The following is a 57,671-nucleotide window of genomic DNA, read 5'->3' as shown; positions in this document are numbered from 1 at the left end:
GAACATTGAGCAGGCGATCGAGCGTGCCGGTACCAAAGCGGGCAACAAAGGCTGGGATTCCGCCAATGCGGCGATTGAAATGGCGAATTTGTCCAAACAGCTCAAATAATTACTGAATAGTAGCGATTTTTGCGAAAAGAGGCTATCCTGAAAAGGATTAGGCCTCTTTTTTGCTGAATATGTATAGTCATAGCCATACATTAAGGATAAAATAAGGTTTGTATGTTAAGCTTGTCGATGCTGCTGTCTATGCCTTTTCATGAAGAAGGAATAGGCATATGGATAATAGCGTATCGAATGAATCCCATTAAAGGAGTGTGCCTGTGACTGTACTGTACAAACTGGAAACGTTTGAAGGGCCGCTCGATTTGCTGCTTCATCTAATTGACGAATCGGAAATTGACATCCAGAACATTCCGATCAGTGAAATCACGGAACAGTATCTGGAGTATCTTCATAGTATGAAGGAGCTTGAGCTTGAAGTAACGAGCGAATTTCTCGTGATGGCGGCGACGCTACTGTCGATCAAGAGCAAGCTGCTGCTGCCAAGGCCGCCGGTCATGGAGATGGATGATTTTGATTATTATGAGGAAGAAGATCTGGACCCGCGTGCAGAGCTGGTACGCAAGCTCGTCGAGTACCGCAAGTACAAGGGTATTGCCGGACACCTGCGCGAGCGCGAGGAAGAGCGGAGTCTTATTTTTACCAAGGAACCCGAAGACCTTAAGGCATTTACCGCCAAAGTCAATTACAATCCGGTAGAAGGACTGCATACAATGGACCTGGTGGAAGCATTCCGCAAGGCCTTGCGCAGAGCGAGCCGGAGAACACAGATTACCCGCATCCAGCGAGACGAGATTTCGGTCAAGGACCGGATTCGTCAGGTGGCGAGCCGCTTTTTGGCGCTGGAAAAAGGAGAGAACCTGTTATTCTCCAAACTGCTGGATCAGGAAATGTATCGCCATGAGATCGTTGTGACCTTTTTGGCTATACTGGAAATGATGAAAATGAAGCAGATTGCCTGTTATCAGAGCCAGCTCTTTGATGACATTGTGATGGAGTGGAGAGGAGAAATAAGCATTAATGAAGTCCCAGAAGTTGAAAGCAGTTATTGAAGGCATGCTGTTCCTCGCAGGTGAAGAGGGACTGAATGTCAAGCAGATCGCCGAAGTAACCGATCAGACGGTACAAACGGTACAGATCGCAATTGATGAGCTGCAGGCGGATCTCAAAAAAGCCCGTCGCGGTATTCAGATTATTCATATCGCTGGCAGCTATCAGCTGTCCACCCTGCCTGCTCATGCCTCTTATTATGAAAAGCTGGCGGAATCGCCCAATCGCTCTTCCTTGTCCCAGGCTGCGCTGGAGACGCTCTCGATTGTCGCATATCGCCAGCCGATTACCAGAGTGGAGATTGAAGAGATTCGCGGTGTCAAATCGGAGCGACCTATTTATACATTGGTCAACAAGGATCTGATTCAGGAAGTGGGTCGTGCAGAAGCGATTGGACGTCCGATCCTGTATGGAACGACCAAAGCCTTTTTGGATTATTTTGGTCTCAGCGGATTACGTGAGCTGCCGGATGCAGCTCTGTTCGAGGATGAGGGCGATCTGGAAGAGGAGACCCAGCTGCTGTTCAATCGCCTGGAAGAACAGACCTATAATGAAGATATTCCTGCCCTGGAAGAGTTGGGCGAGGAATTGATCGAGGCTGCTGAAGAGGCACTGGATCATGCAGAAGCTGCATTCCAGCAACCGGATACAGACGAGCCGGCTATCCATCCCCCTATGCAGGATGAGACCGACTCAACTGCTCAGTCTGCTGCTCCGGACAGCCAGTACAGCAGCAGCGAAGCAGACTCCCAGCACGATAATGATCACAAAAATACGTAACCGGACATCAAATCCATCACTGGAATTGCGGGAAAATAGTGACCCTTATCAATGAGAATAACATCAAAAAGCAGGTTAACCGCGCATACACCGGTTAACCTGCTTTTTTGTCCAGCTACCTGGGAATATTATTTTTTTAATAACAAATACAGAAAATACGGAGCCCCGATAAAAGCCACCACAATTCCAGCGGGCAAACCATCCGGATCAGCAAGATTGCGTCCAATCAGATCGGCCAATAGCAGCAGCCAGCCGCCAATCAGAATCGATACCGGCACAAACAGCTGGTGCCGCGGGCCAACAAGCGCTCTGGCAATATGAGGAGCCATTAATCCGATAAAAGCAATCCCTCCGGTGACCGATACTGCTGAAGCTGCCAGCGCTACGGCAGCGAGCATAAGCAGAATCCGGTCACGCTGAATAGGTACTCCTGCCCCTACAGCCGTCTCTTCATTAAGTGCCAGCAGATTGAGCGACCGGCATTTGTACAATACAAATGGAATCAATAGAATTAGCCATGGCAGCAGTGCCAGTACAAAAGGCCAATCTGTTCCCCAGACATTACCGGCCAGCCATCTGGAGATAAAGTCTACTTTTACCCGATCTACTGACGAGATCAATACAATCATCACGCCGGACAAGGCCAGCGAGAATCCGACGCCTGTAATAATCAGTTTAATCGGCTGCAGCCCTTCGGCACGGCTGTAGGAGAACCAGTAGATCAATACTGCAGTTAGTAGGGCGGCGGCAAAAGCAACAACAGGAAGCACATAGACAAAGCTGCCTACTTCCAGTGGAGCAAATAAAAAGAAGACGGTTACGCCCACACCGGCTCCGGCATTGATTCCGATAATACCTGGATCAGCCAGTTCATTGCGCGTAACCCCCTGCAGGACTGCACCTGCCAGGGCGAGTGCCATGCCGGCCAGCAGGGTAACTATCATGCGCGGCAAACGGATAGAAAAAATAACAAATTCATCTACAAATGAACCCTGACCGAGCAGTGTCGGAATAATTCGGCTGAATGAGACAGAAGAGCCGCCTATGCCGAGTGCAGCAATAATAGTCGCTAGCGTCAACAGAGTCAAAACGAGCAGAACCAGCTGCTGCTGACGACGGGATTGTATAGTCTTGATCATAGGGATCGTACTCCTTTACGTACGATCAGCAGGAAAAAGGGAAGACCAATGATCGCAATAATAGCAGCAATAGGCGTCTCGAATGGAGCATTGATCATTCGTGCCAGTGTATCCGCAAAAACCATAAAAGCTCCACCGAGTACAGCGGATAATGGCAGAATAGTCCGGTAATCGGTTCCGGAGAACATTCGTACAAAATGCGGAATCATCAGCCCGACAAAAGCCAGATTGCCGACCAGCGCTACTCCTGCACCTGCCAACAGGGTAATCAATACGAACATGATAATTTTGATCCGGCTTGTTTTCAGTCCGAGACCTATCGCTGTGCTTTCGCTAAGACTGAGAATTGTCAGTTGACGCGACAGAATCATGGCTATGATCAGACAAATTATGATAACAGGTGTGATCATCTGAATCTGCGCCCAGGTCGTACCAATTAATCCCCCAGATGTCCACATGGATACACTTTTCGAAATTTTGAATATCAGACTGATTCCTTCTGCTACTGCAGTCAATAACGCCGATACTGCCGCACCGGCAAGTACCATGCGCAGTGGCGACATATTACGCTTGCGCAGCGCCGCGATTCCAAAAACCAGCAGCACACCGACGGCCGCCCCGACAAAGCAGGCGACCATGGTGCCCATATAACCAATTCCCGGGAAAAAGGCAAACACAACCGCCAGTGCTGCACTCGCGCCTGCACTCAAGCCCAGCAGTCCCGGATCAGCCAGCGGATTACGGGTCAGCCCCTGCATAATTGCTCCGGCAACTGCCAGTGCTGCGCCAACCAGAATACCGGCCAATTCACGAGGCAGCCGCAATTCGCGAATAATGGAAATATCTCCACCAGAAACTTCCGGTCGGAAAATCGCATCACGTATATCCAGCAGGGAGATATTTTTGGCGCCAACCATAATCGCAGTCACAAATACAACAACAAGTACGATCAGGCTCAGAAGCAGCTGAACCGGAAAAGTACGTAGACCTGTTTTGGAATTTGAATGTTTCATAGCCCCATCATTTCCTTCATTTAATTTAGAAAAAAAGGAACGCCAGGCGCTCCTTTTTGGTGAATATTCTGAATGTAGGACTAGCCAAGCAGTGACTTGGTAATAAAGTCCAGCTGGTAATCCAGTGTTACAGCATCATTGAAATAAAATCCGCGTGCATCCGCTTCATATACATGCTTGTTTTTGACAGCCGGAATATTTTTGTAAGTGTCCGTATTCTGGAACGAAGCATCTACGCTTGGATCTTTACTGTAGATTACATAATCGCCCAGATAATCCGGCAGCACTTCCAGAGACAGATCATAATAACCATCTTTGGAAGTCATCGCTTTGACTTTCTCCGGCATTTTCAATCCCATTGCCTGGTAAATGATTTCGGTACCCCGTCCCCACGCATCTCCGAAAACATAGAGCTGCTTGGAGTCGCCTTCCATGACAGTTACAGAAGCATCATCACCGATTTTGGCTTTGATTTCGGAGCCTGCTTTGGCAGCACGTTTTTTAAAATCGGCTACCCATGCTGCACCTTCGTCTGCTTTATTGATCGCTTTGGCTACCTCTTCGACCTGGGTTAGGTAATCTACCTTGTTATAGGTATACGTAACGAGTGGAGCGATTTGTTTTAGCTTGTCCGCATTTTTCACCGTATTGCCGGCAATGATCAGATCGGGCTTGAGCTCGATAATCTTTTCCAGATTGTCTGCCGATACTTCGGTTACTCCATCCAGATAGGATTTGAAGTTGGGGCTGGCCATTGTCCAGGAATCGACGCCCACGAGTGGAACACCGAATTTCATTACATTACCGGCATAACCGTCCAGAGCGATAACACGCTGTGGATGGGCAGGAACTTCAATCGGACCGGTCTCGGATTGATATGTAATCGTTGTGGCATTGTCGCTTGAACTGCTGTTTTGTGAAGCCGCTGCACTATCTGCAGGTGCACTGCTTTGCTGATTGCCGCAGGCAGCCAGGATTAGAACGAATACCATTAATAATGGCAGTAACCATTTTTTCATACTGAAATTCCCCTTTTTAATAGAATGAAATTGATAATCATTATCATATAACAATAAAACTTTAAGGGGATAAAGTATATTTGTCAATATCCGTTTTGGCAAAATATTGTGCATGTCCTGAAATATAAGACTGGATAAGAGCAACGGTTTTTTATTTGTTTTTAGTGTCCAGGCTATAGAAAAACAGCTGCAAACAAAGGGTAAATTGATGGTTGTCTGTAAGACTTTGTTTACGCAATAAATATAGTCCTCTTTTATACACCAATATAGATTTGCTTCTTGCTATTAGTCGTAGTAAGGTGTAGGCATAACCCAATATCGAAAGGATGAATTGAACGATGAGCAATCTGCAAATCACGCCTTATCGCCTTACTCTGCAAGACTGGCAGTTCAAAGCAGCTGATGAGAATGAGTGGTTGTCTGCCGAGGTACCAGGGACGGTGCATACCGATCTGCTGGCACATAATAAAATTCCCGATCCATTCTATGGTACGAATGAAAAAGATGTACAGTGGATCGATAAAAAGGATTGGGAATACATAACAACTATTCAGGTGGATGAAGCGATTTTGCAGCATTCACATTTGGAGCTGGTGTTCCACGGTTTGGATACCTATGCGGATGTCTATATGAATGATCAACTGGTGTTGTCCGCAGATAATATGTTCCGTACCTGGAGAGCCGATGTCAAAGGCTATGCCAAAGCAGGCGAGAACACGATACGTATTTATTTCCGCTCCCCGATTAACGAAGATCTGCCAAAGCTGGAAGCGTTGGGCTATGCATTGCCGGCCAGCAATGACCAATCCGATGTAGGGGAACTGGGAGAGCAGCGTGTCAGTATTTTTGCCCGCAAAGCTCCGTATCATTATGGCTGGGACTGGGGTCCGCGCTTTGTAACAAGCGGTATCTGGCGTGAAGCCGAACTGGTCGCCTGGTCAGAAGTGCGAATCGAAGACGTGTATATTCGTCAAAATCATGTAACTGCCGAATCTGCCGAACTAACAGCCGTGATCCAGATCTATTCCGAGCAGAAACGCAAAGGCAATGTGCATATCCGGACTGAAGACCAGAATTGGGAGCAGCAGGTGACGCTGCAGGAAGGAACCGATACGATCGAGATTCCTTTGACATTGGAGAACCCCAAATTATGGTGGTCCAGAGGACTTGGTGAAGCACATTTGTATACGTTTACAATATCGGTGACAGAAGCGGTCGATCAGCAGAAAACGTTCGCAGAGCAGAGTGTGCGCACAGGTATTCGCTCTGTGCGTCTGGTTCGAGAAAAGCAGGGCGATTCTCCGGGAACGTCGTTCTACTTCGAGCTGAACGGTGTACCTGTATTTGCCAAGGGAGCCAATCATATTCCCAATGACAGCTTCCTGCCAAGAGTGACTTATGAGAGATATCGTCATGAGATCGTATCTGCTGCCGAAGCGAATATGAATATGCTGCGTGTGTGGGGTGGCGGTATTTACGAAAATAATGAGTTTTATGAGCTGTGTGACGAATACGGTATTATGGTCTGGCAGGACTTTATGTTCGCCTGCAGTATGTATCCGGGGGATGAAGAATTCCTCGACAGTGTACAGGCGGAAGCCGAAGAAAATGTACGTCGTCTGCGCAATCATCCGTCGGTCGTTCTCTGGTGCGGTAATAATGAAATGGATTCCGCATGGGCGCATTATATTGAAGACGGCGGCTGGGGCTGGAAAAAGAACTATACGGCAGAGCAGCGCGAGCAGATCTGGAATGACTACAAGGCTGTATTCCACGAGCTGCTGCCTGATGTAGTAGCCAGCGAATCACCTGGCATTGATTACTGGGCTTCTTCTCCAATGGTCGATATGACCGATACGGTGGAACAGCATACACAAGGACTGACCGACAGTGGAGATATTCACTATTGGGGCGTATGGCATGGCAGTGAGCCATTTGAGCGATATAACGAATATGTAGGGCGATTTATGAGTGAGTATGGATTCCAGTCTTTCCCGGAGTATCGTTCGGTGCGTACGTATGCTGAAGAAGCGGATATGGAGCTGGAATCCGAAGTCATGCTTCGTCACCAAAAGAATGGCTCGGGTAACCGACTGATCAAGGAATATATGGACAAATATTTGCCAGAGCCCAAAGACTTTCCATCCTTCCTGTATATGAGTCAGGTACTTCAGGCAGAAGCGATGCAGATGGCGATTGAAGCGCATCGTCGCAACAAGCCTTACTGCATGGGTACGTTGTACTGGCAGATGAATGACTGCTGGCCGGTAGCTTCCTGGGCAGGCATGGATTACTTTGGCCGCTGGAAAGCACTGCATTATTATGCCAAGCGCAGCTTCCGTGATATTGCGGTATCCGTAGACAGTTCGAATAAAGAGCAATTTGATATTTATGCAATTTCCGATGTGCTGGCACCGGCTGCCTTGACGATCCGTGTCAAAGTGCTGGGTACCGATGGCGGATTGTACAAAGAAATTCCGCAATCATTCAGTCTGGCAGGCAATGAGTGCCTGAAGCTGATGTCCCTGTCAAAAGATCATCTGCTGGATGGTGTAGATCCGCATCAGGCAGTGCTGCTGGTAGAGCTGGAGCATGATGGTGTCATCATCGATTCCCAGCTAAGCTACTTTGTATCCTACAAAGACATAGCGTTAAACCAGCCGAATATTACAGTGACACAAAAGGAAGAGAACGGTATCACCGTAATCGAGCTGACAACAGACGAGCTCGCTCGCCAGGTATGGCTGTCTGCTGATAATGCCGGAGAATTCAGCGATAACTTCTTCGATATGCTGCCGGGACAGACGTATCGTGTTCACTTCTGCCAGTTGAATGAAATAAAGGATGCGCATCTGTCACAGCCACAGTACGGTCTGTCTGCTGCAGCCATGATTCCATCCCGTGCCGAAGGATTACAGGTAACCTCGATGGCAGACTATATCAAATAAATAGAATATAAATTTGTATTTTCGCATCATAACGAGTAGAATTTTTTTGCAGTTTGCAGTTTGCAGTTTGCAGTTTGCAGTTTGCAGTTTGCACTAATTGGATATGCAACAGTTCTGAATAGCCATAGTAAAAATCCCCATTCTGCCAAAACAGCAGGTGGGGATTTTGGTTTTGCCGGTTGAAAATTTGTTGTCACCAATAAAATATATAAATTATGTAGGCTTTTTGTACGATCAGATCTCATCATAATATCTATACCGTTTCACTATGATTACAGCATATAATACCAGAAAATTGCCTTTTCGTGCGCAGTCGAGAATTTGGAATACAACATCGTATCGATACCGCCAATAACAAATCCTTTTCTGGCATAAAAACGGCAAGCGGACAGATTCACGTCCTGCGTTTCCAGTGCAAGACCGATCAGCTTATTTTGTCTGGCCCATTCTATAGCTTGGTCAAGCAGCAGACTGCCGATCCCTTTTTGTCGCCAGCTTTGACATATACCGAGGTCTTCTATAAAAGCATATCCGTTCCACGAGACTCTTAGCCGGATCTGTCCTACGCAATGATGATCACTATAATAGAAAAAAACCGCTTTGTGCGTATTGTTTATATAGCTATCATCAATATTCTCATCTTCGTATTCTTTTGGATAAGGTTTGTCGTACAATTCCTCTGTATAACTCCAGCAATCATTTTCATATTGTGGAATCAAACGTCCAATTACCGTAAATCCTTCATTGGATCGGTTATAGTCGTGTTTATTGGCATTATCCATTTGCTGAATCAATATAATTCCTCCAGTTTTGATAGTTTTCAGGCATAACCTATATTCTGTTTTGCCCGTGAGTATCTTCCTTTATTATACATAGAATGAAAATGCTTTCTGTGAAAAGTTGTTCCTGCTAAATCCTATTTGAAAAAACAGCCGTATAAATAGGATCAAGCATCAAAATACAGGCTGAAAACAGGCTAACTTTATGCTTTATCTTGTGATTTTGTTCGCATATGAGTATCATTAACATGAGGTGAAATGACTATTATGGAACGATTGCAGAAAATATTGGCTCAAGCAGGTATAGCTTCACGCCGTAAAAGTGAAGAACTGATTCTGGCGGGAAAAGTAACCGTCAATGGTGAGGTAGTCACTGAGTTGGGAACCAAAGCTGATCCGACTGTCGATGAAATCACAGTGAATGGACGATCCATCGCAGCTGAGAAAAAAGTATACTATATGTTTAATAAGCCAAAAGGAGTCATCACGAGTGTAACCGATCCGGAAGGACGGAAAACGGTGCAGGACTATCTCAAAGGCGTTAATGAGCGTGTATTCCCGGTTGGACGTCTGGATTATGACTCCGAAGGATTGCTGATACTGACCAACGATGGTGAACTGGCTAACAGATTGACCCATCCCAAGCATCATGTACCCAAAACCTATCTGGTTACGGTAGAAGGGGTGCCGCATGGTGATTCCCTGGAGAAATTCCGTCGTGGTATCCAATTGGAAGATGGTATGACCCAGCCTGCAGAGGCTGAATATTACGATATCGATACAGACAAAAAACAGGCGACGATTCGTGTCACGATCTACGAAGGCAAGAACCGCCAGATCCGTCGTATGTTTGATGCGCTCTCGCATAAAGTTATCCGTCTGAAACGGATCGCTTTTGGCGAACTGCTGATTGGCAATCTTAAACGAGGCCTGCACCGTCCGCTCAGCAAACAGGAGCTCGATGCCCTGCAAAAAGGCTCCAAATAAGTAGCACCACAATACTACAGAAATCGTTGATTTCGATATTCCGTCGCACAGCTGGGGGGCTTTAGAAAATGAGTGAACAATTGAACCGTATTCTCGTAGTGGATGACGAAGAACGTATTCGCCGTCTGCTGCGCATGTATCTGGAAAAAGAAGGTTATGAAATCGAAGAAGCCGAAGATGGAGAAACTGCGCTGCGGAAAGCTCTGGCGGATGACTACGGTCTGATTATGCTGGATCTGATGCTGCCGGGAATCGACGGAATAGAAGTCTGTAACCGTCTGCGTCAATCCAAGTCCACACCGGTGTTGATGCTGACAGCCAAAGGCGAAGAAGTGAACCGTGTACAGGGCTTTGAAGTAGGAGCAGATGATTATGTGGTCAAGCCGTTTAGTCCGCGTGAAGTTATCTACCGGGTCAAAGCGATCATGCGCCGTTCATCAGCGACAGCCTATCTTTCCCAGGAGAACAATTCAAGCAACAATATTGTTTTCCCGAACCTGATCATTGAGCATGATGCCCACCGGGTAACGGCCAGCGGTCATGAGATCAGCCTGACACCCAAAGAATACGAGCTGCTTCATTTCCTCGCCACGTCTCCGGACAAAGTATTTTCACGAGAAGAGCTGCTCAAGGATGTATGGAACTATGAGTTTTTCGGCGATCTGCGTACCGTCGATACCCATGTAAAGCGCTTGCGTGAAAAACTGAATAAGGTCTCTCCTGATTCTGCCGCGATGATCACGACGGTGTGGGGGGTAGGCTACAAGTTAGAGGTGCCTAAATAAGTGGACTTCTGGAGAACGCTTGTCGGTAAATTGTGGCTGACGATCAGCGGATTGGTAGCCTGTGTGCTACTGACGCTGGGGTTGTTTTTACTGCCTTATATTGATACCAACTTTACCAATTCAGACGCGATCAAAAGGCTGTTTACGTATGTATCCATTATCGGTTTTGCGCTGACTACGTTTTTTGCGCTGTTTTTGCTCACCAAAATTACACAGCCGATGCAGCAGCTGATCCAGGCGACAGATGGCATCCGTAAAGGAAAGTACAATACTCGCCTGGCACTGCGTACCGGTGACGAGATTGGTCAGCTGGCAAGCGCTTTTAACCATATGGCCGAAGAACTGGAAAAAAATATCCAGAATCTGCAGCTGGAAAAGGAACAGATGGCGAGCGTACTGCGAAGCATGGGTGATGGTGTGATTACCTTTGACAAGCAAGGCAATATGATCCTGCATAATCCGCTTGGCGAGATGATCATGGACAGCTGGCATAAAGCCGGCTGGGAAGGTCAGCAGGATGGCAGCGGCGCAGCAGCTTCCAAAGTGCCGGAGCCGCTGTATCCCATGTTTGAGCGTGTTATCCGCGAACGTCAGGATCAGAGCTCCAATATCCATGTCAAGCAGCAGGTATGGGCAGTGAATATGACGCCTCTTTATTCGGGCGAAGATGTTCGTGGTACCGTATCTGTGCTGCGCGATGTGACTGAAGAAGTCAAAGCAGAGAAAATGCGGCGCGATTTTGTCGCCAACGTCTCCCACGAGATTCGTACGCCGCTGCAAATGATTCAGGGTTACAGTGAAGCACTGCTGGATGGCATGGCATCCTCACCGGAAGAAAGCAATGAACTGGTGCAGGTTATCTATGATGAGTCGCTGCGCATGAGCAGGCTTGTACAGGACCTGCTTGATCTGTCACGGATGGAGGCAGGACATACGGACATGAATTTCGGCCAGATGAATCTGAATGAATTGATGGACCGGGTGTACCGCAAATTCTCTGTACGTGCCAAGGAGCGCGAGCTGGACCTCAAGTTTATCCGCAGCGAGGCACCATTGTTGCTGGAGGCGGATGCGGATCGACTGGAGCAGGTATTTACCAATCTGCTGGACAATGCGTTCCGTCATACACAGGCGGGAGGAACGATTACCGTCACCGCAGCGCTGGAAGGCAATCAGATCAAGGTGTCATTCCAGGATACGGGAGCAGGGATTCCACTGGAGGATCTGCCGTTTATTTTTGAACGCTTCTACAAAGCGGATAAGGCAAGAGTTCGGGGAGAATCAGGTGGTACCGGTCTCGGTCTCGCCATTGTACGCAATATTATAGAAGCTCATCAGGGTACGATTGCTGCGGACAGTCAGGTAGGTAAAGGTACAGTGTTCACCCTGACGCTGCCTGTACATCGTGAAGTTCGGGAGTAAATAACGTCTAACTGGGTATTATCTAAAATTCATCATGAAAAAGCTCCTGCCGATTATTCGGTGCAGGAGCTTTTTCGTATGTCTACATGTATTATATTTCGGGAAATAAATAATTTTGGAGTAATTGGTTAAGCCAGTACAACTTCCTGCGCTGTTTTCAGGTTGGGCAAATTCGTCAACTCGACCAGTACCTGCTTCGGCACATCTTTGTCTACAGTCAGAATCATGATCGCTTCGCCGCCTTCAATTTTCCGTCCAACCTGCATGGAGGCGATATTGACATCTTTTTGACCAAGCAGGGAGCCGACATTACCGATAATGCCTGGCTTATCGGTATGCGATACGAGAATCTGGTGACCGGCAGGCAGTACGTCTACCGAATAATCATTGATACGGACGATACGCTCGCCATAACCGCTCAGCAGGGTACCGGATATACGCTGCTCACTGCCATCCTGGCCTTTGAGGCTTACGGTGATAAGGTTGGTAAAGCCTTTGGTGGAAGGTGCGCTGGTGACGATCACATTCAGATCACGCACTTTGGCCAGGTGAAGCGAGTTGACGATATTCGCTTCCGAACCCAGATGACGCGACAGAATCCCTTTCAGAATATAACGGGTCAGCGGCTGGGTATCCACTTCGGACAGATCGCCTGCATAGTCGATACGGATTTCCTGGATCGCCTGTACAGAGATTTGAGCGGCAAAGCTGCCCAGCTTCTCGCCAAGTCCAAAGTACGGCTGCAGCTTGTTCATCACGCTTGCAGCAACAGGAGGCATGTTAACCGCATTTTTGAAAGGCTCATCCCGCAAAATATGCAGAACCTGCTCGGATACGTCGATCGCTACATTCTCCTGCGCTTCCACAGTGGATGCACCCAGGTGAGGCGTAACGATAATATTCGGATGATTCAGGAAAGGATGATCTGCTTGCGGCGGCTCGCTTTCGAATACGTCAAAAGCGGCTCCGGCTACAATACCTTCATCAATCGCTGCTACGAGTGCGAGTTCATCTACTACTCCACCGCGTGCACAGTTGACGATCCGCATGCCTTTTTTCATGATCTGGAATTGTGGAGTAGAGATCATATGCTTGGTTTCCGGTGTAAGCGGCGTATGCACTGTCATAAAGTCTGCGTTTTTGAGAATATCATCCACGCTGGCCAGCTTGACGCCCATTTTGTCGGCGCGCTCCTGAGTGAGGAACGGATCATAGCCGAGAATGTCCATACCGAAAGCTTTGGCACGCTTGGCGACTTCACTGCCGATCCGGCCCATACCGAGCACGCCGAGTGTTTTATTGCGCAGTTCGACCCCGAGGAAAGATTTGCGGTCCCAGGTACCGTTAATGGTTTTGGCATAGGCTTGTGGAATATGACGAGCCAGCGCCATCATCATGGCAAAAGTATGTTCGCAGGTTGTAATTGTATTTCCATCCGGCGCATTGATAACGATAATACCGCGCTGGGTAGCAGCTTCCAGATCAATATTGTCGACGCCGACGCCGGCACGTCCGACAACTTTTAGATTTGTTGCAGCTTCCATGATTTTGGCAGTTACCGTTGTCTGGCTGCGTACGAGCAGTGCATCGTATTCGCCGATAATAGCTGTCAATTCGTCTTCGCTGAGTCCTGTCTTTTTGTCTACCGTGATGTCTGAAGCATCCATCAGTTGTTGAATCCCCAGATCGCTAATTGGATCAGATACCAGTACCTTAAACATTATTTCTTTCCTCCTCCAAATTGGTCATTCTTTGTTTGTAGTCGTCCTTGTTGATGATGCAGTTTTTATTTATATGAACATCTGCTTCCGTCACTGATGCTGACAGACAGCTGCAAATGTTGATATCTACCACATTTAATTACCGGATAAACGCACTAACGCACAAAAGTAAAAATCATACAAAAAAAGCACTCATCCGCACACTACGATTGTAGTCAAGGGACGAGAGCTGTCGTGGTACCACCCTAATTCGCTGTTCTCTCACAAGAAGCAGCCTTATGGTCAAATCAATTGACCGGATTCATAACGGAATCACCCGACTGTACCTACTCCATTTTCAATACAGTGACTCAGGAACGCTCAAAATATACAATCGGTTTACCGGTTTGCACCAACCACCGGCTCTCTGAAAACCAGAGTGCAATTTTTTTCCTTCACAGACGCTGATGTAATTTAATTTTTTCATAATGTACCATGGGTTACATACCATGTCAATAACGTATTTTAGAATCAAACACGAATATTAGAGATGAAACGCCTTGGAATATACGTATTAATTGCTTTTACAGCTTTTGTATAATTGTTTGTGAGCCAGCAAGATTATTTAAGGTAAACAAGGGTATGCAGTCTTCAAAGTCGTCTCGCCTATGCATAAATAAACCTGAATCAGCATGGTCAGTGAACCGGGGAATAGATCAGGAAGAGCGAATTATTTGCTTTGCAGGATATCATGGTATAATGAATTTTATCAATTGAAAGCGGGCATTCGGCTCAATGCTTAACTAAGAGGATTGTGATTATGAAAAAAGGCAAGTTTCGATCATTCAAATTAAAACGTGTACAGCCCGAACAGTTGACCGACAAGCTACTGCTGGCCAATTTGTATTTAACCCAGGGACTCACATTGCTCGTCGGCATGATCTGGATCTGGCTGCAGGGACGTAACCCTTTTGCATTGCTGGAACTGCCAGACAGTATTCAGTTTGTATGGTGGGGACTGGGACTCGCCGGAGCGATGCTGCTTGCGGATCTGTTTATATCGAGAGTAGTGCCGGAGAATAGTATGGATGATGGCGGGATTAACGAAATGATTTTCAAAAATCGGCCGATCTGGCATATTGTTATTATTACGCTGATAGTAGGAATTTGCGAAGAAATATTGTTCCGTGGAGCGATTCAGCATGCTTTCGGACCTTATTGGACAAGCATTATTTTTGCGGCGATTCATTTTCGATATCTCCGTCACTGGATTCCTACTGGCTGGGTGTTTGTCAGTAGCTACGCTCTTGGGTATATTTATATTGAATCCGGTACATTATGGGCACCCATTTTATGTCATTTTATGATTGACCTGATATCCGGTCTGATTATTTCGTTGCGGAGGGAAAAATGAGCGAACGTCTAAGCAGGTTGGAACGCTATGGTAATACCAAGGATACAAGCAGAATAGAACGCTTTGGCAGTAACCGAGATGAAGGACTATTGATCGGCGGACGGATCAAGCTTCCTGGCGGCCGCAGCAAGCGTTCGTCGCGAACCGTACGGCAAGCCGCTTATCAGTCGGTAAGTCCGGCTCTGGCAGCAGATGGCCAGTTACAGGTAGAGGGCGAAGAAGAGGAAGAAGGCGAAAAGGAATACGCGCCTCGCAGCACGATCTATCCGGCACGCAAAATCCGGCTGGCCAAGTTCTTTTATGGCTATCTCATCTTCATGTTTGTTGTCTTGACCGGCATGCTGCTCTGGTGGGGCTTCAAGCTCTCGGGCTTTATGCTGAGCTGGGATAAATTCAAAAACCTGATGATGTAGTCAGTGCCAGCATGAGACAGTCATAGCCTGCTTATCCAACCTATACACAAATACAATAGCTGGCTGGCCTGAATATCAAAAGCAAAAAACGCAGATAGCGGATCATTCCGCTATCTGCGTTTTTATTTACTTTTTGCGATATTCTATGATCCAGAATTACTTGATCCTATTTTTGTATCAAACATTAACGCATTTCCGGTTCAATCGTATCCGGATCAACAAATGTATATCCTTTGGCTTCCAGCTTGGTCAGCAGCTGATCCAGTGCCTCAACGGTCCATGGCAATTCATGCATCAGGATTGTACTGCCGGAATGCAGCTGATCCATAACATTGGTAATGACTGCCTGAGGATCATTCTGATTCACCCAGTCCAGGGATCCTACCGACCAGTTCATGTACATCAGATTGTTTTTGGCAGCGACTTCATGTACGGCATCATTGCCTGCTCCATTTGGTGGGCGCAGGAAGCGCGGAGTCACATTGATCGTTTCCTTGATAATTTTCTGGGTGTCTTCAATTTGCTGTTTGACTTTGGCAGGCGATTCGTTTTTCAGAACGATATGATCGTAAGTGTGATTTCCGATTACGCCTCCGCGATCATGAATGAGCTTGAGCAGCTCAGGATGTCTTTTAACGCGGCTGCCGTTAACAAAGAAAATAGCACGCGCATTATGCTTATCGAGGGTATCGATCATGCTGTTGATCATTTTCGCTTCTTTTGGACCATCGTCAAAAGTCAGCAGAACGACCTTTTTCGGCGTTTTATCGGATTCCTTGTTCGGCACGATATCATAATTTTTGTTCATATGATAGGTATAGCTCACAGGTGCTTCGGCTTTGGAATCTTCGGCAGTGGTACTGCTGCTTTCCTGGGATTTGGCATCTGTTGAACCGGCAGTCGTACCTGCTGAAGCTGTAGCATCAGCATCTTTTCCGGTCGATGGCGTAGTAGTGGCTCCGGCATTCTGTTCGCTTGCAGCCGGTGTGGCAGGTGTTTGGTTGGCGCCCGAGTTGCCAGCGGTGCTCTGATTGCTGCATGCAGACAGGATCAGCACGGACAACAGCAGCCATCCCGCGGTTTTCTTGAACATTCATTTCACACTCTTTTCTGTCTGTAGTTTATGTAACCAGATCTCTGACAGCTTCAGACTAATTATTTTCCGGGCGGAATACATCAGTCTGAATCAACAATAGACCTATGTAAATTAAATCCCTAAAAAGCATAAAAAATCAACACTTGTATAAATATTCTATACTTTTTTGGGCATACAAATGCGTTATAACCCAAAAATCAGATGACTGAATCAAAAAGATCTGAATAAAACGCTTACAATCATAATTATATACAAAGCGTTTTATTACGTGCATTTAAGGATAATAAATGGTAACATAGACAATATAGTATTGCTATATTTATCACCATATGAATAGGGAATGGATGACACGCATTATGCCGTGATCACAACCTATGTTTTCAAGGGGGATCCTATCATGAAAATAGAAAGACTGAGCTCAGATAAAATACGGATTTTCCTTACTTTTGACGATCTCACTGAGCGCGGGATCCAAAAAGAAGATATGTGGCAGGAGATTCCAAAAGTCCATGACCTGTTCACCGAAATGATGGATCAGGCTTATACGGAGCTTGGGTTTGATGCTACCGGTCCTCTGGCGGTCGAAGTATTCGCGCTTCCTGCACAGGGTATGGTAGTGATAGTAACTCGCGGTAAATACGATCAGCATCTGGGAACCATGAACGAGGATGATCTGGCTGATGAGATATACGAGATGGAAGTTACGCTGGAAGAGACTGATTTTATCGCCTATTCCTTTAAGGACTTCGAGACATTGATCGAAGCGGCACACACTCTATCCCAGAACGTAACCGAAGCGGGAAGACTGTATCATTATAAAGATCAATGGGTGTTTACCCTTGATCCTGCTGAAGTGGACATGTCCAAGCATGCAGCCCTGATTGCTGTACTGGCTGAATTCGGAGATGCGACTTCAGTTACCGAAGCTATGCTGGAAGAGTACGGCAAAGTAGTTATGCCGGAAAATGCAGTTCAGGTAATTTGCGAGCATTTCAAACGCAATGACTGAATGAAACCAAGGCATCCAGGTATTTCCTTCACTTGTGAATAGTCCGAACCGGCCGGAAGGAGTTCCTAGCTCGTATGTTGCAATAACGGCACATCAACCGGTGGTCAGGCTATCAATCAATGAGGGGGAATCTGGGTGTCTTTATTTTCAATTCTGCTGGCTGCAATAGCTCCGGGTATTGCACTGCTCGTATATGTCTATCTCAAGGATAAATATGACACCGAGCCACTTCATCTGGTGATCAAATTTTTCCTGTTGGGAATAGCTATCGTATTTCCGATTATGATTATTCAGCGAGCCATGGTTCTTGGATTGGGAGAAAGTCCATACGTTTTTTCATTTCTGATATCTGCCGGTGTGGAAGAGGGAGCCAAATGGTTTATCATTTATCATATTTTGTATAACCATACGGAATTTGATGAACCCTATGATGGCATTGTCTATGCGGTAGCTCTTTCACTCGGATTTGCCACATTGGAGAATGTACTGTATGCACTCTACAATTCAATGCCGATCATGTCGCTGTTGGCACGTGGTTTGCTGCCGGTATCAGGACATGCATTGTTTGGCGTCATTATGGGATACTATGTAGGTAAAGCCAAATTTACTACAACTTCGCGCAAACGGCGCTGGTTTCTGGTATGTGCACTGGTATTGCCGTTGTTCTGGCATGGTGTATATGACTTTATTCTACAAACGGTTACCCAGAATTGGCTGTGGTATATTGTGCCTCTGATGCTGTTCCTCTGGTATGGCGGCATGATCAAGATTGCACGCGCCAATAATCGCTCGCCTTTCCGTTTTGTCAAAAGGGAAGAAGAGATGAACACATAATATTCAGACAGAATAACAAGCCTGCAACCGGACGATAAACCGGTGTGCAGGCTTTATTTTTGCAAATTAAAAATCGGGTTGGATAAGTTGCAATGGATTCTATGAAAATGGGATCGGTTTATAACATGCGATCTTTGCGTATTCCTTGTCTGTATATACCTCGTCAGAAAGAAATATCGGTGTGAGCCGGCACATGCTATAATTTCAATATTAAGAAGCTTAGAGAATAAGAATCAGATTGACCAAACGATATAAAAGGAGAATCATCTATGGAATGGAAGCAAGGTAGTACTTTGTATATTCAAATACATACAGCAGGGGAATCCAGAGATACTCCTGCCTATCCGTGTATGCTAAAAGCAGCCGACGATTCTTTTTTGTATGTGGATGTACTTCATGATCCGCAGACAGGCGAACAATATATGTTGCAGCCAGAAGAGCAACTGCAGGTGCTTTTTGACAGTGAGGATGGAACACGCTATCGTTTTGACAGTCGTTCTGCAGGCTACAATGAAATGCTTCGGCTAACTCCGATTGTAAAACCGATAGATCAGCAGATTGTTCAGACAGAAGCTTCGGAATATTTGCGTGTTCGCTCGGAGATCGAAGTAGCTATCCGAAAAGGAGAGCAGCGTTCTACAGTAATTACTACGTATATCAGCGCAGGTGGAATGACCGTTACCAACGTGCGGGATATCGAATTGACTATAGGCGATCAATTGGAATGCTGGCTGCTTATTCATATGAAAAACGGATCGATCGAGCATATTCCACTCGAAGCGGCACTGATTGGCGAGCAGTCTGGCGAAGGCGGCGAAAAGCAATACAGTATGCAATACAGCGAAATATCCGATTCGGATCGCCAGAAATTGATACGTTATTGCTTTGAACGCCAATTTGATTTTCGCAGTTTGTAGGTGACTGTGCGCTTTTGCATGTTCTAGGGGACTGTGTTATAATTTGCTTGACGCAGGCAATGCCTGCTTTTTTATTGAGTTGTAGTATAATGGTTGAGGGGGAGTTCCCGGTTGGAACGCCAAAAGTCAGAACATAACGGGAAAATCAACATTGCGATTGATGGACCTGCCGGCGCAGGGAAAAGTACAATTGCACGTATGGTCGCCAAGCGACTCGGCTATGTATATGTCGATTCGGGAGCAATGTACCGCGCCGTTACATGGCATATGCTTCAATTAAATATTGAACCTGAAAATGCCGAAAAAGTGCTTCAAGAAGCACAGAATCTGGTGATTGAATTAATACCTGATGAACAGGGACAGAAGGTACTGGCAAATGGAGAAGATGTGACTGCAGATATTCGTAGTCTGACCGTGAACCGGATTGTGTCACGATATGCGCAAATCGAGGGGCTGAGAGTAAAGCTAGCGTCTTTACAGCGGCAAATGGCTTTGCGTAAAGGCGTTGTGATGGATGGACGCGATATCGGTACTCATGTGCTTCCTGATGCAGAGTTGAAGATCTTTATGACTGCAACTGTGCAGGAGCGTGCCAGACGCAGATACGCAGAGATGGATGCTTCCGAGGGAATTACCCTGGAGCAGCTTGAACGCGAAATTGCCGAACGGGATCAGCTGGATGAACAGCGTGAATTCTCTCCGCTGGTATGTGCAGAGGATGCGCTGGTGCTCGATACAACGTCGATGTCTATCGAGCAGGTATCCGATCATATCCTGACGCTGGCTCATACTACACTGGCAGGGAGAGTCTGACTGATGTTCTATCGATTCATTCGCGCTCTTATACGCTTTTTTTACCGAATTCTGTTCCGTATCAAAGCGGAGGGATTGGAGCATATCCCGCAGCATGGCGGCGTACTGCTCTGTTCCAACCACATCAGTAATCTGGATCCTCCTATGGTAGGTATCCTGATTAAACGCCAGGTTCGTTTTATGGCCAAGGAAGAACTGTTCCACACTCCGGTACTGGGACCGATTATTGCAAGACTTGGTGCTTTTCCGGTCAAACGGGGCGGTATCAGCAAAGAATCGATCCGTACCGCGCTCACGATTTTACGTGAAGGCGGTATAATGGGGATTTTCCCTGAAGGTACACGTAATTCTCAGGCAGCAGTCGCCAAACGTGGCGCTGCAACTTTTGCATTACGGAGCGATGCGGCAGTGATTCCGGCTGCGATTATTGGAAATTACAAGCTTTTTCGTACAACCAAGGTTGTGTATGGTCCACCTGTTGATCTTTCTGCCTACAAAGGCAAGGATGCAATCGGTACGGCCGAGGAAGCGACGGAGAAAATTATGGAAGCTATCCATAAGATTATTCGTGAACATCAATAAATGTGTTTTGAACTCAGCTTTACATTGAGTTTAAATAAATGGGATTTGAATCGAGGAGGGTATTGACATGTCGGAAGAAAATAATAACCAAGAAACTACCGAAGTTACAAACCAGGAGGCGCTTGATCAAATGGTCTCCGTGAACAAAGGTGACACTGTCACTGGAACAATCGTCAAAATTGATGATAATCAAGCTTATGTAAGTATTGGATATAAATATGACGGTGTTATTCCAGTCCGTGAACTTTCTTCTGTGCACGTAGACAGCGCTTCTGAAGCTGTGGAAGTGGGACAGGAAGTGGAATGCAAAGTAGTAAGCATCAACGACGAGAAAGAAACTCTCGTTCTGTCCAAGCGTGCGATCGATAGTGAAAACGCTTGGGAATCACTGGAACAACGTTTTGAATCCGGTGAAGTATTTGAAGTTACTGTATCCGACGTTGTAAAAGGCGGACTGGTAGCTGACGTAGGCGCACGCGGATTTATCCCTGCATCCATGGTAGAGCGTCATTTCGTAGAAGATTTCAGCGATTACAAAGGTCGTACACTTCGCGTTAAAGTAAAAGAACTGGATCGCGAAAACAACAAAGTAATCCTGTCCCAAAAAGATGTACTGGAAGCGGAATACGAGTCCAACAAGCACAAAATCATGGAAAGCCTGCAAGAAGGCCAGGAGCTGACAGGTACTGTACAGCGTCTGACTCAATTCGGTGCATTCGTTGATGTAGGAGGCGTAGATGGTCTGGTACACGTATCCGAGATCGCTTGGACACATGTAGACAAACCAGCTGACGTACTGTCCGAAGGCGACCAAGTAAAAGTAAAAGTACTGCGTGTTGATCCTGAAAAAGGCAAAATCAGCCTCAGTATCAAAGCAGCTCAACCAGGTCCTTGGGAGACTGCAGCAGACAAATTCCATACTGGCGATGTAGTATCCGGCGAAGTAAAACGTCTTGTAAACTTCGGCGCATTCGTTGAAATCGCTCCAGGAGTAGAAGGTCTGGTACACATTTCCCAAATCTCCCACAAACACATCGGTACTCCGCAAGAAGTACTGGAAGAAGGCCAAACGGTTTCCGTTAAAGTTCTGGATGTAAATCCAAGCGAAAAACGCGTTAGCCTGAGCATCAAAGAAACCGAAGAAGCTCCTGCTGATGAGCCAAAAGCGCCTAGAGAAAACAGCAACAAAGGCAACCGCGCTCCAAAACAGGAAGAGCTGAACAACCCTAACGTTTCCCTGAGCAATCAAGGCATGAACGTAACACTGGGCGACCTCTTCGGCGACAAACTGAGCAAATTTAAGTGATTAGAAGCAAGTGATTTAAGAGCAAGTGATTTCCTTGCTCCCTAAACGGTAACGTTTCAATGCCGTTTAGACGCATGACCAATACCAACTACAATAACTTCAATCCACTCCTCTCTTAAAGCAGTAGAAAATGAAAGTTTCCTGCTGCTAAGTAAGAGAATTCATAGCTAAAAGTTAGAACAGACGGTATTGCTTGCAAGCAAGAAATCACATTGCAATATTCACTTCACCAGCATAAACATTCCAGGGCTTAACCCGTACAGTCCACCAGATGATTGCGGAGGATTTATCGGCTAAGCTCACCAGATAATCGGCGAATCCGTAATGGGTTCGCCGATTATTGCTTTTTATTAGCGTTAAATTCATCATAATGTTAGCCAAGGCTATCGTTTTTTGCTATGATGATTAACGGAAAGATAGAACAGGAGGCAAAAACCTATGGCAAGACCCGTAGTAGCAATCGTTGGACGCCCAAATGTGGGCAAGTCAACGGTATTTAACCGGATGATCGGTGACCGGTTGGCAATCGTAGAAGACCGACCGGGTGTAACCCGTGACCGGATATATGGAACTTCAGAATGGAATGGCAAGCCTTTCAGCGTTATCGATACCGGAGGTATTGAACTGGACGGCGAAGATATGATGCTCAAATCGATCCGGATGCAAGCGGAACTCGCTATCGCTGAAGCCGATGTGATCGTATTTATGTGTGATGTAAAAAGTGGTTTGACCCAGTCCGACGAAGAAGTGGCACAGATTTTGTACCGCTCGCGCAAGCCGGTTATCGTAGCTGTCAACAAAGTGGATAACATGAACCGGATGGACGATATTTATGAATTCTATAATGTTGGTTTTGGTGATCCGATTGGTGTCTCCGGTAGTCATGGTAGCGGTATGGGTGATCTGATGGATGCCATCGTCGAGAACCTGCCTGATCTGGAAGACGATGAATACGGCGATGACGTTATTCGCGTAGCCCTGATTGGACGTCCGAATGTCGGCAAATCTTCGCTCGTTAATGCGATTCTTGGTGAAGAGCGCGTTATTGTTAGCAATGTAGCAGGCACAACACGTGATGCGATCGATACTCCGTTCGAGCGTGATGGACAGCGTTATGTATTGATTGATACTGCAGGTATGCGCAAACGCGGTAAAGTCTACGAAAACACTGAAAAATACAGTGTAATGCGTGCAATGAAAGCGATCGAGCGTGCTGACGTAGTATTGATGGTGATCAACGGCGAAGAAGGCATTATCGATCAGGATAAGCACGTAGCCGGTTATGCCCATGAGGCGGGTAAAGCAGCTATTATCGTCGTAAACAAATGGGATGTTGTAGAAAAAGATGATAAAACGATGCAGCATTTCGAAAATAATATCCGTGATCACTTCCTGTTTATGCAGTATGCGCCGGTTGTATTCCTGTCGGCACTGACCAAACAGCGTATTCACAAGCTTCTGCCTGTCGTACAGCAGGTAGCCGAGCAGCATTCCCTGCGTATTCCTACGCATTTGCTGAATGATGTTATTTCGGATGCGATTGCAATCAATCCGCCACCGACAGACAAAGGTAAGCGTCTGCGGATTAACTATGTAACCCAGGTAGCGGTGAAACCACCTACGATTATCGTATTTGTGAATGAGCCGGAAATGATGCACTTTTCCTATGAGCGTTATTTGGAAAACAAAATCCGTGCTGCATTTGACTTCGTAGGAACGCCGATCCGTATCTTTACACGTCGCAAATCATCGGACGATTAAGGAGAGAAGCTTGTGATTGTATCGGTTTTAGCCATCATAGTGAGTTATCTTCTCGGTTCCATCAGTTTTAGTGTGCTGATTGCCAAAGGCATGAAAGGAATCGATATTCGTGATCATGGCAGCGGTAATGCCGGAGCAACGAACACACTTCGTGTGCTCGGCAAAGGTCCGGCCATTACGGTTCTGCTGCTGGATGCACTCAAAGGCGTAGGGGCAGTCTGGCTGGGTGTATGGCTGTCTTCCTCTCCAACCTATTGGGTTCCGGCATTATGCGGCATTGCAGCAATTCTGGGCCATAACTGGCCGATCTATTTCCGTTTCCGCGGAGGCAAAGGAATTGCTACGACAATCGGCGTTTTGGCTACCCTTTGCTTGCTGCCTTCGCTGGCTGCCGGTGTGTTTGCGATTCTGGCAATTGTGCTCACACGCTATGTATCGCTGGGCTCTCTGATTTTTGTTACGCTCACTCCGGTGATCCTGCTGTTTCTGGGGTATTCTGCCCCGATTGTAACGGTTAGTGTGATTATCTGGGCGCTGGCTGTATGGCGTCATCGGGCGAATCTGTCCCGTATTTTCAAAGGTACAGAAAACAAAATCGGAGCAAAAGCGGACAAGGGAGGAAGCGAAGTTGTCTGATAAGGTAACGGTTCTGGTAGCAGGAAGCTGGGGAACGGCGCTGGCCTGTGTTTTGGCGGATAATGGATTCCGGGTGTCTTTGTGGACGCGTAGTGATGAGCAGGCCAATGAGATCAATGAACACCATACCAATCGTAAATATCTACCGGAAGCTGTACTGCCGGCAAATATAACGGCAACACCCAGTCTGGCTGAAGCTATGCAGGATACCCAGGCGGTTCTGATCGTAGCGCCTTCCAAAGCGATGCGTGAAGTATGCCGTCAGCTCAAGCCTTTTTATCATGAGGATATGCTCTGCGTTCATGCAACCAAAGGATTCGAGACCGAGTCCCTCAAACGGATGTCTACAGTAATCAGTGAAGAACTGGGTGCCAAAGAGTCCAATATTGTTGTATTGTCGGGTCCAAGCCATGCCGAAGAAGTAGTGAAGCGCATGCCGACGACTGTAGTCGTGGCTTCTCGCAATGAAAGAGCGGCGGCAGCAGCGCAGACGCTGTTTATGAATGAGGAGTATTTCAGAGTCTATACGAATCTGGATATGATTGGTGTAGAGCTGGCCGGTGCACTCAAAAATATTATTGCACTGGGTGCAGGAATGTCTGACGGACTGGGCTATGGGGATAACGCCAAAGCCGCACTGCTGACACGCGGTATTGCCGAAATGGTCCGCGTAGGCAGTGAAATGGGAGCGAATCCGCTGACCTTTGCCGGACTTGCAGGAATCGGAGATCTTATGGTTACCGGTACCAGTCGTCACAGCCGGAACTGGAGAGCAGGCTATATGCTCGGTCAGGGCAAATCGCTGGATGAAGTGATGGATTCCATGAATATGGTTGTGGAAGGCATTCGCACTACCCAGGCTGCGCATGACATGTCCCGCAAATATGATGTACAGATGCCGATTGCCGAGCAGCTGTACCGCGTTTTGTTTGAAAAGAGTGATCCGCGTGAAGCTGTAGAAGCTTTGATGGGAAGAGATCCCAAAAACGAGATGGAGTCCATGAAGCTGGAAATCTGGCAGCAGTGGCATTCCTGATCGAATTTGGAGTCAGACGTACAGAGAACGAAGGGAAATCCTGTCGTTCTTTTTGTACAGGTCTGAATGCAAAGGGGGCATATTTGCAAATGTATAATCCTGAACAATATGTGCAATCGCATCCGCAACTCAAGCAGTCGCTGATGGATCTGGCCAGCTGGCTGACTCCAGACTATGAGAGCGAGGGTGTACACTGGCTGCTGGGGGAAGCTGCGGATTACTGCTACAAGGCATTCCGCTGGATGAAGCGCCGCGGGATATTGATCTATATGCAGATGGTCTTGCAATCAATCTGCTGCATGACCGGCTGCAGGCTCATACAACTGTGCTGGATGGTCCGGAGCAGAATGAAACCCGAATGTATCGCTCGGTCCTGAGTCACTATCAGGCCGGAGATTACAAAGTAGAATTGGTCGGGGACTTTGAAGTTCGTGCACGGGAATCGTATTATCGGGTACATATTGATAAAAATCTGTATGATCATGCGCCTGTGGCAACGCTGGGAGGCCATTCAGTGGCTCTTATGCCGCTGGCACATGAATTGATATTTAACCTACTAAGGGACCGCAGGGATCGCTACGAGCGCATTGCAGAACATATGGCTGCCCAGCCGGAGCATCATCGTGAATTGGTGAGACAGATTATTGCTGCCAATGGTTTTCATCCACAGATGATCCAGCGCATTTACAAACTGACCGGAATCGATAATCAGGCTGGTAATTAATATCAGTAACTCAAAGGAGGAATTCCCTTGGCTGGAAAGCAGCAATGCCGGATAGAGTTTAGGCCTGCAGGCAAAGTGGTTCAGGTACCAGAAGGAACAACGCTGCTGGCTGCTGCCAGACGGGCAGGAGTACATCTTCCGGTACGCTGCGACGGCAGAGCAGCTTGTCTGATGTGCAAGGTTATGGTGCTGCCGGAAGAACAGCCTTTGGGAGAAATTTCCCTTTCTGCACCGGGAGCGGCTGAGACACGCAAGCTGGGACTTTCATTGCAAGAACATATACGTCTTGGCTGTCAGGCCCGGGTAACCGGAGATTCTATAGTCCGTGTTCCGGAAGACCGTCTCAAGGCAGCTATTCGCAAACAGATGGAACAGCAAAATGACGATTTGAGTGACTGGTAATGCTTGGCAGTTCAGCGATATCAGATAAAAAAGCGCAAAACGCTTGAAATTAAAGGGTAGCTGTATTACTATAGGTGTGTTCTGTGTCCCGGCGATAGCTGGCACAGTCCATATTCCGAAAATTCCGCGGCGTTTACCTATATTTTCGTTAATGCGAAAACCAAAGTAGCAAGTGGAGAGCTTATATTTGCATTAGGAGGTGAATACACATGAACAAAACTGATCTGATCGCACAGGTTGTTGAAAAAACAGAACTGCAGAAGAAAGATGCAACAAAAGCAGTTGACGCTGTTTTCGAAGCAATCTCCAGCGCCCTGCAAAGTGGTGATAAAGTCCAACTGGTTGGATTTGGTAACTTCGAAGTTCGTGAGCGTTCTGCACGTATGGGACGCAATCCGCAAACTGGGGAGCAAATGGAAATCCCGGCGAGCAAAATCCCGGCTTTCAAACCTGGTAAAGCACTGAAAGATGGAATTAAATAAGCTGTACATATTCCATGTTCAGGAAAGGACCGTGATCTTCATGTTCACGGTCCTTTCCGTATCTGTCCGTCTGCTTGACCGGACAGCTGCCATAAGCAAAAGGAGGCAATAATGGAACCATCCAAAGACGGAATTGTTAACGGTGATTATGTAGTTATCAAAGCCAAGGAAAATGGAGTACAGGTGATCGGTCTGACCCGTGGCCGTGATACCCGTTTTCATCATACGGAAAAGCTGGACAAAGGCGAGCTGCTGATTGTACAGTTTACCGAGAATACGTCGGCGATCAAAATCAGGGGCGACGCTGAAGTGCATACTAAGCACGGTACCGTTAAAACGGAAGATTAATATGACTGCCATCTCCTATAGCCGCAGTCTGCAGCATCTATACTGGCTTCCCTATTATTAAGCTGGACTTAATGAAGGGAAGCCAGTATTTTATTGTTTTGCGAGCCGGATTATGATCAACTTACAAATGTTCACTTACTCTGTCTTGTCGAAAAAACATATGTTATAATGAACTGAAATGTTTAAATCTAAAACATTATAGTTTGTGAAAATATAGACTTGCCTATAAAGGCACGGAGGCTGAGATGAAACCGTATCGCTTATTGGAAACATCCCAAAAATATACAGACTACGATATGATTCAGGAGCATACCGCTATTCCCGAATTTCCGGATATTAGAGCTCGTCTATTGCTGGCTTTTCTGAATGAAGCTGCAGACACGGAGCAGAAAGCGGATAGAGGTCAGCTGTTTTCCCTTGTGACCGGATTGGTACAGATGGCGCTGGATACACATGACCGGATTGATACCTCTCCACTGCACCAGGAGGAAGCCAAAATGCGTTCCCGTCAGCTGAATGTACTGGCAGGTGATTATTTTAGTAGCCGCTTTTACGAGCTACTGGCCAAAGCAGGCGAGATTCAGATGGTATCGAGGCTCAGTGAAGCGATCTGCGAGAATAACCGTCTCAAAATGAATTTATATCAACAGGTACAGAGAACAATGCTTACTTCCGAACAGTATATTGAGGCGATTACACAGCTGAAGATGCAGCTGTTTCTTTCATTTAAAGCCTATCTTCCGGCAGATCGGGCTGAACTGTGGGAAGAAATGCTGTATGCATTCAGCCGCTGCGAGGTATTGGCTGAGGATATGCAGCTCAAGCAGGCCTCCCTGCAGCAGCGTCCATTTGGACATTATAGCCTGTATTATGCATTGGAGCAGGCTACCCAGCAGGATCAGGTAGCGATGATGGCAGAGCCGGTAGACAGCCCGCGCTGGCAGCAGTGGTATGAGCAATATGGAGCAGTAGAACAAATTGGCCAGCTGCTGGAGCAATCGCTGTCTGTGATCCAATCGCGTCTGCAGCAGCCGGGTTATGAGCGTCTGCGTGCAGATGTTGCTCCATTGACGGAAGTATATGCCACTTTGCGCTAACCGCATAATCCAAGTAATCCAGAAGAGGTGGTAAGACGATGAACAAACCGGAAAGTGCCAAACCGAAGGAACAATTTGTCCAGTCGGTTTTTGAATCGATTGCGCCCCAATACGATATGATGAATGATGTGCTGAGTTTCCGCATGCACAAAAAATGGCGCAAATTTACAATGAAAAAAATGAATGTACAGCAGGGCGATTCGGCTCTGGATGTGTGCTGCGGCACATGTGACTGGACACTCAGTCTGGCGGAAGCCAGCGGTACCGGCCAGGTCTGCGGACTGGATTTCAGTCCCAATATGCTTCAGTTCGGTCAGAAAAAAATTGACCGTGACGGATGGAGCAACAATATTACGTTGACCCAGGGGAATGCGATGGATCTGCCGTATGCAGACAACTCATTCGACTACGTTACGATCGGGTTCGGGCTGCGCAATGTACCTGATCTGGAAAAGACGCTCAAGGAAATGAAGCGTGTTGTCAAACCGGGTGGCATGGTGGTATGTCTGGAACTGTCCAAGCCAACCTGGCAGCCATTTAAAGGCGTGTATTATTTTTATTTTCAGAATTTGCTGCCGCTGATGGGCAAGCTGGTCGCCAAGCGTTATGAGCAGTACAAATGGCTGCCGGATTCGCTCAAGGCTTTCCCTGGACGCGAGGAGCTGGCTGGTGTATTCCGTAATATCGGACTGCAGCAGGTACAGGCTTATCCGCTGACCGGTGGAATTGCAGCACTTCATATTGGGATCAAGGAGAAGCAGGATGTTTAAAAAGATTAAGATATTTTTGGAAATGATCAAAATTGAGCATACGTTGTTTGCCCTGCCGTTTGCTTTTATGGGCGCGATGCTGGGATCTTATGTAGTAAAAGGCCATCTGCCGACCTGGGAGCAGATTGTATGGATTCTGGTCGCCATGGTTGGTGCACGCAGTGCAGCAATGGGACTGAATCGTCTAATTGACCGTACGTTTGACGGTAAAAATCCGCGTACGATGATGCGGGCTATTCCTGCCGGGCTGCTTCGCTCCGGCGAGGTTGTTATCTTTATTGTGATTTCGCTGGTCGTCTTTTTCTGGGCTGTTACACAGCTATCGCCGCTGGCCTTCAAGCTACTGCCGATTGCAGTCTTTATGCTGATTATTTATTCCTTTACCAAACGCTTTACCTGGCTGTGCCATGTTGTACTCGGAATGACGATTGCGCTTGCGCCGCTGGGCGGCTGGGTAGCTGTCGCTGGCCGAATCGACTGGGCAGCTATTGTATTCTATATCGCTATCACGTTCTGGACAGCCGGATTTGATGTCATCTATGCCTGTGATGATGCAGAGTTCGATCGCAAGGAAGGACTGCATTCGATTCCAAGCCGCTTTGGTATTCCGCGCGCACTGAAAATCGCCCAGGGATTCCATGTAATTACGGCTGCCGGTCTGATCAGTTTGCTGTTTATTACCGATCTGGGCTGGTGGTATATCGCGGGTGTTATTATTGCCTGTGCGATTCTGTTCTACGAGCACTATATTGTTACACCAAAAGACCTGAGCCGTCTGCAGACCGCTTTCTTCACTATGAACGGAGCGCTTAGTATTATTATGTTTGTCTTTACTCTGATCGATCTGGCGGTTAAGCAATGGTGGTAAACCGTCCGGAACATACACCGTCCGAGTCTGTCGCTTCGTTCCCTGCCGGCTATCATCCTGATCATGCCGGCAAGCGTTATGTGATTGGCATTACCGGAGCCAGTGGTTCCGTGTATGGTGTTCGTCTGACTGAAATACTGTTATCGATGGGCTACAGTGTCCACCTGGTGATCTCGAATGCCGGGTGGAGAGTGCTCAAGGAAGAACTGGACTGGACTGCTTCCAGCAGGGAAGAGATGCTTGATGGGCATTTCGGCTCCCTGCCGGGCAAGCTGGTGTATCATTCCTTTTCGGATATTGGAGCATCGATTGCAAGTGGATCATTTCGTGTGAAAGCCATGATCATTATTCCTTGTTCCATGGGCACACTGGCGAATATAGCCGGAGGCATTTCTGCTAATTTGATGACCCGTGCAGCTGATGTGATGATTAAAGAAGAACGGAAACTGGTTATAGTTCCAAGAGAAACACCTTTGCATGCGATTCACCTGGAAAATATGCTCAAGCTGGCTCATATGGGAGTCAGCATCATTCCGGCGATGCCGGCTTTTTATTATCGCCCTCAGACACTGGAAGATGCTGTCGACTTTGTAGTTGGCAAAGTGCTCGATATCCTTGATATTGAGCATCATTTATTTGAACGATGGGGGGAATAACAGTGAGTGAATTTGAATTGCCGATCAAAATCGGTAAAATTGAATATACAAATGATTGGCCGATCTATCAGAATTTTGATCCGGCACAATTGTCTGTACCGGCTGTCATACACAGCGATCTTCCGGCTAATCTGAACCGTGGTCTGCTGGAAGACCGTTTGTTTGTTACTCCGGTATCTTCTTTTGCTTATGGAACACGTTCTGACGATTTCTGGTTGCTGCCAGATTTGTCGGTAAGTGCGCAAAATGCGGTCGGATCGATTCTTCTGTTTTCCAGAAAACCGGTAGCGGAACTGGGAAGTGGAACGATCGCGCTGACAAATACTTCAGCCACTTCTATTAATCTGCTCAAAATTATTCTGGATAAAAGATATGGGCACCAACCGGAATATGTATCGATGGATCCTCAGCTGGACGAGATGATGGAGCGCTGTGATGCGGCTCTGCTGATCGGCGATCATGCGATTGCGGCGGCACAGCGTGACACAGGCTATATTATTACCGATCTCGGACTGGAATGGAAAGAATGGACCGGTCTTAGCATGACCTTTGCCGTCTGGGCAGTAAACAAGCGGTTTGCAGCGGTCTATCCGGAGCTGGTAACCGAAATTGGCGAACAGCTGCGTATCAGCAAGCAGCGCAGCGTAGCTGATCTGGATCCGGTTATTCATGAAGCTCGTCAGAAAATGGGTGGCAGTCATGAATACTGGGAACATTACTTCCGGCAATTATGGTATGATTTTGGAGACAAGGAACAGCAGGGGCTTGCTCTTTATTTTCAATATGCCTATGAGCTCGGTCTGCTGGATCATAAAGTGAATATGGAATTATGGACTGACAATATGATGACACGGGTGAACGAATGAAACTACTGGACATTTTCGGGACACTAAAAAAAGATATGAACGTAATCGAACGTGAGCTCAGCCGCAGCATTGATACCGAGCATGCGTTGCTTAATGAAACTTCACTTCATCTGTTGAAAGCGGGAGGAAAGCGGCTTCGTCCCGCTTTTGTGCTGCTTGCAGGCAAGTATGGCAACTACGATTTGGAACGTCTTAGCAATGTGGCGGTTCCGCTTGAACTGATCCATATGGCTTCTCTGGTCCATGATGATGTTATTGATGATGCAGAGACCCGTCGTGGGCAGCTGACAGTCAAGTCCAAATGGGATAACCGGATCGCCATGTATACCGGTGACTATATTTATGCCAAAGCCCTCGTGATTGTAGCGAGACTGGAGAACCCTGAGATTCATCGTGTACTCGCCAAGGCAATGGTACAGATGTCGATCGGCGAGATGGAGCAGATTCGTGACTTCTTCAATACGGACCAGACGATTCGCCGTTATCTACTGCGGATTCGCCGCAAAACGGCTTTACTGATTGCCATCAGCTGTCAGTTGGGCGGATTGGCTGCCGATGCGCCACGTGAAGTAACACGTCAGCTGTATCGTTACGGCTATAATGTAGGCATGGCTTTTCAGATTCGTGATGATGTGCTGGATCTATGCGGTACGGAAAAACAGATCGGCAAACCGCCAGGCAGCGATCTGCGCCAGGGCAATATTACGCTGCCGGTACTGTATGCCCTGCAGCAAGATTCTCTTCGGGAGCCACTGCTTGCCGAGATTCAACGCATTCATCAGGCCAATGGAGAGACTGATGTAAAACAGGCGGTACAAATGGTACGCGGCAGTCGGGGAATCGAGCAGGCAGAAGCTCTGGCAGACCGTTATATCCAAAAAGCGATGGATGCTTTGCAGCAGCTGCCATCCGGCAAAACACAGAAGCATTTGCAGGAAATTGCTCATTTTGTTGCTAAGCGCTCCCATTAATAACGTTAATTTCAAAACATTTCTCGACAAGAACTAACAGAGAGACCACCTCCGGTCGATATATAAGTTACGAAGTATGTGAATGGCTTTCCGCTAACCGCATCAAAGGCTGGTTGCTTGTCGGAAATCAGGCGCATAACAAGTAATGTACTCCGAAAAGGGCATATTTTATCAAAAAATGTCGGAAACGTATATGATGGTGTTTCTTTCTGTAATTCACACTTTCTGTTAGAATACACAAGTGGGCATCTTGAAATTGCTCCGATAGCAGATCACTTTGTAGATAACAGGAGAGTGAATCAATGGAACGCACATTTTTGATGATTAAACCTGATGGAGTACAGCGGGGGTTAATGGGACGCATTATCAGCCGCTTCGAAGACAAAGGATTCAAATTGATCGGAGGCAAGTTTCTTATTCCGACGGAAGAGCAGGCCAAACGGCATTATGCCGAACATGAAGGCAAAGTGTTCTACGGAGAACTTATCGACTTCATTACTTCGGGACCGGTATTTGCCATGGTATGGGAAGGTGACGATGTCATCACATTATCCCGTACATTGATGGGCAAAACCAAAGTGACCGAAGCATTGCCTGGCACGATCCGTGGGGATTTCGCTGCCCACACTCCTTTCAATCTGATTCATGGCTCCGATGCGCCTGAAAGTGCAGAACGAGAGATCGCGAACTTTTTTACTCCAGACGAATTAAGCGTTTACGAGAAAAATATTTCCGTCTGGCTCTAAACATACCCTCGCATGGACTACACTCATTATGAACTCAAGGAAGTGATGCCATGCTTACAAATGATGCCGTTCAACCAGACTCGGACTATACAGGTTTCATCAAAAAAGTGAAAGATAGTACGGGCATTGACTTAGCACAGTATAAGGAAGCACAAATGAAGCGCAGATTGACAACACTGCGTACCAAAAATGGATTTAACACATTTTCTGCATTTTTCGAAGCGATGCTCAAGGATAAATCATTGTTTTATGAATTCCTCGATCGGATGACAATCAATGTATCCGAATTCTGGCGCAACCCGAACCGTTGGGAAGTACTGCGCGACAGCATTTTGCCGCAACTGCAGAAAAGTGGCAAAAACCTGAAGGTATGGAGTGCTGCCTGCTCTACAGGTGAAGAGCCATATACGATTGCTACGATTTTGGCCGATAAAAATATTCTGTCTTCAACAACACTGCATGCTACGGATATTGATGATGGTGCATTGGAAAAAGCCAAAAAAGGGCTGTATCTAGAGCGTTCTCTCAAGGATGTGCCAGCAGATGTTGCCAAGCGCCATTTTACACCGAACGGTCATATGTTTGCTGTAAATGACAATCTCAAAAAGGCGGTACAATTCCGCAAAGGGAATTTGTTGACAGATACGTTTGAAACCGGATATGACCTGATTGTATGCCGTAATGTCATGATTTATTTTACTGAAGAAGCCAAAAGTATGCTGTACCACAAGTTTGCAGCGAGTCTGCGTCCGGGCGGCGTATTGTTTGTAGGCAGTACGGAGCAGATTTTCTCTCCGGCACAATACGGATTTGATTCATCCGAGACGTTCTTCTATCACAAAAACGGCTGATTAGAGCTGTCAAGCAAGAACGAAAAGTAGTTGCATAAGGGAACCGGCTGCGTGGCCGCTGGATGCCGGATGAATACTGGAATATTCGTCCGGCAGAGGCAAACTATGCAGCAGTGGTGAATTACTTACAACTCTATTTTAATGAATAAGAAATACCGCTTTACGGGATGATCTCTAGCTGTCCCGTAAAATAGAAATGACTTATTATTTGCGATGATCCATAAAACACGCAGTCTGTTCTGCTACGGCAGCAGACAGCGTGTTTTTGTTATATCCGGCAGAAAATATACAGCTTTCTTTGTGAAAATGCATTGTTTGACGTTCCTTGTCAAATGGACAAAGGCTGTACTATAATAAGCAAAGGTAATTACGGATTTTAGCGATGCACAGTTTAACAGTTTAAAGGGGGAACGCAAAATGAGTATACGTTACTTAACAGCAGGGGAGACTCACGGACCCCAGCTGACTGCAATTATTGAAGGGCTACCAAGTGAGCTGCAGCTTGATTTTGAAGAATTGAATTTCCAGCTGGCACGCCGTCAAAAAGGATATGGCCGCGGTCGCCGGATGCAAATTGAAAAAGATACAGCGGATATCGTAGGTGGTGTTCGTCACGGCTATACAACAGGTGCGCCGGTTGCACTGGTCGTTGCCAATAATGACTGGAAGCACTGGACCAAAATTATGAATATTGAACCGATGGAAGGAACAGATGAAGAGAAACGTCGTGTTCACCGTCCTCGTCCCGGTCATGCCGATCTGAATGGCGGCCTCAAGTACAATCACAAAGACCTGCGTAATGTACTGGAGCGCTCCAGTGCACGCGAGACTGCTATTCGTGTAGCCGTAGGTGCTGTTGCACGTCAATTCCTAGCATCCTTTGGCATCAAAGTTGGTGGACAGGTTATCCGAATCGGTGAGATCGAAGCACCACCGAATAATCTGCCGCTTGATGAGCTGGTTGCCCGTACCGAAGAATCTTCTGTACGTGTCGTTGACAAAGAAACCGAACAGAAAATGGAAGCTTATATCGATCAGATCAAAAAAGAAGGCGATTCGATCGGTGGTATCGTAGAATGCATCATCGAAGGCGTTCCGGTTGGACTGGGCAGTTATGTACAGTATGATCGCAAGCTGGATGCGCGTATTGCACAAGCGGTTATGTCTATCAATGCTTTCAAAGGTGTGGAAATCGGTATTGGCTTTGAAGCAGGACATATTCGCGGTTCCCAGGTGCACGACGAGATTATGTACAATGAGGAGCAAGGCTACCACCGTGCGACGAATCGCCTGGGCGGATTCGAAGGCGGTATGACCAATGGTATGCCAATCGTCGTACGCGGCGTGATGAAGCCGATTCCGACGCTGTACAAGCCGCTGCAAAGCGTAGATATCGATACCAAAGAACCATTCACCGCTCAGGTGGAACGCTCGGACGCATGTGCGGTTCCGGCAGCCAGCGTGGTTATGGAGAGTGTGGTCGCCTGGGAAGTAGCCAAGGCTTTCCTGGAAAAATTCGGCGGTGATTCCATGACGGAGATCCGCAAAAACTTGGAAAACTACCAGGCACAGGTGGATGAATACTAATGACTGATATCCGGACAGTGAACGTTCAACTTGGCGAACGTTCCTATCCTATTTATATCGGTGAAGGTCTGCTGCAGCAAGCGGGAAGCTATCTGGAGAAACATCAGCTCTCCAAGCAGAGCCCGCTGTTGATTGTTACGGATGAAAAAGTAGCTGATCCTTATCTTGGTATTCTGGAGCAGTCACTGACTGCTTCCGGATTCAAGGTAGTCACGGCGATTGTAGGTTCTGGCGAGACATCCAAATCGCTGTCTGTTTTTGAAGCAGTGATGACCAAAGCAATTGAAGGTGGTCTGGATCGCAAATCTGCAGTTATTGCTCTTGGCGGCGGTGTTGTAGGTGATCTGGCCGGTTTTGTAGCAGGTACGTACATGAGAGGTATTCGTTTTGTGCAGATGCCTACTACCGTACTCGCCCATGACAGCAGTGTAGGTGGCAAAGTAGCGATCAATCATCCTCTTGCCAAAAATATGATCGGCGTATTCCATCAGCCGGAATTGGTTCTGTATGATCTGTCTACGCTCAAAACGCTGCCTGCCCGCGAAGTATATGCGGGACTCGCTGAGATGGTCAAGCATGGACTGATCTGGGATCGTGAATTTGCCTATTGGTGTCTGGAACATGCAGAAGAACTCAAGTCTGTAGATATGCAGGCAATGGGATACGGCCTGGAAAAAGGCTGTTCGATCAAAGCTGCAGTAGTATCCAAGGATGAGCGGGAAAATGATCTGCGTGCAATTCTCAATCTGGGTCATACGATCGGTCATGCGATCGAGGCAGTAGCCGGTTATGGCGAGATTATTCATGGCGAAGCCATTTCGATCGGAATGGTTGGTTCCGCTCTGATCGGCGAAGCACTCGGCGCAGAACCGGGACTGGTCGATACGACCCGTGAAATGCTGCAGTCGCTTGGACTGCCTACCGTGCTGCCGGAACACTTAAGTGTAGACCGGATTATGACTGCCATGATGCATGACAAAAAGTTTCTGGAAGGACAGATGACTTTTGTCGTGCCGCTGGAGATTGGCAAAGTGGAAATTAATCGCAATGTCGATTATGACCTGGTGCGCCGAACGGTTGAGCTTTTAAAGAAAGAGGTGTAAGAGCATGTATGTAAGAGGTATTCGCGGAGCCACAACCGTGACCCGCAACGACCGTCAGGAGATTCTAGATGAAACGCTGGTTCTGCTGCAGGAGATCGTGGATCGCAATGAATTCGAACCGGAAGATATCAGCAGTATCTGGATTACCATGACACCGGATCTGGATGCTGTTTTCCCGGCTCTGGCTATTCGCGAGATGGAGGGCTGGAACATGGTTCCGCTGATGTGTGCGCTGGAAGTACCGGTTCAGGGCAGTCTGCCGCTGTGTATCCGGCTGATGCTGCATATCAATACAACCAAGACCCAGCAGGAAATTCGTCATGTCTACCTGAATGAAGCCAAACGACTTCGTCCCGATCTGGCTACATCCTGATTGCTGGACGGAGCATATCGTCTATATTTCGACAACCCAATAAGCAGGATAGCCTGGATATAGATGTATGGTTATATTTCCTATAAGCCCTATACTGTGATACAAAAGGAAAGGCATTATTATGCCTTTCCTTTTGTCGCTTTAAAGCGTCGAAATTATATTTTTCACGGTAAGGGTTGCATTAGCGGTCTATTATGAAGTATAGTATACAACAAGATTAATAAGCAGTATGAGCCGTGTATTGAGATGAGATGCAATTGAGTAGAGAAGAGTATAGATGAGAAGAAAACGTAAGCCCTATCGGCGGACAGTATGAACGAACATGAATAGGCTGAGCAGAATCAGCAGTGAATGGGAGTTCCGAGCGTGTGTCCGTAGCGATTACAGGTGCGATGGCGTTTTAAGAGCAGAACCGGATGAGGAATCATGTACAGGGTAGGCCGTTTTCCACAGGGAAAGCAGCTACTTTGACGCTATTGATTCCATAGGTATATCTTGCTGTTGCCAATAGCAGGATTGAACCATTCACCGGGGAAGCAGGAGATGGATAGATATATTCCATTTCTTACATTTGTACAATCTGCACATAGCAGCCTTCATGCGTCATTACGCGTGAAGGCTTTTTTTGTTATCCGGCATATCACTATTCATTCAAAAGCGAATTCACCCTACATGATATAAAAGGAGCGGATATTTATGATTCAACCTCAGGTAGAGCAAGTCATCGCAATGGCAGGTCAATACAATCTGGTGCCGATTACCAAGCGGCTGCTCGGAGATATGGAGACACCGATCCGCATATTCCAGCGTTATGCCGATCACAAACGTGCCTTTCTGCTGGAGAGTGTAGAAGGTGGCAGCAAATGGGCTCGATATTCTTTTATCGGCAGTGATCCTTTCCTGATGATCTCGGGCAAGCAGGGACAGATTACACTGGAAATGAACGGCGAGAAAAAAGCATTAACCGGTAAGCCGGTCGAACAGCTCAAAGCGCTGCTGCGTCGTTACCGCAGTCCCAAGCTAGATACGCTGCCTCCTTTTACAGGTGGAGCAATCGGATTCTTCGGTTATGATCTGCTGCAGTATTACGAGAAATTACCGGCCCATCGTATAGATGATATGGGTATGGATGATATCCAGTTTATGTTCTGTGATCAGATTGTCGTGTTTGACCATGTAAAACAGCATATTCTGCTCGTCAGCAATGTACATATCCCTGAAGGAGCTGATGACCAGCAGATTCGCAAAGCGTATGATCAGGCTTCACACAAGCTAGAAGCAATGGAGCTGCTGCTGCATAACCAGCCGCCGATCAGTACGGCAGGACGTGCTCCGGTATCAGAAGATATCGAGCTGGGCGAGATTCAGTCGAATATGACCAAGGAAGAATACCTGGACGGAGTAAGCCGGGCCAAAGAATATATCCGCGCCGGAGACATTTTCCAGGTAGTGCTGTCCCAGCGTTTCCATATTGAGACCGAAGTGGCTCCGCTGGAAGTCTATCGTGTACTGCGGACGATGAACCCCTCCCCGTATATGTATTATCTGAAAATGGACGACGAGATCATCGTCGGTACATCACCGGAGGCACTGGTCAAAGTTGAAGGCGATCGGCTGCAGACTCGTCCAATCGCAGGTACCCGGCCAAGAGGCAAAACCGAAGCGGAAGATCAGGCGCTGGCCGAAGAGCTGCTTCAGGATGAAAAGGAACGGGCTGAGCATCTGATGCTCGTAGATCTGGGACGTAATGATCTGGGTCGTGTATCCGAGTTCGGTACAGTCAAAGCAGATTCTTTTATGCAGATCGAGAAATACTCGCATGTCATGCATATCGTATCCAATGTATCGGGTCAGCTGCGTAAGGATAAAGACTTTTTCGATGCATTTCTCTCCTGCCTGCCGGCGGGTACCGTATCGGGTGCACCCAAGCTGCGGGCGATGGAGATTATCGCGGAGATTGAGAATGAGGCACGCGGCGCGTATGCCGGTGCGATCGGGTATCTGGGCTTTTCGGGCAATATGGATGCCTGCATTACGATCCGGACGATTATTTTCAAACATGGCCGTGCTTATGTACAGGCAGGTGCCGGAATCGTCTGGGATTCCATTCCGGAAAATGAATATCAGGAAACGGTCAACAAAGCAAAAGCGATGCTCAAATCTATCCGAGTCGCTGAAGCGATGTTTCCACCGAAATCCAACCATCCGGAGACTGTAACCAATCAGGATTATCTGTACGGCTACGAACCGGTATAAGCAGACAACCTATAAATCAAGCAGGTTAAGAGCCTGAATTTATTATAAATCACAGAGCCGAGCGAATAGACAACCGGCAGATCCAAGAGGAGGAGACGAGATGTATACATCAGCTACGATGCAGCAGGCGATTACCAAAGTCATTCAGGGAGAGCATTTGCAGCGTGAAGAAGCAAACCGCGTGATGAGTACCATCATGAGTGGAGAAGCTACACCTTCACAGATCGGCGGACTGCTGACAGCGCTGCGGGTAAAAGGAGAGACCGTCGAAGAAATCGCAGGCTTTGCCGAAGCGATGCGCATGAGCGGCGGACGGGTGCCTGTATTGTCTTCCAACCTGCTGGATACCTGTGGTACAGGCGGTTCAGGGATTCACAAATTTAATATTTCTACTGTGTCTGCTATTATTGCTTCATCGGTATCGGTACGTGTAGCCAAGCATGGCAACCGTTCTGCTTCCGGTAAGGCAGGCAGTGCGGATGTACTGGAAGCACTTGGAGTCAATATCGGGCTGAATGCAGATCAGGCAGCACGCTGTCTGGATGAAATCGGTATCTGTTTCCTGTTTGCACAGGTATTCCATCCCTCTATGAAACATGCCGCCGCTACCAGACGCGAGTTGGGCGTACGTACCGTATTCAATATGCTGGGACCGCTGACCAATCCGGCTGGTGCAGATCGTCAGCTGATTGGACTCTATGATGCCAGCAAAATCGAGACCGTCGCCGAGACGCTGAATCTGCTTGGACTCAAACGTGCGATGGTCGTTGCCAGTCATGATGGACTGGATGAGATCAGTATTGCAGCGCCTACCCGGATCGCCGAACTGCGTGATGGACAAGTGAAGACGTATGAAGTGCATCCACATGATTTTGGACTGGATATGCATCCGCTGGAGCATATGCTGGGCGGCGATGCTCTGCAAAATGCGGATATTATTCGCCGGGTACTGAATGGCGAAAAAGGAGCGTACCGGGATGTAGTACTCGCCAATACAGCTGCCTGTATTTACCTGGCAGGACAGGCGGATCATCTGGCCGAGGGAGCAGCTATTGCAGCCGCCGCTATCGATTCCGGGGCAGCAGCGAACAAGCTGGAACAACTAATTCAGACAACGGAGGCATACAGTTATGTATCTTGATCGTATCGTAGTAACCAAACAAGGTGAAGTAGAGCAGCTCGCCAGCCGTTTCTCGCTGGCAGACGCAGAACGTCGGATCGCAGACATGCCTGCAACGCGCGGGTTCCGTCATGCATTGACATCGGACGCCAATCGGAATGTTGGTCTGATCGCCGAAGTGAAAAAGGCTTCACCTTCCAAAGGATTGATCCGACCGGACTTTGATCCGGTGAATATTGCCCGTGCGTATGAACAGGCGGGAGCTGATTGTATATCTGTATTGACCGATGTGCAGTATTTCCAGGGAAATGATCGCTATCTCACGGAGATTCACGAAGCGATTCAGCTGCCGCTGCTGCGCAAAGACTTTATTATAGATGAACGGCAAATCTATGAAGCACGGTTGATTGGAGCAGATGCGATTCTGCTAATCGCGGCTATTCTGACGCCTGCGCAGATTCGTGATTATCTGGCGGTTGCTGTATCGCTTGGACTGGATGTACTGATCGAAGTGCATGACCGTCATGAGCTGGAAATTGTACTTGCAGCCCCAGGAGCGACAGAACACGGATTGATCGGAGTAAATAACCGGGATCTTAAGACTTTCGAAACCTCGCTGTCTACAACAGCTGAATTGATTCGTCTGCTGCCAGAGGGAGTACCTCTGATCAGCGAAAGTGGTATTATGTCACCGGATGATATCCGTTATGTAGCGGAAGCTGGCGCTGCCGGGGTACTGGTAGGCGAATATTTTATGCGGCAGGAAGATATTGCACAGGCTGTAAGAACCCTGATGGAGCCTGTACAGTTTCGTAAGAATCACCAAGCGGCTACCGAGGCTTCCCATGAATAAACAGCAGCAGCCAGCTGCTTCTTACCCTGGTGAATCACCTGTAAAAGAGGACAAAGAGCACAGCAGCCAAGCCAAAACGAAGATAAAAATTTGTGGACTTCAAAGCGTTGAAGTGCTAAAATCTATGATACCGCTACCCGTCGATTATATCGGATTTGTGTTCGCCAGAAGCAAACGGCAGGTGACTGCACATCAGGCGGGTGAATTGATCGAAATGCTCCGGCAATGGCCGGAAGGACAGCGTCCGCAGAGCGCAGGCGTATTTGTGAATCCGGAACTGGATGAACTAGTCCGGATTACTCATGAAGCTCCATTGGATATTATCCAGCTGCATGGCAAGGAATCACCGGAGTTTTGCCGACAGGTGCGCGAAAAACTGGGCGTACAGGTCTTCAAGGTTATCTCCCTCAGCAGCAATCCACAGCAGTCTGATACTGCTGCCCAATTGGAAATGTACAAAGGCACTGTAGATGCCTTTTTATTAGATACGTATGACCCTCTGTACGGAGGAGGCTCAGGCAAAACATTTGCCTGGGATCAGATCCATGCTTACCACGAGTGGACAGCAGAACATCAGATTCCGCTATTCGTCGCAGGCGGACTGAATCCCGAGAATGTAAAGAGCCTGCTGTCCGGCTATCCCCTGGAAGGAATTGATGTATCCAGCGGCGTAGAGACAGATGGAATCAAGGATATAGCCAAAATTAAATCGTTTGTGGAAAGGGCGAGAGCATAATGACAACACTACCTGATGCAAAAGGAAGATTTGGAGACTTCGGCGGACGCTATGTACCGGAGACGCTTATGAACGCACTAATCGAGCTCGAAGAATCCTACCGCAAATATGCGGCTGACGATGAATTTAATGCAGAGGTTAATTATCTGCTCAAAGAATATTCCGGACGCGAGACACCACTTTATTATGCCGAGAGACTGACCGAACAGCTGGGTGGTCCCAAAATCTACCTCAAACGTGAAGACCTGAACCATACCGGTGCCCATAAGATCAATAACGCTATTGGTCAGGGTGTACTCGCCAAGCGTATGGGTAAAAAGAAAGTTATCGCCGAAACAGGAGCAGGGCAGCATGGTGTAGCTACAGCGACTGTAGCCGCGCTGCTCGGTCTGGAATGTAAAGTATTTATGGGTGAAGAAGATATCAAGCGTCAGCAGCTGAACGTATTCCGTATGAATATGCTGGGAGCTGAAGTCATTCCGGTTACGTCTGGCAGCCGGACGCTCAAGGATGCGGGAAATGAAGCATTGCGCTACTGGGTCAGCAATGTAGATGATACCTTCTACATTCTCGGTTCGGCGGTTGGTCCGCATCCGTATCCCATGATGGTGCGTAACTTCCAACGGGTAATCGGGGACGAAACACGCCGTCAGATTCTGGAAAAGGAAAATTGTCTGCCGCATACGGTAGTCGCTGCAATCGGTGGCGGCAGCAACGCAATCGGCATGTTCTATCCTTTTGTGGAAGATAAAGACGTGCGTCTGATCGGAGTAGAAGCAGCCGGACGCGGTATTGATACACCGCTGCATGCTGCAACGATGAGCCTCGGTACCAAAGGCGTATTCCAGGGTTCGATGAGCTATCTGCTACAGGATCAGCACGGACAGGTACAGGAAGCACACTCGATCTCTGCAGGATTGGATTATCCCGGTGTAGGGCCGGAACACTCCTATCTCAAAGATATCGAACGTGCCCAGTATGTACCGATTACCGATCAGGAGGCGCTGGATGCACTCAAGCTGCTGTGCCGGACGGAAGGAATTATTCCAGCTCTGGAATCGGCTCATGCGATTGCCCATACCGTCAAGCTGGCCAAGGAAATGACATCCGAGCAGCTACTGGTCATTTGCTTGTCGGGCCGCGGTGACAAAGATGTAGAATCCATTATGAGATATGAGCGGGAGGGATCACTATGAGCATTACAGGGCAGAGCCAGAACCGGATGGATGTTACCTTTGCAGAGCTCCGGGAGAAGGGTGAGACCGCATTGATTCCGTTCCTGACCGTGGGTGATCCTGACCCTCAGACTACGGTAGATATTATTGTAGAGCTGCAGGAGGCAGGTGCGCATATCCTGGAACTTGGTGTTCCTTACTCTGATCCGCTGGCCGATGGCCCGGTGATCCAGCGTGCTTCCCAGCGCTCATTAACCCATCAGGTAACGATTGATACCTGTCTGGAAGTTGCCGAGCAGGCCCGCAGCCGTGGAGTAACGATGCCGTTTATTCTGTTCACTTATTACAATCCGATTCTGCAGTACGGACTGGATCGATTCTTCGAACAGATGCAGCGTTACGATATCAGCGGCATGATTATACCGGATCTGCCGGTCGAAGAATCCGACGAGATGCGCAGCCGTTCCAGAGCTGCTGGTGTCAGCCTCGTGCCGCTGGTAGCGCCGACATCCGAAGAACGTATTGCTTCTATCCTGGATGGAGCGCAGGGATTCGTATACTGTGTGTCTTCTCTGGGAGTCACCGGAGAACGCGCTTCGTTCCATAACAATGTGGAGCAGTTTATCCGTAATGTCAAAGCTAATACGGATCTGCCAGTAGCTGTTGGATTCGGTATTTCCAGTCATGAGCAGGTAAAGCAGTTCTCCGAGTTCTGTGATGGAGTCGTTGTGGGCAGCGCGATTGTACGTCAGATCGAATCCCAGATTCCGCTGCTGACCGATCCGGAACGCAAAGCGGAAGGACTGCTGCAAATCCGGAATTTTGTATCCGATCTGATCGGTTCCGACTAACCCGGGTTTACCTTTCAACACTTATAATCCGGATCCTCTATAACCGGGAACGTCAAATCTGGATAGCACCATAACTATATATAAGCTTACTGCCATAAAAGGTACAAAAGAGTACTTTAGTACAGAATATTCTGTACTGGAAATACCTGCTTTCTGGCAGTCATCATGCTGAATCAGCGGATGGAATGATATCGAATCAGTCGGAAGCAGGTTTTCCGCGGAAACGGTGAATTCCTTCCGCTAATTCTGTATAATGTAATGAATCTACAACAGTCAAGAAAATGTAAACAGTCCGAAGGAGTGGTCCCAATGAAACCGAAATCCCGTATTGTAAATATTCCCGTATACCAACCGGGCAAGCCAATTGAAGAAGTAAAGCGCGAGCTGGGTTTGACCGAAGTAACCAAGCTGGCTTCCAATGAAAATCCGTATGGATCTGCTCCTTCTGTCCAGCAGGCGATTGCTGCCGAACTGACTCAACTGCATCTGTATCCGGATGGCGGCGCTGTCGAATTGACCTCCGAACTGGCTGCTTCTCTGGGCGTAACGTCCGAACAGATTATTTTCGGCTGCGGTTCCGATGAGATTATTGCTTTGATTACGCGCGCATTTCTGGAACCGGGCGATGAGACAATCATGGCCGATCAGACATTCTCCGTATATAAAAGCAATGCGGATATCGAAGGTGCTGCTGTTCACGAAGTACCGCTCAAAAATGGCGTACACGATCTGCCAGGTATGCTGGCGCAAATTAATGATCATACCAAAATTGTCTGGGTCTGCAATCCAAACAACCCGACAGGTACGATTGTAGATGAAGCCGAATTGGTCCAATTCATGGATCAGGTACCGTCTCATGTACTGGTAGTACTGGATGAAGCGTACTACGAATATGTGGTCGATGGCGCTTATCCACAAAGTGTTCCGATGCTGTCCAAGTATCCGAATCTGGTCATTCTGCGCACATTCTCCAAAATCTACGGACTGGCTGCACTGCGCATTGGTTACGGAATCGGTGGAGCCGATGTAATCAAACTGATTAATCAGGTACGCGAGCCTTTCAACACTTCACGAGTAGGTCAGGCGGCTGCCCGTCAGGCACTGCGTGATCAGGATTTTGTAAAAGAATGCCGTACGAAAAACCGTGAAGGTATCGATTATCTGACAGGTCATTTCGAACGCCTGGGATTGTCTTATTTCCCGAGTCAAACGAACTTTATTATGGTCGATACCGGACACCCGGCCATGGAAGTATTCCAGTCCATGCTGAGCCGCGGCGTTATTATCCGTGCAGGCCATCACAAATACCCTACGTATATCCGTGTAACTGTAGGAACAGCACGCGAGAATGAGATTTTTATCCGTGCACTGGAAGAAACACTGCAAGAACGTACAGCTGCTGTCTAAATGCTGTAACGAGCAAGTTAATCATTTGGGTACAGGCGGATTTTCTCCGGCAGAGAAGCGGGCCGGGAAATTCGCTGCTCATCTGTGCATACAGATTATGATGCTTTAAAGCATCTATGCAGCAGATACCCATATATTTACGTAATCTAATCAACGAAGAATGAGTGGGATAATCATGATAACGAAAATTACAATCTTCGGTGTAGGGCTAATTGGCGGCTCGCTCGCGCTTTGTTTTAAAGGCAAGCCGGGTCTGCATGTGACCGGTTATACGCACTTGCCGGAATTGATACATACGTATCAGGAGCGACAGGTGGTTGATCATGCCACACTGTCTATGGAAGAAGCTGCACTGGATGCCGATTTTATTTTCCTCTGTGTACCGGTTAGTCTGCTCGGTACCTATCTGGAGCAGCTGAGTCGTCTGCCCTTGAAGCAAGGTTGTATCATTACCGATGTAGGCAGTACCAAAGCTTCCATTGCTGCCTGTGCAGAGCAGCTTCAGCTGCATGAAGGTGTGCACTTTATTGGCGGCCATCCTATGGCAGGTTCGGAACGCTCGGGAGTAGGCGCAGCTTCTTATCTGCTGTTTGAAAATGCCTACTATGTGCTGACGCCTCCGGAGCATGTGCCGCAACCGGCCTATGAGCGTCTCGCTGATCTGCTGACACAGCATACCCGAGCCCAGGTCATACGGGTGGAGCCGCAGATGCATGACGAGATCGTCGGGGCGATCAGCCATTTGCCCCATGTGATTGCTGTGGCGCTTGTCAATCAGATCCGGCAGTACAATGAAGGCAATCCGTTATATCGGATGCTGGCAGCAGGAGGATTCCGGGATATTACCCGGATTGCTTCCAGTGATCCAATCGTCTGGCGCGATATTCTGCTCAATAACCGCCATATTATACTGCAGCTGCTGGAAGACTGGAATGAAGGTGTAGAACAGTTTATCGGCTTGCTGGAGAGTGAGGATGCCCGCGGGATTGAGGAACAATTTGAAAAAGCCGGTGCTTTCCGCGACGAATTGCCTGAACGCCGCAAAGGCATGATTACCAAGCTGTACGATCTCTACCTCGATGTGCCCGATCATCCAGGGATTATCGGCAAAATTACGACCGAGATCGGTAACCGCGGCATCAATATCAGCAACGTACAGATTATCGAGAGCCGGGAGGATGTGCCGGGTGTGATGCGCCTGTCATTCCGCAACGAGCATGATATGGAACAAGCCAAAGCGATGCTGCAGCAAAATGAATATTCGGTATTTGTCTGAGTATATATCGGTCATATTGCGCGTAAGAACGCTTTTTATTACACCTGTATAGGGACAATACCAGATGAAAAAGGAATTCTGTTCAAGTTGGCAGAGTTCCTTTTTGTTTTTATCAGGCTGTAAAGGGTAATAGGCTGTGGAATGTAAAATAATTTCCAGTTTATCGATAACAGACAAAGGAGGAAAATTAATGACACCCCGTACAGGATATATGAATATTCAAAATGATCTGGTGCAACCACGCCACATTCACAGCAAGCGCAATCTATGGTCGGGTGTTTTATTTGGTGTAGGGCTGGCCGCTTTTATCGATGAGACTATATTTCACCAGCTGTTGCACTGGCATCATTTTTATGACTTGTCCACAACAGCAGTCGGACTGGTATCGGACGGATTTTTCCATGCTTTCAGCTGGTTTGCCACCATTGCTTCGCTGTTTTTATTCGCAGATTTGCGTCGGCGCAAAGCGCTCTGGCTTACACGATGGTGGGGAGGCGTGCTGCTGGGAGCAGGTGTATTCCAGCTATACGACGGCTTGGTACAGCACAAACTGATGCGTATTCATCAGATTCGCTATGATGTCGATGTAACGCCTTATGATTGGACATGGAATATTATTGCAGTGGTTATGATCATTGTGGGCAGTCTGCTGGTGTGGAGAACACGTCGAAGCGTATAGAATGCCTGGCAGTTCATATCTAAATTTGGTAAGTTAATCAGATGCCCAGATGAATTAATCAGACAGCATACGTGGTATTGAGAGGAGGACAATAGCTATGGAACATGCCTGGGTCCATGGAGGAAATCCGGCATCTGTTGCTATCGAGTTAATCGTCACACTGCTGTATGTGTCAGTCATTATCGGTTACACGCTGCTGGGACTGCTATCCAGTCAAACGTACAGACCCTGGCCGATGTATCGCTATCTATGCTGGTATGCAGGCTGTACCTGCTCGGTAGTGGTCATTATTGGACCATTCGCTGCAGCTGCCCATAGCGATTTTCGCATACATATGATCGGTCATCTGCTGCTGGGCATGCTGGGACCACTGCTAATGGTATTATCCGCTCCCATGACTCTGCTGCTACGCAGTCTACCGGTTAGCCTGGCACGTAGACTGAGCGTTCTGCTGCGCAATTCGTATATTTCATTTATTTGCCATCCGGTTATCGCAGCGTTGCTCAATACCGGTGGACTATGGCTGCTGTATACGACACCGCTCTATACATGGATGCATGAGTATACTGTGGTGAATCTGCTGGTTCATCTGCATATTGCTCTGGCAGGTTATGTATTTACCATCTCCCTGTTGTATGTGGACCCGATAGCTCATCGTTACAGTTATGTATACCGGGCTATCGTAGCCGTGATTGCAGCTGCTCTACACGGGATGTTGTCCAAACACCTGTATATTCATCCACCTGCAGGTGTACCGGTAGGACAAGCAGAGGCAGGAGCACAGTGGATGTATTATGGCGGTGATCTGGTGCAGCTCATTATTATCGGATTATTCTGTTATGAGTGGTACCGTACAACGCGCCCGCGTCAATTGGATGTAAAAACCGCTTTGGATGTTTGATTCCAAAGCGGTTTTTGTATGGAAAACACATATAACATTTAAGCATATATCACAGTAATTAAAATAAATGTAAAATTATCAAAAAACTTTAGCTAAAAGGGTTGACGTAATGAAAGCGCATACAGTATACTTTAACTACAGTATGGTTTCTCTCCACTCCTATCCAATAACTGGAGTTTCCGAAATATGAAACTCGAACCGCTAACTTATGTTAGCGGTTTCTTTTTGTCCTGATGGCGTTTGCGCTTTGTATACTATACCGATATTTCTTGCATGTCACCCTAGTTAAAGTGTATTTAACCTGGAAAGCCTGGGATAATTTTTTGTGTTAGTAACTCTATAAATAATTATCTTGCTAACGCTGCATAGCGGAAAAGTGCTGTTCAATGATACATATCTTAATCTACGAACTAACCATTCTATACTAGATACTATTTTAAAGCCTGACCTTTTAATATACGGCAAACTAAACAAGAACAAAATGGATCCGATGTTTATTCAGAATATTACAGACGCAAGCGCAGCTGGTTTGCTGGTAGGTGCTTATCATTACCTGGATGAATCGGTTACGAATCCGGCACAGGCACGGGTAGCAGCAGGGAAGTTCTACACGGCAATTATGGCAGGCTGTGGAGTGGATCTGCCACCTGTACTGGATTATGAGCATAAGTCTGACTCGGTCAGTCCGGCAGGAGCGTCCGCAATCGCTCTGGCTTTCCTGCAGGAGATCGAGTGCCTGACTGGCAAACGACCGACGCTGTACACTATCCGTCATTCATCGGCAATTTCAGTAACCTGCAGCAGTATCCGCTTTGGATCGCACGCTGCAGGATACGCAGCTGATCGAAGGCAAGTCTTATGTGCAGGTACGTCCGCTGGTCAAAGCATTTGGCGGCATGCTGATATGGGATAACAATAATAAAAAATTGACTGTGACAAAGGGAACAATTAACATGGAACATTTCAATCAAGTAATGGCGTTTGCATCTATCTGTACTATCTGTCATCATTCTGGCTGCTATGCAGCTGGTCAAGCAGACCGTACCACTATCGAACAGTTTCATACCACTGGTCGGATTGATCGTTGGTCTGCTGATCGGCTAGGCAGCTCAACCGTTCACCGATCTTGATCTCACACTACGATTATGGGCAGGTGCGTTTGCTGGTTTGTCCGCTACTGGACTATTTGAATTGGCATTGAGTAACCGCCTAGGAACAAGCAAGGATGTAGACAAAAATTAATCTATCCGATCCAATAAACCCATACAAATCCGGAAGCAACGGTGTGACCCTGCTGGCATACGCCAGTGGGGTCATTTTCTATTTGAATGGTGTTATAAATACATATGAGTTAAAATTAGATATTGAGATAATAAATAAAAAGTATATAATAGAACATATGTTCCTAAAGAGAACACGTGTTCCTATTGCCAAAATATTCATTATTAGGGAGAATAGTCCTGAGTATATAAGACTATCATCTATTTTGAACGGAGGAACTATTTTGGCAAGAAAATTTCAGTTTTACAATGTTGTAATTACGCTCAATAATACAGCTACGCGACTTTACTTTTCGGAATTTTTAGATAAAGTTCAAGGTATCGATTGGAATAAGAGAGTACGGAAAATTAACAATTACCCTACTGCACTATTTGAGAATGTAGTGCCTAATCTGGATCAGACATGTCGAGTAGGAGCAATTGGTAAATATAGACAAACGGTAAAGCCATATATTGGGGATTTGAATAAAAGTGTAGTTCAAATGATTGAAGATGATATTATTGAAATGACTACATTTGTAGTCGCTCCTCAAGTTCAAACTGTTCTTGTTGAGTCTAACCTTTATGGTAGTAAAGCAAAGGATATTGAAGAATATTTCAATTCTTTTTTGGCTAATAGTGATCCTCGAAAACAATGGGCAGTTCATTTTATGCCCGTTGATTCTAACCGTAGTCTTGCAGATATTAGAGCTTCAAATGATATTAAGGATGTTCAGTTGAAATTCAACGTAGACAGCAAAGATTACGATTTGTTACAACAACGTATAGAAAATAAGAAACCAAAAAAAACTTTAATAGAGAACTTATTAAATGTTGGAAAAGAGATTCGGGAATCTATAGAGGCACCAATTGTAGATTTAAAATTTGGTAAAGGAAGAAAAAGAAAGCTAGAATTGGATAATGCAGAAATTGTAAATGTAATAAGTCAATTAAATATTGATGAAAACGAATCTGTGTTATCTTGTACGGTGAATTTTAAAAATTCTTCTGGGCACTACGAAAAATTAGATCTTAAAAATGTAGGTATTAAAAGTGATTTTGTATTAAGGGAAGACAAAGGGAGTCACGGTTGGGAATTTATCGGTGATAAAATTCTTGAAAAATATATCGAGACTGGGAGGTTAGGTGGTATTGCACAACGAAGACTGAAATTCCATGAGGAAAATGTGGATATGCCTAAACTTTCATCCAATGTTCCAGAGAAATACTTTGTTAAAATGGAAGTTGGAGAGCGGGAAGAAGAGGGTGACTCTGCCTAACTTTTGATTAAGAAAGTAGTGTGATCACTAATGAAAGAGATATTAATAGGCCTTTTTGCAATGATAATTGAAAAGTGGCTTCTCAAAATAACGTGCACACTTTTCACTCTTATTTTTTGTATAAATAAATTATTTACTATGTTTTATAATAATGGTGAGCCTAATTCGCTAGAATTAGGCTTGTATAATTATTACGACATCTTAATTCAGCCCAACATTGGTACTATTACAACAGTAGCTTCTATTTTCATAGGCATATATATAACTGTAATCACTGTTATAGGTGGAATTAAAGTTAACTCAGTTATGGCTTTAATTAGCGAAAATGATTTGGGGAAAATTGTATCGTTTATTATAACTGGTTTGATTTATGCTTTTGCAATTGTTTTTTATTCTTTTATAACAGAGATTATTACTAGTAACTTTGTTCAAGCTTTCTTTTACTTTTTATTTTTAATTGCAATGCTTTCTACAGCATTACGATTTGGTATTAATTTATGTTTAATTTATACCTATGAATTTAAAAAATTGACAGAAAATTTAGAAGCAGAGAGAAAAGAGTTAGAAAAAAATCAATATATCATGTCGCGGTTGGAAAGTTATTTAGAAGATGTAGAGTCAGAAAGGTTAAGAAATAGCAATAGTGAGTAAGTTTGAAATCATAAAAGGCTTTGTTTTTTATCGAAGAGCCTTTTGGTATGATCTAGTTGCATTGGTAGTAAGTTATCTATATACTGTAACTAATATCTAGGAGCACCTCGAAAGCTGAGGTGACTTATGAACAAACTACCAATTATTCGTTTTATTGTGGTGATTACTCTAATTGTGTTTTTGATTTGCCTGTTCGCTAAGCCGGTATCTTAACAAATCACATTCTATGAGGGCGCCTAGAGGGCTGTTGCTGTCGAGCAGCGTCCCTTTACAAAAGGTAAATAAAATGAATTAGATAGTATATACTTAGAAGGATCAAGGGTTTTATCAGCATATGCTGGTAAGGCTCTTTTTTGCATAATAGGAGGATGATCGTATTAGAAAGACCAACATATAAGGAAGTAAAAACAGATATGGAATTACTGGCAGCAGCACTGTCCCAGGTACGTGTCAGAGTAGAAACAGAATCAGAACTCGAAGTAGATATCATTGTAGATTATGGTAGTAAGGTTAAGCTCTATACGTCCAATTAAAAGGAATTGGATCAGCGTTTTTATTCAATTTTGGGAAATCTTCGCCCCCTAAATCTTTAAACTGTAAAACTCGAACCGCTAACTTATATTAGCCGTTTCTTTATTGTTCTGACAGCGATTGAGCGAACTTTGAATTGCAGAATCATTATATGGTATAACAGATAAGGGAGTTTTTATCTGCAGGTTGTTTGTCTGCGGATTATTCGTTTGCAGATGGAAAGGGGAAAGGGATCACTCGTTTGGCAGGATGTTCTGTTACTGCACATACATAATTGTTTTTGATACATACCTATAACGTTGTGAGACATCCAGCACTATAAATGGTTACCAGTGACTTTGATGATCGGATTCGTCCAGCATTACACGTTCCTGCGTTAATGCTTCGATTCACCAATAAGCAGAGCTATTTACACAGCAATGTTATTTCTAAATTGATAGCCGTATATCCAGAATTTCACCTTCGGTTACAGCGGAATATTGGGGTATGGACGAATACTAACATACTGTATTCAACACTCCATAGCAGACGAAATAGCAGTACAATTGTCGTCTTTATCCAGCGAACAGGATTAATTTTACAGACAGATCAGCAACCTTTTAACTTTGCTATCCGTCTAAAAGTCAGGTATGATATAAAGGTTGCTCTATTATATTGCATGGAAATGAGTAAGTAGACAACCAGCTTTTTGCTTATTTCCAAAGGATATTTGGCTGCTTGATACAAATAAAAAGCAAGCGGAATATGCTAAGTATAAACGAATCTATTAGTATGCAAGAAAGCGACTGTAGAGTCGCATTTGATAAATAGAAGTGCCATGTGCCTTTCTTTCCCATCAGCCTGCTTGAGGCTTGTACCAGTTACTCCAGTTGCTTGCCGGATCGACAGGCAAGTTTATCTTTCATATCAAATCAGTGAATTGTTGTCGGCTGCGGAAAATGTTAGGAATACCGCAACTTTTGCCGTCCTATCCGGTATTATCTAATACATAAGGAATAGGAAGATGCGGCGGCAACAATGAGGAGGGTCGCATTTCAATGACAGATTCCCTGTTAATTCAGGAAATTAAAAACGGTGATGTAGAGCTGTATTCTGAGCTGATGCGCCGTTACCAGCGCAAGATTCTGGCGTTTATCTATCATATGCTCAAAAGCTCCAATCTCGAAATAATGGCAGAAGACCTGTGTTCGGAGACGTTCTACAAGGCTTACAAAAGTCTGCACTCCTTTCGGGAAGTGGATGCTTCATTCTCCACCTGGCTGTATACGATCGCACGCAATACCGTACTGAGCGAGCTGCGCAAGCAAAAGAACGGCAGTATTCCTCTCGAAGAGAGCGGCTACACGCCGGTTGCGCCGAACAGTATGGTGCCCGAACAGGCGGTACTGCGCGGCGAGCGCGTCCAGATGGTACGTGAAGCGATAGACCAGCTGCCAGAAAAACAACGATCTGCTTTGATCCTCCGCGAATACGATCAGTTGGATTATCAGGAAATTGCTGATATCCTCTGTCAAAGTGTAAGCTCCGTCAAATCTCTATTGTTCCGGGCGAGAGCGAGCGTAAAAACACGGCTGGAGCCGTATTATTATGACTCGGTCTACAATCAGCCTAGTGAAGGGATGAAGAGAAAATGAATTGCAGAGAGGCCGAAGAGCTGTTCGGGATCTATTGGGACCTGACGCCGGATGATCCACGCCGGTTGGCACTGGACGAACATGTTCGGGAGTGTCCTGACTGCGCGGCAGAATTTGAAGTGTGGAAAGAAAGTCATGAACTGATTCAGGCAGAAGCAGCCCAATTGGAAGAGATGCCGACCATGACAATCCGCGCGGAAAATATAAACCGGAGTGTCATGGACCGGATTTATGCCGAATCGCCGTGGCTGGTACAGACCGATGTAAAGCGTGGACCGATTTCACGCCTGTTCCGCCGCCGGTTATCCGTCTGGATGTCTTCGCTTATTGCGGTCTTTATATGCAGTTCCATTTACTTGACACTCGATATGACAGGCACGTTTGAGCAGCAGCCCCAGCCCGAGAGGGTAACCGGTATTGTACCTACAGCGGTTGCTACAGGAGATGATAGCACGGTTGTATATTCCTCGCTTCATTTTGCCGGATCGGAACGGGGATTGATTGATCCGCTGGTCATTCCGATGAATCCGAGCCATCCACAGTATTGGATGATTCTGTCGCTCGTCGGTATGCTGCTTGCGCTGGTCTCCCTGCGCTGGCTGGCCCGTACCAAACATCAAAATTAAATACAAAGATGCAGAGCCTACAGGCAAACTCCGTAATTGGACCGATGCCCGCAGGCTTTTCTTTATGTTATGCTGTATATATTCATAGCCAATACATAGCAGCGATCGCAGTAGGCGGGAGCAGTTGAAGGAAGGGTGTAACAGGCAGATGCGGATTGGTTTGATCAGGCACGGCTTGACCGACTGGAATGCGCTGGGGCGTATTCAGGGTCATAGCGATATCCCACTTAACGAAGAAGGGAGGAGACAGGCAGCCCGGCTGGCCGAACGACTGGCAGTAGAACCGATTCACTGGGATCATATGATTTCGAGCAGCCTGCAGCGGGCACATGAGACAGCCCGGATTATTGCAGAGCGACTGGATATTCCATTATTGGAACCGGATGAACGGCTCAAGGAACGAGGATTCGGTCAGGTGGAAGGACTTACCTGGGAAGAACGTGAAGCCAAATGGGGTTCAGACTGGGAGACTCTGGAGCTGGGACAGGAAAAGGTGGAAATGCTGCAGGAACGGGGCATGAGTTTTCTCAATTCGACCTGGGAGCAGTTCCCCAATCATAATATTCTGGTTGTCAGTCATGGCGGTTTTCTGTCTCATGTGTTTACTTTGTTGCTGAAAGAGCAGCATACCGAGCGAATTGGCAATTTGTCTTTGACAGTTCTGGAACGGGAAGCCGAAGAATGGAAAGCTCTGTTGTATAACAATACGGATCATCTTCAATCGTAAGATATAACCGGACATATAGGCGTAAATCGAAGCATGAGCGTGATTGAGGTTGATTGAACAACTATCATCCATGCTCTTTCGTCTACATGGAAGCATAGCGGCAGGAGAATACGGACAGGAAGAAATAGTGACTATAAGAAGTTTACAGCATTGTCATTAATTTTTCTCTATTTTTTTGTTAAATTACTGATGCGCTTACACGTATTTTGGTTAAAATCCAGATAAGGAGCGGATAACATGTTATTGCCCTACCACAATCAATGGCCGATTGTACCCACAAATACATTCATAGCCGAAGGTGCCAAGCTGATCGGTGATGTAACACTTGGTGAGGATAGCAGCGTATGGTTTAATGCCGTACTGCGCGGTGATCTTGCTCCGGTAATTGTCGGAGACCGGTGTAACATACAGGATCTGGCTGTAGGACATGTACATGAGATTCACCCCTTAATTATCGAAAATGATGTTTCCGTCGGACACTCTGCCATTGTTCACGGCTGCCGAATCGGTCAGGGATCGCTGATCGGAATGGGTGCTATTCTATTGAACGGTGTAGAGATTGGTGAATATTCGTTAATTGGTGCAGGTTCAATTGTAACAGAGAACAACAAAATTCCACCTTATACTCTGGCACTCGGTTCACCGGCACGTGTAATCCGCGAACTGACCGAAGCTGATCTGCAGCGAATGGCCAGGACTACACAGAGCTATGTGGATAAAGGAAAAGAGTTCAGGAATCCATGAATAGCATTATGGAGGTGCGCCCTATGTACAAGATGAAAGTAACCTATGAAGTCATGTTGGGTTTGGCAGCTGAGATGGTATGGGACCAAGTACTTCGCGAACATCGGATTGAGGAACTGAACACACTTATTGATCGGGCGCTTGCCGACAGAGATGAAGAATCTTTTCAAAAGTGGACTAATGAATTGCGTTCATTAGCACCAGCAATTGAAGTCGAACTGCCAGAAGTGGAGCATGATGAACGTAAATCATTATCTCACTAGGATGTCACACATATATTACTTAATCCTGTAAAAGTCTGCCGTAATCTGCGGTAGACTTTTTTTGGTATGTGCAGCTCTCAATATTACTTGCTTGTTCATCTACTTACTTTTAAAATAATAAGGATGATGCCTGTTCGAAGCAGAAGATTATGACATTGGTAGCAGCTTTTGCCGGATAGAGATAAAGGAGAATGAGAATGCCCATTTCTTATTTATGGAGTAGAATGTTCCTAACGAATCGCGGGTTTTTATGGCTGCTCTTGATCTGTAATATATTGGGAACCATCTATGGATACATATGGTATGGATTGCAAATGGAATATACACTGGAACGCTGGCCGGCCTGGATGGTTATTTTTGTACCGGACAGTCCAACCGCTAGTCTATTTTTCAGTATTGCCCTGTTATTCTTAATGTTTCCGCCACGCAGTGGATGGCTGCAGCTAATACGCAAACTTATGGAAGCACTGGCAGTAGTCACATCTGTCAAATACGGGGTATGGGCAGTGACAATGATCTTTTGGGGGCAAGCACTGGGAGATACCTTGGTATGGGAAGACTGGATGCTGACCGTATCCCATCTGGCTATGGCTGTGGAATCATTATTATTTGTTCGTTTTTTCATATTTGGGTGGAAATCACTGGTCGCTGCACTTGTCTGGACGCTGCTAAACGATTATATGGATTACAGTCAAGGAATATATCCATGGCTAACCGAACAGCTCGTAAAACGACTTGATCAGGTACGTAATTTTACCGTATGTCTGACGATAGCTTCTGCATTTGTAGGCGGTCTGGCGCTATGGCAGGCACGATACGCGCGACATAACAGATAATCCAATTATGAGGTTGTTTGGCCGAAAGTCGGATCTTTTACTCCCGGCGGTTATATAACTGAGGAGATGTCAGATTGTAAAGGAGTAAACTCGTGTCAAAAATTTATCGTACCAAGCGTATAGAGGGAATCACTGTTCCTGGTATTATTCATAACGGCAGTTATTTTATGATCAATGTAGATGTGTATGAAGATGGAATGGTTAATTGCTGGGAACTGGTGGATATGCATGGGTTAAAGAACAAGTTGGAGCAAGGCTGGCTTGTTCCCGGTATTCCTGATGAAGAGCATCTGTCTATTTTCCAGCTGGGCTATTACAAGGTAGAAAATGCGGATTGGCTGTACACTCCCGAGACCTATTATGCGCATCTCCAGCAGACAATCCATCAGCTGAATCCCGATGCAGCGAATATATATACGATCCATGAACGGGAACAGCAGCTTATGCAGCAGCGAAAAATCATCTATTCGCCAAAGGCTGTCCCGTTTCATGTAGAAAACGAGATCGGATATTCTACAGT

61 protein-coding genes, 1 pseudogene and 1 other annotated feature (2 of these 63 running past the window's edge) are annotated in these 57,671 nt (G+C 46.6%); of the genes and pseudogenes, 56 read left to right on the top strand and 6 right to left on the bottom strand.

Going from position 1 to position 57,671, the window contains the following annotated elements:
* From ribH to scpB, 3 genes and pseudogenes are all read left to right on the top strand, one after another.
* Window positions 1-109: the 3' portion of a 6,7-dimethyl-8-ribityllumazine synthase gene (gene ribH / locus AR543_RS16820; protein ID WP_060535591.1), read on the top strand. The gene continues 359 nt to the left of window position 1, outside the view; the window shows 109 of its 468 coding nt (coding positions 360-468); the start codon falls outside the window, past its left edge; the stop codon is at window positions 107-109.
* Window positions 110-323: 214 nt separating this feature from the next.
* Entirely contained in the window at window positions 324-1,115 is a 792-nt protein-coding gene (locus tag AR543_RS16815) for a segregation and condensation protein A (RefSeq protein WP_060535590.1), read from the top strand.
* Window positions 1,084-1,686 (top strand): annotated as a pseudogene (scpB, locus tag AR543_RS16810) (SMC-Scp complex subunit ScpB); the annotation flags it as partial. The gene AR543_RS16815 and the pseudogene scpB, both read left to right, overlap by 32 nt.
* Before the next feature lie 335 nt (window positions 1,687-2,021).
* Here the strand turns inward: scpB and AR543_RS16805 are convergent.
* From AR543_RS16805 to AR543_RS16795, 3 genes are all read right to left on the bottom strand, one after another.
* Complete coding sequence (locus AR543_RS16805; protein ID WP_060535589.1) at window positions 2,022-3,032, bottom strand: FecCD family ABC transporter permease; 1,011 nt, start codon at window positions 3,030-3,032, stop codon at window positions 2,022-2,024.
* Window positions 3,029-4,045 carry a FecCD family ABC transporter permease gene (locus AR543_RS16800; RefSeq protein ID WP_060535588.1) on the bottom strand — a complete coding sequence of 339 codons (1,017 nt, stop codon included), beginning with the start codon at window positions 4,043-4,045 and terminating at the stop codon, window positions 3,029-3,031. The genes AR543_RS16805 and AR543_RS16800 overlap by 4 nt, the downstream gene beginning before the upstream one ends.
* Before the next feature lie 80 nt (window positions 4,046-4,125).
* Window positions 4,126-5,064, bottom strand: a complete 939-nt coding sequence (locus tag AR543_RS16795) for an iron-hydroxamate ABC transporter substrate-binding protein (RefSeq protein WP_060535587.1) — start codon at window positions 5,062-5,064, stop codon at window positions 4,126-4,128.
* 338 nt (window positions 5,065-5,402) lie between these two features.
* On the opposite strand from AR543_RS16795, the gene AR543_RS16790 reads away from it, so the two are divergent.
* Window positions 5,403-8,012 (top strand): beta-mannosidase, encoded by a 2,610-nt coding sequence (locus AR543_RS16790; RefSeq protein WP_060535586.1) that lies wholly within the window; start codon window positions 5,403-5,405, stop codon window positions 8,010-8,012.
* A 272-nt stretch (window positions 8,013-8,284) separates the two neighbouring features.
* On the opposite strand, the gene AR543_RS16785 is transcribed toward AR543_RS16790, so the two are convergent.
* Window positions 8,285-8,806, bottom strand: a complete 522-nt coding sequence (locus tag AR543_RS16785) for a GNAT family N-acetyltransferase (RefSeq protein ID WP_060535585.1) — start codon at window positions 8,804-8,806, stop codon at window positions 8,285-8,287.
* 252 nt (window positions 8,807-9,058) lie between these two features.
* On the opposite strand from AR543_RS16785, the gene AR543_RS16780 reads away from it, so the two are divergent.
* The 3 genes from AR543_RS16780 (at window position 9,059) to AR543_RS16770 (ending at window position 11,985) form a co-directional block, all read left to right on the top strand.
* On the top strand, window positions 9,059-9,778 hold the full coding sequence (locus AR543_RS16780) for a pseudouridine synthase (RefSeq protein WP_060535584.1): 720 nt from the start codon (window positions 9,059-9,061) through the stop codon (window positions 9,776-9,778).
* A 68-nt stretch (window positions 9,779-9,846) separates the two neighbouring features.
* On the top strand, window positions 9,847-10,563 hold the full coding sequence (locus AR543_RS16775) for a response regulator transcription factor (protein WP_017814371.1): 717 nt from the start codon (window positions 9,847-9,849) through the stop codon (window positions 10,561-10,563).
* The gene (locus AR543_RS16770) at window positions 10,564-11,985 is read left to right on the top strand and encodes a HAMP domain-containing sensor histidine kinase (RefSeq protein WP_060535583.1); all 1,422 of its coding nucleotides are present in this window, start codon (window positions 10,564-10,566) and stop codon (window positions 11,983-11,985) included.
* A gap of 128 nt (window positions 11,986-12,113) precedes the next feature.
* Here AR543_RS16770 and serA read toward each other — a convergent pair whose 3' ends face one another.
* Entirely contained in the window at window positions 12,114-13,706 is a 1,593-nt protein-coding gene (gene serA, locus AR543_RS16765) for a phosphoglycerate dehydrogenase (protein ID WP_060535582.1), read from the bottom strand.
* Between the two features lie 215 nt (window positions 13,707-13,921).
* Window positions 13,922-14,153, bottom strand: a binding site (T-box leader).
* 352 nt (window positions 14,154-14,505) lie between these two features.
* Between serA and AR543_RS16760 the strand changes: the two genes are divergently transcribed.
* Both AR543_RS16760 and AR543_RS16755 read left to right on the top strand, forming a co-directional pair.
* Window positions 14,506-15,099, top strand: a complete 594-nt coding sequence (locus AR543_RS16760; protein WP_060535581.1) for a CPBP family intramembrane glutamic endopeptidase — start codon at window positions 14,506-14,508, stop codon at window positions 15,097-15,099.
* Entirely contained in the window at window positions 15,096-15,512 is a 417-nt protein-coding gene (locus tag AR543_RS16755; RefSeq protein ID WP_060535580.1) for a hypothetical protein, read from the top strand. The genes AR543_RS16760 and AR543_RS16755 overlap by 4 nt, the downstream gene beginning before the upstream one ends.
* 184 nt (window positions 15,513-15,696) lie before the next feature.
* On the opposite strand, the gene AR543_RS16750 is transcribed toward AR543_RS16755, so the two are convergent.
* On the bottom strand, window positions 15,697-16,605 hold the full coding sequence (locus AR543_RS16750) for a polysaccharide deacetylase family protein (protein ID WP_060535579.1): 909 nt from the start codon (window positions 16,603-16,605) through the stop codon (window positions 15,697-15,699).
* 400 nt (window positions 16,606-17,005) lie between these two features.
* Here AR543_RS16750 and AR543_RS16745 point away from each other — a divergent pair, with 400 nt between their 5' ends.
* From AR543_RS16745 to AR543_RS16520, 47 genes are all read left to right on the top strand, one after another.
* Window positions 17,006-17,617 (top strand): genetic competence negative regulator, encoded by a 612-nt coding sequence (locus AR543_RS16745; protein ID WP_017814377.1) that lies wholly within the window; start codon window positions 17,006-17,008, stop codon window positions 17,615-17,617.
* A 135-nt stretch (window positions 17,618-17,752) separates the two neighbouring features.
* Window positions 17,753-18,451, top strand: coding sequence for a glutamic-type intramembrane protease PrsW (prsW, locus tag AR543_RS16740; RefSeq protein ID WP_060535578.1), 699 nt, complete (start codon window positions 17,753-17,755; stop codon window positions 18,449-18,451).
* 269 nt (window positions 18,452-18,720) lie between these two features.
* Entirely contained in the window at window positions 18,721-19,368 is a 648-nt protein-coding gene (locus AR543_RS16735) for a flagellar brake protein (protein ID WP_060535577.1), read from the top strand.
* A gap of 111 nt (window positions 19,369-19,479) precedes the next feature.
* Window positions 19,480-20,181: a (d)CMP kinase gene (cmk, locus tag AR543_RS16730; RefSeq protein ID WP_060535576.1), complete on the top strand. Its 702-nt coding sequence runs from the start codon at window positions 19,480-19,482 to the stop codon at window positions 20,179-20,181.
* A gap of 3 nt (window positions 20,182-20,184) precedes the next feature.
* Complete coding sequence (locus AR543_RS16725) at window positions 20,185-20,763, top strand: lysophospholipid acyltransferase family protein (protein ID WP_060535575.1); 579 nt, start codon at window positions 20,185-20,187, stop codon at window positions 20,761-20,763.
* A gap of 67 nt (window positions 20,764-20,830) precedes the next feature.
* Window positions 20,831-22,069 (top strand): 30S ribosomal protein S1, encoded by a 1,239-nt coding sequence (gene rpsA / locus AR543_RS16720; RefSeq protein ID WP_060535574.1) that lies wholly within the window; start codon window positions 20,831-20,833, stop codon window positions 22,067-22,069.
* 438 nt (window positions 22,070-22,507) lie between these two features.
* The gene (gene der, locus AR543_RS16715; protein WP_060535573.1) at window positions 22,508-23,830 is read left to right on the top strand and encodes a ribosome biogenesis GTPase Der; all 1,323 of its coding nucleotides are present in this window, start codon (window positions 22,508-22,510) and stop codon (window positions 23,828-23,830) included.
* Between the two features lie 12 nt (window positions 23,831-23,842).
* A complete protein-coding gene (plsY, locus tag AR543_RS16710) occupies window positions 23,843-24,466 on the top strand; it encodes a glycerol-3-phosphate 1-O-acyltransferase PlsY (protein ID WP_060535572.1) in 624 nt (207 codons plus the stop codon).
* Complete coding sequence (locus AR543_RS16705; RefSeq protein ID WP_060535571.1) at window positions 24,459-25,502, top strand: NAD(P)H-dependent glycerol-3-phosphate dehydrogenase; 1,044 nt, start codon at window positions 24,459-24,461, stop codon at window positions 25,500-25,502. Before plsY ends, AR543_RS16705 begins: the two co-directional genes overlap by 8 nt.
* A gap of 89 nt (window positions 25,503-25,591) precedes the next feature.
* Window positions 25,592-25,879: a hypothetical protein gene (locus AR543_RS16700; RefSeq protein ID WP_060535570.1), complete on the top strand. Its 288-nt coding sequence runs from the start codon at window positions 25,592-25,594 to the stop codon at window positions 25,877-25,879.
* Entirely contained in the window at window positions 25,828-26,226 is a 399-nt protein-coding gene (locus tag AR543_RS16695) for a hypothetical protein (RefSeq protein ID WP_158523987.1), read from the top strand. The genes AR543_RS16700 and AR543_RS16695 overlap by 52 nt, the downstream gene beginning before the upstream one ends.
* 27 nt (window positions 26,227-26,253) lie before the next feature.
* Complete coding sequence (locus tag AR543_RS16690) at window positions 26,254-26,628, top strand: 2Fe-2S iron-sulfur cluster-binding protein (protein ID WP_060535568.1); 375 nt, start codon at window positions 26,254-26,256, stop codon at window positions 26,626-26,628.
* 209 nt (window positions 26,629-26,837) lie between these two features.
* Complete coding sequence (locus AR543_RS16685; RefSeq protein WP_017814387.1) at window positions 26,838-27,110, top strand: HU family DNA-binding protein; 273 nt, start codon at window positions 26,838-26,840, stop codon at window positions 27,108-27,110.
* A 111-nt stretch (window positions 27,111-27,221) separates the two neighbouring features.
* Entirely contained in the window at window positions 27,222-27,458 is a 237-nt protein-coding gene (mtrB, locus tag AR543_RS16680) for a trp RNA-binding attenuation protein MtrB (RefSeq protein ID WP_017814388.1), read from the top strand.
* 245 nt (window positions 27,459-27,703) lie between these two features.
* Window positions 27,704-28,555 carry a heptaprenyl diphosphate synthase component 1 gene (locus AR543_RS16675; protein WP_060535567.1) on the top strand — a complete coding sequence of 284 codons (852 nt, stop codon included), beginning with the start codon at window positions 27,704-27,706 and terminating at the stop codon, window positions 28,553-28,555.
* 38 nt (window positions 28,556-28,593) lie between these two features.
* Window positions 28,594-29,325: a demethylmenaquinone methyltransferase gene (locus AR543_RS16670; RefSeq protein WP_060535566.1), complete on the top strand. Its 732-nt coding sequence runs from the start codon at window positions 28,594-28,596 to the stop codon at window positions 29,323-29,325.
* Window positions 29,318-30,193 carry a UbiA-like polyprenyltransferase gene (locus AR543_RS16665; protein WP_060535565.1) on the top strand — a complete coding sequence of 292 codons (876 nt, stop codon included), beginning with the start codon at window positions 29,318-29,320 and terminating at the stop codon, window positions 30,191-30,193. The genes AR543_RS16670 and AR543_RS16665 overlap by 8 nt, the downstream gene beginning before the upstream one ends.
* Window positions 30,184-30,849: a UbiX family flavin prenyltransferase gene (locus AR543_RS16660; protein WP_227871767.1), complete on the top strand. Its 666-nt coding sequence runs from the start codon at window positions 30,184-30,186 to the stop codon at window positions 30,847-30,849. The genes AR543_RS16665 and AR543_RS16660 overlap by 10 nt, the downstream gene beginning before the upstream one ends.
* Before the next feature lie 2 nt (window positions 30,850-30,851).
* Complete coding sequence (locus AR543_RS16655; RefSeq protein ID WP_227871766.1) at window positions 30,852-31,715, top strand: menaquinone biosynthesis protein; 864 nt, start codon at window positions 30,852-30,854, stop codon at window positions 31,713-31,715.
* Complete coding sequence (hepT, locus tag AR543_RS16650) at window positions 31,712-32,686, top strand: heptaprenyl diphosphate synthase component II (RefSeq protein WP_060535563.1); 975 nt, start codon at window positions 31,712-31,714, stop codon at window positions 32,684-32,686. Before AR543_RS16655 ends, hepT begins: the two co-directional genes overlap by 4 nt.
* Before the next feature lie 302 nt (window positions 32,687-32,988).
* Window positions 32,989-33,432, top strand: a complete 444-nt coding sequence (ndk, locus tag AR543_RS16645; protein WP_017814395.1) for a nucleoside-diphosphate kinase — start codon at window positions 32,989-32,991, stop codon at window positions 33,430-33,432.
* Window positions 33,433-33,482: 50 nt separating this feature from the next.
* Complete coding sequence (locus AR543_RS16640; RefSeq protein ID WP_060535562.1) at window positions 33,483-34,283, top strand: CheR family methyltransferase; 801 nt, start codon at window positions 33,483-33,485, stop codon at window positions 34,281-34,283.
* Window positions 34,284-34,700: 417 nt separating this feature from the next.
* A complete protein-coding gene (gene aroC / locus AR543_RS16635) occupies window positions 34,701-35,870 on the top strand; it encodes a chorismate synthase (RefSeq protein ID WP_060535561.1) in 1,170 nt (389 codons plus the stop codon).
* Window positions 35,871-35,878: 8 nt separating this feature from the next.
* Complete coding sequence (gene aroB / locus AR543_RS16630; RefSeq protein WP_060536824.1) at window positions 35,879-36,973, top strand: 3-dehydroquinate synthase; 1,095 nt, start codon at window positions 35,879-35,881, stop codon at window positions 36,971-36,973.
* A 4-nt stretch (window positions 36,974-36,977) separates the two neighbouring features.
* Window positions 36,978-37,346 (top strand): chorismate mutase, encoded by a 369-nt coding sequence (gene aroH / locus AR543_RS16625; RefSeq protein WP_060535560.1) that lies wholly within the window; start codon window positions 36,978-36,980, stop codon window positions 37,344-37,346.
* Window positions 37,347-38,042: 696 nt separating this feature from the next.
* Entirely contained in the window at window positions 38,043-39,602 is a 1,560-nt protein-coding gene (trpE, locus tag AR543_RS16620) for an anthranilate synthase component I (protein ID WP_060535559.1), read from the top strand.
* Window positions 39,603-39,702: 100 nt separating this feature from the next.
* Entirely contained in the window at window positions 39,703-40,743 is a 1,041-nt protein-coding gene (gene trpD / locus AR543_RS16615; protein ID WP_060535558.1) for an anthranilate phosphoribosyltransferase, read from the top strand.
* Window positions 40,733-41,575, top strand: coding sequence for an indole-3-glycerol phosphate synthase TrpC (gene trpC, locus AR543_RS16610; protein ID WP_060535557.1), 843 nt, complete (start codon window positions 40,733-40,735; stop codon window positions 41,573-41,575). The genes trpD and trpC overlap by 11 nt, the downstream gene beginning before the upstream one ends.
* Window positions 41,568-42,311: a phosphoribosylanthranilate isomerase gene (locus tag AR543_RS16605; RefSeq protein ID WP_082472262.1), complete on the top strand. Its 744-nt coding sequence runs from the start codon at window positions 41,568-41,570 to the stop codon at window positions 42,309-42,311. Before trpC ends, AR543_RS16605 begins: the two co-directional genes overlap by 8 nt.
* Window positions 42,311-43,507 (top strand): tryptophan synthase subunit beta, encoded by a 1,197-nt coding sequence (gene trpB, locus AR543_RS16600; protein ID WP_060535556.1) that lies wholly within the window; start codon window positions 42,311-42,313, stop codon window positions 43,505-43,507. Before AR543_RS16605 ends, trpB begins: the two co-directional genes overlap by 1 nt.
* Complete coding sequence (trpA, locus tag AR543_RS16595; RefSeq protein WP_060535555.1) at window positions 43,504-44,337, top strand: tryptophan synthase subunit alpha; 834 nt, start codon at window positions 43,504-43,506, stop codon at window positions 44,335-44,337. Before trpB ends, trpA begins: the two co-directional genes overlap by 4 nt.
* 309 nt (window positions 44,338-44,646) lie before the next feature.
* Window positions 44,647-45,744, top strand: coding sequence for a histidinol-phosphate transaminase (gene hisC / locus AR543_RS16590; protein WP_060535554.1), 1,098 nt, complete (start codon window positions 44,647-44,649; stop codon window positions 45,742-45,744).
* Between the two features lie 175 nt (window positions 45,745-45,919).
* The gene (locus AR543_RS16585; RefSeq protein WP_060535553.1) at window positions 45,920-47,020 is read left to right on the top strand and encodes a prephenate dehydrogenase; all 1,101 of its coding nucleotides are present in this window, start codon (window positions 45,920-45,922) and stop codon (window positions 47,018-47,020) included.
* A 190-nt stretch (window positions 47,021-47,210) separates the two neighbouring features.
* The gene (locus AR543_RS16580) at window positions 47,211-47,699 is read left to right on the top strand and encodes a DUF2243 domain-containing protein (RefSeq protein ID WP_418304201.1); all 489 of its coding nucleotides are present in this window, start codon (window positions 47,211-47,213) and stop codon (window positions 47,697-47,699) included.
* Between the two features lie 97 nt (window positions 47,700-47,796).
* Window positions 47,797-48,600, top strand: a complete 804-nt coding sequence (locus AR543_RS16575; RefSeq protein ID WP_060535552.1) for a cytochrome c oxidase assembly protein — start codon at window positions 47,797-47,799, stop codon at window positions 48,598-48,600.
* A gap of 481 nt (window positions 48,601-49,081) precedes the next feature.
* A complete protein-coding gene (locus tag AR543_RS16570) occupies window positions 49,082-49,513 on the top strand; it encodes a GH25 family lysozyme (RefSeq protein WP_060535551.1) in 432 nt (143 codons plus the stop codon).
* A gap of 68 nt (window positions 49,514-49,581) precedes the next feature.
* Window positions 49,582-49,704, top strand: a complete 123-nt coding sequence (locus tag AR543_RS25070; protein ID WP_418304200.1) for a hypothetical protein — start codon at window positions 49,582-49,584, stop codon at window positions 49,702-49,704.
* Window positions 49,705-49,885: 181 nt separating this feature from the next.
* The gene (locus AR543_RS16560; protein WP_060535550.1) at window positions 49,886-51,139 is read left to right on the top strand and encodes a hypothetical protein; all 1,254 of its coding nucleotides are present in this window, start codon (window positions 49,886-49,888) and stop codon (window positions 51,137-51,139) included.
* Between the two features lie 30 nt (window positions 51,140-51,169).
* Window positions 51,170-51,790 carry a hypothetical protein gene (locus tag AR543_RS16555; protein WP_060535549.1) on the top strand — a complete coding sequence of 207 codons (621 nt, stop codon included), beginning with the start codon at window positions 51,170-51,172 and terminating at the stop codon, window positions 51,788-51,790.
* A 368-nt stretch (window positions 51,791-52,158) separates the two neighbouring features.
* On the top strand, window positions 52,159-52,323 hold the full coding sequence (locus AR543_RS24350; RefSeq protein WP_158523986.1) for a hypothetical protein: 165 nt from the start codon (window positions 52,159-52,161) through the stop codon (window positions 52,321-52,323).
* 1,035 nt (window positions 52,324-53,358) lie between these two features.
* Complete coding sequence (locus tag AR543_RS16550; RefSeq protein ID WP_046215028.1) at window positions 53,359-53,955, top strand: RNA polymerase sigma factor; 597 nt, start codon at window positions 53,359-53,361, stop codon at window positions 53,953-53,955.
* Window positions 53,952-54,581 carry an anti-sigma factor gene (locus tag AR543_RS16545; protein ID WP_060535548.1) on the top strand — a complete coding sequence of 210 codons (630 nt, stop codon included), beginning with the start codon at window positions 53,952-53,954 and terminating at the stop codon, window positions 54,579-54,581. Before AR543_RS16550 ends, AR543_RS16545 begins: the two co-directional genes overlap by 4 nt.
* Window positions 54,582-54,729: 148 nt before the next feature.
* On the top strand, window positions 54,730-55,308 hold the full coding sequence (locus AR543_RS16540) for a histidine phosphatase family protein (RefSeq protein ID WP_060535547.1): 579 nt from the start codon (window positions 54,730-54,732) through the stop codon (window positions 55,306-55,308).
* A 237-nt stretch (window positions 55,309-55,545) separates the two neighbouring features.
* Entirely contained in the window at window positions 55,546-56,052 is a 507-nt protein-coding gene (locus tag AR543_RS16535) for a gamma carbonic anhydrase family protein (RefSeq protein WP_060535546.1), read from the top strand.
* 23 nt (window positions 56,053-56,075) lie between these two features.
* Entirely contained in the window at window positions 56,076-56,315 is a 240-nt protein-coding gene (locus tag AR543_RS16530) for an IDEAL domain-containing protein (protein WP_060535545.1), read from the top strand.
* A 197-nt stretch (window positions 56,316-56,512) separates the two neighbouring features.
* Window positions 56,513-57,151 carry a DUF1405 domain-containing protein gene (locus tag AR543_RS16525; protein WP_060535544.1) on the top strand — a complete coding sequence of 213 codons (639 nt, stop codon included), beginning with the start codon at window positions 56,513-56,515 and terminating at the stop codon, window positions 57,149-57,151.
* Window positions 57,152-57,243: 92 nt separating this feature from the next.
* Window positions 57,244-57,671: the start of a DUF7638 domain-containing protein gene (locus AR543_RS16520; protein ID WP_060535543.1), read on the top strand. 490 nt of this gene lie beyond the right edge of the window; only the first 428 of its 918 coding nucleotides appear in the window; it begins with the start codon at window positions 57,244-57,246; its stop codon lies beyond the right edge, outside the window.

Source organism: Paenibacillus bovis, assembly GCF_001421015.2.
Taxonomy (GTDB): Bacteria; Bacillota; Bacilli; order Paenibacillales; family Paenibacillaceae; genus Saccharibacillus; species Saccharibacillus bovis.
Note: the sequence above shows the minus strand (reverse complement) of the source record. Positions and strands in the feature narration are given on the sequence as shown.

Bases quoted from the DNA above. Each gene is read 5' to 3' on its own strand.
- AR543_RS16535 (WP_060535546.1), top strand. From the start codon at position 55,546: ATGTTATTGCCCTACCACAATCAATGGCCGATTGTACCCACAAATACA.
- AR543_RS16805 (WP_060535589.1), bottom strand. From the start codon at position 3,032: ATGATCAAGACTATACAATCCCGTCGTCAGCAGCAGCTGGTTCTGCTC.
- AR543_RS16580 (WP_418304201.1), top strand. From the start codon at position 47,211: ATGACACCCCGTACAGGATATATGAATATTCAAAATGATCTGGTGCAA.
- AR543_RS16665 (WP_060535565.1), top strand. From the start codon at position 29,318: ATGTTTAAAAAGATTAAGATATTTTTGGAAATGATCAAAATTGAGCAT.
- AR543_RS16670 (WP_060535566.1), top strand. From the start codon at position 28,594: ATGAACAAACCGGAAAGTGCCAAACCGAAGGAACAATTTGTCCAGTCG.
- aroH (WP_060535560.1), top strand. From the start codon at position 36,978: ATGTATGTAAGAGGTATTCGCGGAGCCACAACCGTGACCCGCAACGAC.
- AR543_RS16760 (WP_060535581.1), top strand. From the start codon at position 14,506: ATGAAAAAAGGCAAGTTTCGATCATTCAAATTAAAACGTGTACAGCCC.
- AR543_RS16780 (WP_060535584.1), top strand. From the start codon at position 9,059: ATGGAACGATTGCAGAAAATATTGGCTCAAGCAGGTATAGCTTCACGC.
- aroC (WP_060535561.1), top strand. From the start codon at position 34,701: ATGAGTATACGTTACTTAACAGCAGGGGAGACTCACGGACCCCAGCTG.
- AR543_RS24350 (WP_158523986.1), top strand. From the start codon at position 52,159: ATGATCGTATTAGAAAGACCAACATATAAGGAAGTAAAAACAGATATG.
- der (WP_060535573.1), top strand. From the start codon at position 22,508: ATGGCAAGACCCGTAGTAGCAATCGTTGGACGCCCAAATGTGGGCAAG.
- ndk (WP_017814395.1), top strand. From the start codon at position 32,989: ATGGAACGCACATTTTTGATGATTAAACCTGATGGAGTACAGCGGGGG.
- AR543_RS16540 (WP_060535547.1), top strand. From the start codon at position 54,730: ATGCGGATTGGTTTGATCAGGCACGGCTTGACCGACTGGAATGCGCTG.
- AR543_RS16725 (WP_060535575.1), top strand. From the start codon at position 20,185: ATGTTCTATCGATTCATTCGCGCTCTTATACGCTTTTTTTACCGAATT.
- trpD (WP_060535558.1), top strand. From the start codon at position 39,703: ATGTATACATCAGCTACGATGCAGCAGGCGATTACCAAAGTCATTCAG.
- AR543_RS16660 (WP_227871767.1), top strand. From the start codon at position 30,184: ATGGTGGTAAACCGTCCGGAACATACACCGTCCGAGTCTGTCGCTTCG.
- trpC (WP_060535557.1), top strand. From the start codon at position 40,733: ATGTATCTTGATCGTATCGTAGTAACCAAACAAGGTGAAGTAGAGCAG.
- AR543_RS16555 (WP_060535549.1), top strand. From the start codon at position 51,170: ATGAAAGAGATATTAATAGGCCTTTTTGCAATGATAATTGAAAAGTGG.
- trpA (WP_060535555.1), top strand. From the start codon at position 43,504: ATGAGCATTACAGGGCAGAGCCAGAACCGGATGGATGTTACCTTTGCA.
- AR543_RS16575 (WP_060535552.1), top strand. From the start codon at position 47,797: ATGGAACATGCCTGGGTCCATGGAGGAAATCCGGCATCTGTTGCTATC.
- AR543_RS16550 (WP_046215028.1), top strand. From the start codon at position 53,359: ATGACAGATTCCCTGTTAATTCAGGAAATTAAAAACGGTGATGTAGAG.
- AR543_RS16755 (WP_060535580.1), top strand. From the start codon at position 15,096: ATGAGCGAACGTCTAAGCAGGTTGGAACGCTATGGTAATACCAAGGAT.
- trpB (WP_060535556.1), top strand. From the start codon at position 42,311: ATGACAACACTACCTGATGCAAAAGGAAGATTTGGAGACTTCGGCGGA.
- mtrB (WP_017814388.1), top strand. From the start codon at position 27,222: ATGGAACCATCCAAAGACGGAATTGTTAACGGTGATTATGTAGTTATC.
- AR543_RS16530 (WP_060535545.1), top strand. From the start codon at position 56,076: ATGTACAAGATGAAAGTAACCTATGAAGTCATGTTGGGTTTGGCAGCT.
- AR543_RS16675 (WP_060535567.1), top strand. From the start codon at position 27,704: ATGAAACCGTATCGCTTATTGGAAACATCCCAAAAATATACAGACTAC.
- trpE (WP_060535559.1), top strand. From the start codon at position 38,043: ATGATTCAACCTCAGGTAGAGCAAGTCATCGCAATGGCAGGTCAATAC.
- AR543_RS16735 (WP_060535577.1), top strand. From the start codon at position 18,721: ATGGAATGGAAGCAAGGTAGTACTTTGTATATTCAAATACATACAGCA.
- rpsA (WP_060535574.1), top strand. From the start codon at position 20,831: ATGTCGGAAGAAAATAATAACCAAGAAACTACCGAAGTTACAAACCAG.
- AR543_RS16745 (WP_017814377.1), top strand. From the start codon at position 17,006: ATGAAAATAGAAAGACTGAGCTCAGATAAAATACGGATTTTCCTTACT.
- AR543_RS16750 (WP_060535579.1), bottom strand. From the start codon at position 16,605: ATGTTCAAGAAAACCGCGGGATGGCTGCTGTTGTCCGTGCTGATCCTG.
- AR543_RS16605 (WP_082472262.1), top strand. From the start codon at position 41,568: ATGAATAAACAGCAGCAGCCAGCTGCTTCTTACCCTGGTGAATCACCT.
- AR543_RS16585 (WP_060535553.1), top strand. From the start codon at position 45,920: ATGATAACGAAAATTACAATCTTCGGTGTAGGGCTAATTGGCGGCTCG.
- AR543_RS16800 (WP_060535588.1), bottom strand. From the start codon at position 4,045: ATGAAACATTCAAATTCCAAAACAGGTCTACGTACTTTTCCGGTTCAG.
- AR543_RS16570 (WP_060535551.1), top strand. From the start codon at position 49,082: ATGGATCCGATGTTTATTCAGAATATTACAGACGCAAGCGCAGCTGGT.
- AR543_RS16525 (WP_060535544.1), top strand. From the start codon at position 56,513: ATGCCCATTTCTTATTTATGGAGTAGAATGTTCCTAACGAATCGCGGG.
- hepT (WP_060535563.1), top strand. From the start codon at position 31,712: ATGAAACTACTGGACATTTTCGGGACACTAAAAAAAGATATGAACGTA.
- AR543_RS16775 (WP_017814371.1), top strand. From the start codon at position 9,847: ATGAGTGAACAATTGAACCGTATTCTCGTAGTGGATGACGAAGAACGT.
- hisC (WP_060535554.1), top strand. From the start codon at position 44,647: ATGAAACCGAAATCCCGTATTGTAAATATTCCCGTATACCAACCGGGC.
- AR543_RS16790 (WP_060535586.1), top strand. From the start codon at position 5,403: ATGAGCAATCTGCAAATCACGCCTTATCGCCTTACTCTGCAAGACTGG.
- AR543_RS16545 (WP_060535548.1), top strand. From the start codon at position 53,952: ATGAATTGCAGAGAGGCCGAAGAGCTGTTCGGGATCTATTGGGACCTG.
- AR543_RS16685 (WP_017814387.1), top strand. From the start codon at position 26,838: ATGAACAAAACTGATCTGATCGCACAGGTTGTTGAAAAAACAGAACTG.
- AR543_RS16700 (WP_060535570.1), top strand. From the start codon at position 25,592: ATGTATAATCCTGAACAATATGTGCAATCGCATCCGCAACTCAAGCAG.
- AR543_RS16640 (WP_060535562.1), top strand. From the start codon at position 33,483: ATGCTTACAAATGATGCCGTTCAACCAGACTCGGACTATACAGGTTTC.
- serA (WP_060535582.1), bottom strand. From the start codon at position 13,706: ATGTTTAAGGTACTGGTATCTGATCCAATTAGCGATCTGGGGATTCAA.
- AR543_RS16795 (WP_060535587.1), bottom strand. From the start codon at position 5,064: ATGAAAAAATGGTTACTGCCATTATTAATGGTATTCGTTCTAATCCTG.